This is a genomic window from Fibrobacter sp. (assembly GCF_045112255.1).
Lineage (GTDB): Bacteria > Fibrobacterota > Fibrobacteria > Fibrobacterales > Fibrobacteraceae > Fibrobacter.
In genome coordinates this window covers 1-57671 of sequence record NZ_JBGUHR010000029.1, presented here as the reverse complement: position 1 = coordinate 57671, position 57671 = coordinate 1, and the positions used below count along the sequence as shown (strand labels likewise).

The following is a 57671-nucleotide window of genomic DNA, read 5'->3' as shown; positions in this document are numbered from 1 at the left end:
ATCTGCTGGAAAAAGCCTTTCAAAAGGCCAAGGCATTCGTCTGCAAGAACGCCGCCCGTGACTTCTACCGCGCGCTTGAGGGCATTGCCGGTAATGACATCAATCGTCGTGCCGCAGCCGCCAAAACGAGAATCCGGGGAACCGTAAACAATGCGGGAAACGCGACTGTTGAGGATAGCGCCAGCGCACATGGGGCATGGTTCAAGCGTCACGTAAAGCGTACAGCCATCCAGACGCCAGTTGTCAAGTGTGCTTGCGGCAGTACCAATCGCGATGATTTCGGCATGGGCGGTCGCATCCTTGAGCTGTTCAACCTGATTGTAGCCCTTCCCTATCACGACTCCGTCTTTAACAATAACGCAACCAATCGGGATTTCCTTCATGTCAAAAGCAATCTGCGCCTGGCGAAGTGCCATACGCATAAAACGTTCATCATCTTGAGAAAAAGACGAGCGTGATTTGTCATCCTGAGCGAAATCACGAAGTGATGAAGTCGAAGGATCCAGTGAAATTTCAGAAGATAGATTTGCGCTGTTATCGGTTACGTTGTTCATACTAGGATTTATTTTCTTTGTTTTTTAAGTGGGAAAAGAAAGGTATACCAAGATACTAAAGATAAAGCAATCCTCATACTTGTATATTCAAAATCCCAAGGGAGATTTCTACAAAGAAGGCACATTTCTCCAAAAATTACAGGTAAAATGAGAAAACGAGCTTTCCACTTTATGGATGGATTATTCGTGAAATTTCCTTCATCCGTCAAGAAAAAAATTACAAATCCATTGATAACGAAGACCAACCAAGCCATATCTTCATTGCATAAATTAAAAAATTCTCTCATCGTTTACTCCTACGAAAAACCGTTCAGGATGACACAGTAAAAAATGCGACTGGATCCTTCCTCCCGAACATAGATACGAGAAATAATGGTTCCCCTACGCTTCGCTTCGAGGATGACAAGGTCGTCAGGATGACGCCCCATCTTTCGTCTGTAGGCCCGCAGGGCCGTTCTCTCGTCTACTTCAGCCCTCTTCCGTATGCGCAGTAGGAGTCTTCTTGCATGTAGTCGCCGTCATGGTAGTAGGCGGCACGGGCACGGCAGCCGCCGCAACGGTCGTTGAACTTGCACTTGGAACAAGCGCCCTTGTAAGCCTTTGTACGCAATTGCTTGAAGATTTCGGCATTCGCCCAGATTTCGTCGAACGGCGTGTCGTGAACATCGCCCGCTTCTTCCATCATGTAAGCGCAGGGGCGCACCTTGCCAATCGGGCTTACGATGCAGTAGTCAAGACCCGCGAGGCAGCCACGGCTGTAACGCGTCTTGATGTCGAGCTGGTCTGCAATGCGGAGGAACTGCGGAGCGCAAGTCGGTTTCACCGGGATGCCGAGCGTACGGCTCTTTTCCATAATCTTGCGGAGGAGACCTTCGTATTCGGCAACGCGGAGCGCATGGCCTTCGATTTCCTTGCCGCGACCGACCGGAATGAGGAAGAATATCTGGTGGTTCACGGCACCGATTTCCTTGACCCAGTCCATGATGTCAAAGATTTCGCTCTGGTTCCAGTCCATGATTGTCGTATGAATCTGGAACGGGAGGCCAGCCGCCTTGCAGTTCTCGATGCCCATCAAGGTCAGTTCAAAAGCGTTCGGGAGGCCGCGGAAATCGTTATGGCGCTTAGGATCGATGCTATCGACGCTAATGCCCATCGCCATGGCGCCAGCTTCCTTGAGCTTGATGGCGAGGTCGTGCGTGATGAGCGTTCCGTTCGTGCCAAACACCGGACGGAGTCCGCGTTCGCGGGCATGGGCCACAAGTTCCACGATGTCTGGGCGGGTCATCGGTTCGCCACCGCTGAAAATCATGATCTTGAATCCGGCCTTCGCAATCTCGTCGATGAGCTTGAGCGCTTCTGATGTCGTGAGTTCGGCAGACTTGTTTTCGCCTGCGTCCTGATAGCAGTGTTTACACGTCAAGTTACACTTATTCGTTGTCATCCAAGAGACGATCATGCCATAGACCTCATTCAAATTGTTTTTTACGCCAGCAAATATAGAAAATGCCCGGTTTTACAACCGGGCACATCAAAGAACGATCATCGTCAATTTTAGTTATAATTATCGCAAGATGTGATTGCAGAACCAGTCACCAGACCTGATCTCTTTTCAGAACAGAAAAATGTACAACTTTTAAAAAAATTACCCGGCTCAATAAAAGCCGGGTAAAATGTTATCAAAGCTATAACGACAAATTAGTCTTCAAAACTATCTCTGACTTCGTCGCAAGACTTCGCTGCAGAGTTCTGATCATAAAGATAGAACGTGACAGCCGTGCCATCGACGCGGAAATCGCAAACCTTTGCTGCGCTACCAGAGCAGCCAGAGCCAACTCTAGCAGAGCCGCCAAGGAGAGTATATTGAGAACGAGCATCAGCACATTGGCTCTTGACAAAATCATCATTTGTGGATTCAAAGCATTGATGAACAGAGACCAAGCCCAAAACGTCAGCCTTTGCATCGCAGGACGTGACATCATCAACAGCCTTGAGTTCGCAACCTGCAAAAATAGCAGCAGAAGCAATCACAGCAGCGAGAACAACTTTTTTCATATTAATTCCTTTTTTGGTGTATAACATTTGTGCAAAAATTACAAATTATTTATAAAAAAAACAATAAACTCACGATAATCATTTATAAAAATTTACATTACACGTCTAAAATTCTCAAAAAAAAGCCAATTTGCCATATTGCATGTTCATTCTTTTTACAATAATCTTCAGAAAAACCTACAAATTAACTAGGCTCACTTATGAGCATAATCTTCATATTTTTTACAATCGGCATTCTTAAACGCAGGTCCATACATATACAAAGTCAATTCTACACCATTTTGGACGGAGTTACAGATTTTCGTAGCCTGCCCCGAGCAACCAGAACTAACAACTGCTGAAGATACGGAAGACGAGCCCAAAAATCCAGTATATTCGCTTGTACAAGCCGCTCTAATATAAGCATCATCTTCAGATTCCACACACGCATGCACATCATACCCAAAAACATTACCCTTCAGATCACAGGATGTAACTTCCTTGACATCTTCACAACCTGTAAAAAGTGCAGCCGCCACAATTAAAGTACCAAGAACGACTTTTTTCATGATTTCTCCTTCGAGAGGTTAATTTTTATCATAAAATAACAAAATAATTTCAAAAATAAGCCTTATTTTCACGTCATTTTTGCAATATAACCCATTATAACACTATATAATTACCGTTACTATCGCAAAAATACTATCTTAAAACAGAACGATCCGAAAAGGAGATTCCCGCTCTGAGGCGGGAATGACACTGTAGATTTTTATGAATAGAAGAAGAGTTGTTATTACTGGTATGGGAGCGGTGACCCCCGTAGGTAAGTCCGCCCCCGAACTTTGGAACGCCATCAAGGCAGGCAAGTGCGGCATCGGCCCGATCACATTGTTCGATGCTTCGAACTGCCCGGTGAAAATCGCGGCAGAAGTCAAGGATTTTAAGCCCGAAGAACACGGCATCGACCCGAAGGAAGCCCGCCGCATGGCCCGCTTCACGCAGTTCCTCGTTGCCGCCGCTAACGAAGCGGTCAAGGACGCAAGCCTCAGCCGCGAAATGCTCGCCGAGGATACGACTGGCATTGTCGCTGGTAACGGCCTTGCCGGCATGGACGTTGTCGAAGAAACTTATTGCAAGTATCTCGAAGGTGGCCGCCGCCGCGTCTCGCCGCTTGCCATGCCCGAACTGATTGCCAACGAAGCATGCGCAAACGTCTCTATCGCACTTGGAATCACAGGCTCAGCCTGGACTGTCTGCACCGCCTGTGCCTCCGGCACGGACGCCATCGGCGTTGCCCTTGACGCCATCCGCTCGGGCAGGCTTGACGTCTGCCTCGCCGGCGGTTCCGAAAGCGCCATCACGGACTACTCCATCAAGAGCTTTGCGGGCATGCACGCCCTCACCGACAAGTTCAACGACGCTCCCGAAAAGGCATCCCGCCCGTTCGACAAGGATCGCAGCGGATTCGTGATGGGTGAAGCAGGCGCGATTCTCGTGCTCGAAGAACTCGAACACGCCAAGGCTCGCGGTGCAAAGATTTACGCCGAAGTCGCCGGTTACGGTTCTTCTGCTGACGCTTACCACATCACAAGCCCGCGCCCGGGTGGAGAAACTTGCGCAAAGGCCATGATCAAGGCCATGAAGGACGCAGGCATCGCCCCGACGGATGTGGACTACTACAATGCCCACGGTACCTCGACGCATTTAAACGACCTCACCGAAACGCAAATGCTGAAAATTGCGCTCGGCGAACACGCCTACAAGATCAAGGTCTCTAGCACCAAGAGCATGACCGGCCACTGCGTCGGTGCAGCAGGCGTTATCGAAGCGATGATTAGCACGCTTGCCATCCGCGATTCGTTCTACCCCGCCACCATCAACCTCGACAACCCGGACGCAGAATGCGACCTCGACTACGTGCCGCACAAGGGCGTCGAAGGGAACATCGATGTTGCAGTGTCTGCCTCGCTTGGCTTTGGCGGTCACAACGGTATCGTCGTCATCAAAAAGTTTAAAGATTAAACAAAGGAGCCGCTATGTCTGATTGGCTTTTCAAATCCTGGATTAAAGCAACCATTTGCAGTGCCATACTGTTCTTTTTCTACCACCTCTTCATTTCGCAGAAGTTGGACGAAGAAGTTTCCACAAAAACTAAGGAACAAGAGTAGCTTATGGAACAGAATAAAGATATCGCCGACATCCAAGCGGCCGAAGCGACCTTCCAGAAGAAGAAGAAGTTCATCCTTTGCTACCACAGCTTTAGCGTGAACAACTTCAAGAAGGCGTCCGTCCAGATTAGAAAGCTTGCAGAAGCGGCTGGCTCCCCCATCAGCATTGCGGTCATCCCCGCATTTGGCGCAGCCCCGGAATCCGAAGCCGAACAGTTCCGCGAAGAACTCGACAAGTTCGTCAAGGAAGGCTACGAGATCATGCTCCACGGTGCACGTCACCGCGCAGACCTCTCGCTGAACCGTAGCATTGCAGGCAAGCTCGCGCTCCTCGTTTCGAACAACGAAGCAGAATTTGCAGGCATCGACGAGCGCTTCACGCAGGCGCTCCTCAAGCGCAGCCTCGCCCTCTGGAAGGCTCACGGCAGCGGCAAGCCCTCCGGCTTTATCCCGCCGGTCTGGTTTGGCAACAAGTACCTCAAGGAACAGGCTCTTGAAATTTTCGACTACTACGAAGATTTCCACGGCATTTACCAGAAGGTCAAAGGCAACATCAAGAAGACGAACTCTGCAACGCTTAGCTTCTCGATTTTGCCAACTCCGCTCCTCGGTATTGCACAGACCTACGCCTGCCTCCGTATGCTCCTGCCAGGTGGAGTCCATCGTCTGGTGTTTCACGATAAAGACTTCAGGACGATTGGCGAAAAGCGCATTTTGAACATGGTCCGCTACATTTCGACCATGCGCGAAAAAATCATGTACAAGGACTTGTAATTTCAGGACTTCGCACAGATGATTATAAATAAGTTTCTATCTAAAATTGATTACAAGTCTTATGAAGATTTGTATAAAAATTTTAAGATAACGATTCCGAACGATTTTAACTTCGCTTACGACGTTGTTGACGAATACGCCAAGACAGAGCCTAAGCGCGAAGCCCTCGTGTGGTGCGACGATAACGACGAAAGCCACATTTTCACATTCAAGGACTTGTCGCTTGCTTCCCAGCGCACGGCGAATTTCTTAGTAGAACAGGGAATCCAGAAGGGCGACCGCGTGATGCTCATTTTGCGTCGCCGCTACGAATTCTGGTTTTTCTTGCTCGCGCTGCACCGCATTGGCGCGATTGCGATCCCGGCAACGAACATGCTCGCTGCAGAAGATTTGGAATACCGCTTCAACGCTGCAGAAATCAAGATGGTCGTGACATACGACGATCCCGCCTTGCAAAAGGAAGTGGACAAGGCAAAATCCAAGTGCGAATCGGTCGAAAAGCTCGTGACTGTCGGCCAGACTGCTCGCCAGAACTGGATTAGCTTCTACGACGACTATGAACTTTTCCCATCGACGTTTGAACGCCCCGTTGGCGACGCCGCTACGCATAACGACGACATCATGATCGTCTATTTCACGAGCGGCACAAGTTCAAACCCGAAGATGGTGGCACACACTTATACGTACCCGCTCGGACACATTGTGACCGCCAAGTACTGGCAGCACGTTGTGAACGGAGGTCGCCATTTGACCGTCGCCGAAACAGGCTGGGCCAAAGCTCTCTGGGGCAAGATTTACGGGCAGTGGATTGCAGGGAGTGCCGTGTTCACTTACGACATGACCACGTTCATCCCGGGCAAGCTCCTCGAGAAGATGGCGGAATACAAGGTGACGACATTCTGCGCACCGCCGACGGTGTACCGCTACATTTTGCAGCATGGCCTCAGCAAGTACGACCTTTCGAGCTTGCAGTACTGCACGACCGCAGGCGAAGCGTTGAACCTGGATATTTACAACAGGTTCTTCGAGCAGACAGGCATCCGCATGCAGGAAGGCTACGGACAAACTGAGCTCACGCTCACGACGGGTAACTTTGGCTTTAGCGAACCGCACCCGGGTTCTATCGGCAAGCCCTCACCGGGTTACCAGATGGAAATCATCAATGCGGAAGGCAAACCTTGCGCCGCCGATGAAGTCGGAGAACTGATCATCAAGATTGACCAGGGCAAGCCTTTTGGCATGTTCGGCGGTTACTATCGCGATGCCGAACGCACCGAGAAAGTCTTTGAAGGCGGCGTGTATCACACTGGCGATACGGCTTACCGCGACAAGGACGGATTCTTCTGGTTTGTGGGTCGTACCGATGACTTGATCAAGAGTTCTGGCTACCGCATCAGCCCCTTCGAAGTGGAAGAAGTGCTGCACAAGCACCCTGCCGTTTTGGAAGTTGCAGTCACGGGCGTTGAGGACAAGTCTCGCGGTCAGGCGGTCAAGGCAACGGTCGTTTTGCAGAAAGGCTATGAAGCCTCCAAGGAACTTGCGAAGGAAATCCAGCTCTTTGCAAAGAACATCGCCGCAAGCTACAAGAGCCCGCGCATCATTGACTTTGTGACGGAACTGCCGAAAACAATCAGCGGAAAGATTCGACGCGCGACCATCCGCGATAAGGATACCGCCGAGAATGTGACTGCACCGGACGAAGCGAATGCGGAAAACGCCGCAAGCGAAAAGTCTGACGAGAAATAACTGAAAACCGCACCGTCGCAGACGGGCGGACGACATTAAAAAATCCGGCTTCTGAAGAAGTCGGATTTTTTTTTAACTTTACTTGTTATCAGCGCAGTATTTGTTCGCCATATCAAGCAGCTGTTCCTTACCCACCTTTACATCAAATTCCTTTGGTTCAAGGGAGCTGAGAACGCCGCCATAGGTCATGGAATAACCGTTTTCAGTCTGCGTGAATGTAACGGAGCCACCTTTCGTTGTGGCTGTAGCCGAGTTATCGGTACTAGAAACCGTACAATCGCTGGCATCAGTAACAACCGACGAGGCTTTAGAAGCGGCAGCGCAAGCAGAGAGAACGACCGCACTTCCAATAGCTGCAAGAATCATGATTTTTTTCATTTTTATTCTCCATCTTGTTGATTATGATACCCATAATATATAACATAATTCAATCAAAATAAATAATAAAAATTTAACATTCCAGAACTACAGCATTTTAAAGACTTTTCGGGCAGCTTCAATGGTGCGGTCGATTTCATCTTCGGTGTGAGCAGCGCTCACGAAGATGGCTTCGAACTGGCTCGGCGCAAAGTAGAATCCTTCGTCGAGCATTCCGAGGAAGTAACGGCGGAAGAGTTCCAAGTCGGACTTTTGCACATCGGCAAAGCATGTGACCGGCCCTTCGGTAAAGAAGATGCAGCCCATGGAACCGACCTGGTTTGTCGCAAGCGGGATTCCCGCTTCAGTTGCTGCGGACTTGAGTCCCACAATCAAGCGTTTCGTCATTGCTTCGGCATGCACGTAATGTTCAGGATGCGTTGAAAGTTCACGCATCGTTGCAAGGCCAGCCGCCATCGCCACCGGATTTCCAGAAAGTGTGCCTGCCTGATAAATTCCGCCGAGAGGAGCAATTTGCTGCATCACATCCAAGCAACCGCCGTATGCACCCACCGGCATACCACCGCCAATAATCTTGCCAAAAGTCGTGAGGTCCGGCTTGATGCCATAGAGACCTTGTGCGCAATGAATCCCGACGCGGAAACCGGTCATGACTTCATCGACAATGAGCAATGCGCCATGCTTTTTCGTTTCATCCGAAAGCGTCTGCAAAAACTCAGGCTTCGCAGGCACAACGCCCATGTTGCCCGCCACCGGTTCAACAATCACGCCAGCGATTTCGTCACCAATCTTATCGAAAAGTTCCTTCACGCCAGCCACATCGTTGTACTGGAGCGTGATCGTGTACTTTGCGAGGTCCGCAGGCACACCCTTGCTGCTCGGCTTGCCCGTCGTGAGCATTCCCGAACCCGCCTTGATGAGCAAGCTATCGCTATGGCCGTGGTAGCAGCCTTCGAACTTCACAATCTTATCGCGACCCGTGAAACCGCGTGCCGCACGAATCGCACTCATCGTCGCTTCAGTTCCGCTGTTCACCATGCGAATCATCTCGACACTCGGCACAAGGCTCATCACGAGCTTCGCAAGTTCCGATTCCAAACCGCACGGAGCGCCAAAGCTGAGGCCATTCTGAGCCGTGTCGGCAACAGCCTTGATTACAGCATCGTGCGCATGGCCCAAGAGCATCGGACCCCAGCTGCCCACATAATCAATGTAATCGTTACCATCCACATCGTAAATGTGGCTGCCCTTGGCTCGCTTGATAAACGGAGGTGTCGCCCCCACATTGCTAAACGCACGAACAGGGCTGTTCACGCCACCCGGCATGAGCGTCTTTGCTTCTGCAAACAACTTTTCGCTTAAAGAGTGGTTCATATAAATTACCTTAAAATCTCAAATAACTAGCAGCGCTCTCATTCTTTTACGATATGTACCACGCGCTGCGGGAACGGGATGGAAATGCCGACTTCGTCAAATCGTTCCTTGACTTGCTTCATGTACTTGCAACGCATATCCCAATACTTGGATGTATTAACCCAAATTCTTAAATTGACCGCCACCGAGCTATCCTCAAGCGCAGAGACAAAGAATGCTGGAGCCGGATTTTTTAAGACATCGGGATCGCTATCGACAAGCAGCTTCATTTCGTTCATCGCCTTTTCCGCAGAATCAGCATAATCAATGCCAAAAGACAAATCCAAACGGCGAGTCGGATTGCGACTATAGTTTATAATCGGCGAACCCCACAAAGTGCTATTCGGAGCAGAAACGTAAAGACCATCCAGCGAAATAAGCGTCGTGTTGAAAAGACCCACGCCCACAATTTTTCCCTTCAAGGAACCACATTCGATATAGTCCGAAGCACGGAACGGATGGAGGAAGAGCAAGAGGATTCCCGAAGCAATGTTGCCAAGCGTATCTTTCAAAGCAAGGCCAATAGCAAGAGAGGCTGCACCGATCACGGTCACGATTCCTGCAGTGTTCACACCGAGGATGTGCAGAATCATGAGCAAGCCGACAATATAAATCGCATAAGAGAATAGCGAATAAAGTAGCGGCTTCACCGACTCGTCAGCGCCTTTCTTAATGGCAAAACCAAGAATAAACTTGACAATCGCCAAGACAATGACAATAGCGATAAGCACGGTCGCAATTTCAATGATGTCCTGAGCAAGAGCGTTTGAAACGCCAAGATTTTTCAAGAACAAATCAAATTCTTTCATGATAGCATCCTTTTACAGAATCTTATTTTCAAGAATTTCCTTGGCATGGTACGTGATGATGATATCGGCACCAGCGCGCTTGAATGCAATCATATTTTCACGGATAATAGCCTTTTCGTCAATCCAGCCCATTTTTGCAGCGGCCTTAACCATCGAATATTCTCCACTTACGTTATACACAGCGACCGGCACATTGCTGATTTCAGCCGTCTGGCGAAGCACATCAAGGAATGCGAGGCCCGGCTTTACCATCACGATATCTGCACCTTCTTCAAGATCGAGTTCCACTTCATGGAGTGCTTCGCGACCATTGCGCACATCCATCTGGTAGCTCTTGCGGTTGCCAAAATGCGGAGCGGAATCAGCAGCATCGCGGAACGGACCATAGAAAGCGCTTGCGAACTTCGCGCTGTAACCCATAATCGGCGTGTTCGTAAAGCCAGCATTGTCAAGAGCTTCGCGGAGAGCCGTAATGTGACCGTCCATCATATCACTCGGAGCGACCATATCGGCACCGGCAGCCACCTGAGAAACAGCAGTCTTTGCCAAAAGTTCAAGCGTCGGATCGTTATCCACATCGCCATCTTTGACAATACCGCAATGACCATGGCTCATATATTCGCAAAGGCACACATCCGTAATCACATACAAATTCGGGAACTTTGCCTTGATAGCGCGCACGGCTCGCTGCACAATGCCATCGTTATCGTATGCCGAAGTCGCCATCTCGTCCTTGTGATTCGGAATGCCGAACAGCAAAATGGACTTGATGCCAAGCGCCACACAGCTTTCAAGTTCCTTCAAGATTTCATCAATCGAGAATCGGAACTGGTTCGGCATGGACGGAATTTCTTCTTTGACGCCGGTCCCTTCAACCACGAACATCGGGTAAACGAGGGCATCAGTATTTACTGCAGTTTCTGCAACCATGTTGCGGATAACTTCATTTCTACGTAAACGACGAGGACGAATAATCATAATAACTATTCCTTTTTGAAATCTTTTTCAATTTGCATTAGGTCTTCGGCCCAATCGGTCTGAATCTTTTGCTTGAGCTTCTTGGCGAGCGAGGGGGCGCGGCCTTGCGTGGAGACAGTCACGGCAATGTTTTCGCCAAAGTCCATGCGGGCGGGCACAATGAAATCGCCATCAAGGTAATCGCAAGCGTTATTCACGAGAATGCGACGAGCGCGGGCATCGTTAGAAACTTGCGCATTGACAGCAGGCTGATCGGTACAAATGAAGACCATGAAAACGCAACGCAAGTCAAGCGGTTCGTACGGACGCTGTTTTAAGACGAGAGGCGAGAGACGAGAGACGAGAGAAAATTCAGGGTCGAACTGCGGAGCGACTACTGTGATGTGAGCACCTGTCGGGATAAGCGTTTTCACCTTGCGGAGCGCAATGCGGCCTCCACCCACAACGAGAACATTACGTCCTTCGAGATTCAGCTCGATGGAGAAGAGAGAGTGTTTTTGCGAGAAGGTAGATTGCTTCGCTTCGCTCGCAATGACGTGTTCACATTCATTCTGTGCATTGCGGATACCACAGACAACCATACTCGAAAATTCTTTCCAATCGCCGAGGCAAGGCAAAAGCGTAATCGGAATTTGCGAAAATTCAGCCTGCAATTTTGCAACAACACGCGGCACATCATTTTTCGAATGTTGACCGTTCAACAGCAAATACGGCAGAAGCGTTACCGACTCCACATCTTCGCGCAAAAGCGTACGAAGATCATTTTCCAAATCCAACAAGCTCGTGCTTGCGACACGCGTACCCGGCAAATCATGGTGCAAGCGGTCAAGGATTTCTTCGAATCCTTTGTACGCACCCGGCAAAATGCAATGATGAGCTATGATAAGAATGGCCTTCATTAAGCATTCTCCCCCATCGTATAATACTCCACGATTTTTTTGACAAGCGAATCCATCGTTGTTTCGTCGGAGGTGACCGTTTCAAAGCCATGCTTTTTCGCAGAAGCTTCAGTCATGCAACCTATGCAGAAACTTAGACGAGAGAACGGGCTTTGCCCTACAGACGAGAGACGAGAGAAATTTTCGACAGCGCTAGAGCTAGCGAAGACGATGGCATCAGCAGAGGCGATGGCTTCACGTTTCCAATCCGGGAGTTCAGCGACCGGGAGTGTTTCGTAAACTGTCCAGCGGGTTGCTTTCGGCAAGAGTTTGAGCAAAGTATCGTCTGCGAGATTGCCTTGCAAAAGAAGAACGCGAGATTCGTCGCCAACCACTTTTTGTAGCAACAAACCAAGTCCTTCGCCGGTGTGGTCCTCAGGAACATAATCGCAGCGGATGCCGTATTCAAGCATTTTCTTTTCGGTGATTTTTCCGACACTTGCAATTTTTTTGCCCGCAAGAACGCGTACGTCATAACCCGCAGCGAACAACTGCTTGAAAAAGCTTTCTACACCGTTCGTACTCGTGAAAGCGAGAATGTTATAGTTCGCGAGAGATTTGAAATCGACAGGCTCAGCGACCTTATTTTCAGAAGAATTGGCGATGCCGGAACGGAGTCCGGCATGACAACAAGGGAAAAGATCCCGTGTTTCGATCATCGGAGTTTCAATGACTTCGGCACCAAGGGCTGTCAGTCGAGCAGTAATCCCACTAGATTGTTTTGCAGCACGAGTTACAACCAAGCGCTTGCCCGAAAGCGGCAAATTCTTTTTCCACGCAAGAGTCTTGCCTAGTTCAACCACTCCACCCATAATCGTAATTGCGGGTGCCGTCACGTTTTCACGGACAATGGTCTCCCCCGCAGTTTCAAGCGTCGCCATAACGGTACGCTGGTTCGGGGTTGTCCCTTTTTCGATAAAAGCAAGCGGGGTCTTCGGATCCTTGCCGCACTCAATTAAACGACGAGCAATAAAGTCCATATTGGCAATGCCCATCAAAAAGATGAGTGTTCCCTGGCACTTCGCGAGAGTTTCGAAGTCAAGAGAGAGATTCTTCGACTCCGCGTTACTCCGCTCAGAATAACACACACTCTCGTCACTCGTCTGTAGCGAGCCAGCGAGCGTTCTCTCGTCTGATTTTTCATGACCGGTGATGATATGGAAACTTGTTGCAATTCCACGATGGCTCACGGGAATGCCCGCATACGCAGGAACAGCAATGGCAGAAGTCACGCCCGGCACAACCTCAAATTCGACGCCAGCAGCGACAAGCTCCAACGCCTCTTCGCCACCACGACCGAACACAAACGGGTCACCGCCCTTGAGTCGAGCAACAGTCGCACCCGGCATTTCAAGTGCAAATTTCACCAAGAGCTTATTGATTTCGGACTGTTTCACCTTGTGGTGCGTCGGCATTTTGCCCACATCCACCATCTTTGCTTTCGGATTACATAATGAGAGCACTCCCGGTGAAACCAAACGATCGTAAACCACAACATCGGCTTTTTCAAGAATCGACTTTCCACGCACGGTCAAAAGCCCAGGATCGCCCGGGCCCGCGCCAATCAAATAAACTTTGCCAAAATGATTCGAATTTTCCATCGAAACCAAATTTAGAAAAACTTCGCCATTAAAATTTTGCCTATATTTTTTAGTATGAATAGTTCTAGATCAAAGCTCCGCGACGAAGTCTATACGCAGATGATGTGTGCCCAGGCACGCCTTTCCAAAGACCAGAATACCCAAATGGGTGCCGTTCTTGTGAGCGCCGACGGGCGCGTTATCAGCACGGGTTACAACGGCGCTCCCGCCGGATTCGACGACGAGACCGTTCCATACACGCGCGAAAAGCAGCGCCTCGCTTACGACTTGCTGGACGCCGACTCTGGCGAACTTTTAAGCCACCACGAATTCGAAGCGAACAAGTATCCGTTCATGGTCCACGCAGAAATCAACGCGCTCCACTATGCACGCGGAAAAGTTCCTGCCGGATCCAAGCTCTACGTGATTGGATTCCCGTGCGAACGCTGCTCATTGGACATTAGCCTTTCGGGCGTTGCCGAAGTATTCGTGACCAAGGACGATTACGATCCGAAGTCCACGCTGAACAACAGCCGCGATACGGCTTATTACATGTTCGCACAGGCAGGAATCATCGTGACGCTCTGCGGCAAACGCATCAAGCCAGTCGTGTCGAAACCAGAAAAGAAGTAATGTATAGATTGCCACGTTGCTTTGCAACTCGCAATGACGAAAAGGTTTGACTATACAAAGTAATGCCCGCGCATTCAAAATGCGCGGGATTTTTTTATCGATACAAGATTGCTAGTTACAGTTGTTTTTGAATTTCACGGGCAAGGGCTATGCCAATATTCTTGGCTTGTTGGACAGAGTCCGCAGAGTTCAAATCAATTGCACTCGAAGTTTCTGCACGAAGCAAACGGCTAGAATTTTCATCCCAGTAAATGCCGCGGATTTTCAAGGTCCGCGCATCACCTTCGCATGCGTCACAAGCGCTAGATTCGTGTATGCTGGATTCACGAGCGCCGCGATTTTCAGCACTATCAACAAATTCCGCAAAACTTGCCACCGGGAATTGGCAGCCTGCATTGAGAGCCTTTAAATAAGCCATTTCAGCAGAGGCAATGCAAAATGTTGCGACATCATTTGCACGGGCGAGAATCTGCGAAATTTCGTTACAAGCCAGCCTAGATCCTTCGACTTCGCGCTTCGCGCTTCGCTCAGGATGACGAATGCCGCGCGATTCTTGGGCAGTTTCATCATTCAACGTTTCAATTGCAAGGATTCCCTGACCGCTGGCGGGGAGAACACGTTCGGTGCTAAAATATTCCGTCACCTGGTCTGCAAGGCCCATACGTTTAAGGCCCGCCGCCGCAAGCACAACGCCATCAAGTTCTGCAAGTTTGCCAATGCGAGTCTGGATGTTTCCGCGAATTGGCACATATTCCAAATCCGGGCGGAGCGCTTTGAGCTGCACCACACGGCGAATGCTTCCCGTTCCCACGCGAGCGCCCGCAGGCAAATCCATAAAGCGGATTCCAGCGGCACCACCACGAGAAAGGAATGCATCTCGCGGGTCTTCACGTTTGAGGACTGCCGCAAGCTTGAACTGCGGCAGCACCTCGGCAGGCATATCCTTCAAGCTATGAATCGCAATATCCGCACGACCTTCGAGGAGTGCAATTTCCAGTTCCTTGATGAACACGCCCTTGCCGCCAAAGCTCGCCAGCGACTTGTCCAAACGGCGGTCGCCTTCGGTTGTCATGGAGACAAGTTCATAAGGCACGCCGATAGCGTCGGCAGCCATCGTTGTTTGGGCCAAAGCCAAAGCGCTCTTGCGCGTTGCGATACGTAATTTCAAGTCACTCACAGCAAGCCTCCTCTAATTTCTAGGAGATTCCGCATCAAGTGCGGCGTGGCTAGATTTCGAATCCAAGCACTTGAGGAACACCTGAACGTCTTCGGGCGAATTTTCAGACTTGACTTTATACAAAAAATCATTTGCCATTTTCTTCGCAAACCGCTCATACATCATCTGGATGCGGTGGCGGTCATCTTCCGAAAGATCAGGCATTGAACGCAGCAATTTTTCCGACTCTTCATTTGCCGTCGTAAGCATCTTTTCGGCATGCAGATGAATTTGCTTGGAGACTTCATCCATGCGATTCCAATGCAAAAATTCGTCGAGACCTTCTTTCAAGATTTTCTGAGCGGCATCAAGTTCAATCATGCGCAAGCGGCGATTTTCAGAAACAATTTTTTCAAGATCATCAACGCAAACATATTCAACGCCCGGAAGATCGCCAATAGAAGCTTCAGCATTGCGCGGGCTGCCCAGATCAATAATCAATCGTTTTGATTGAGCGAATTCAGCAGATTCCGCGACCTGAATAGCCTTAATAAATTCATCCTTTGTGACAATCGGTTCCTGACAAGCGCTACAGAGAATCACGACATCGCACTTGCCAAGTACATCGTAGCGGTCTTCAAACTTTACAGGCGTAAGCACATCCGCAAATTTTTCGGCATTCGCAAAAGTCTTGCTACTCGCAAAAATCTTCGTCGTATTCTCTTGCACATACTTGAGCATCAGCGAACCCATCTCGCCAAGTCCCACGATATACACGCTACGATTTTCAAGATCGTCAAAAGTCTTCTGCACCTGCTTCATCGCCAAGAACGGAATATTGCAACTGAGCTTGCTCAAGTTCGTCTCGGTCTTAATGCGCTTTGTCGTGTGAATGGCGCTCTGGAAAAGCTTGTTCAGCGTATTGCCAGTTGCATTCAGCTGGTGCGCCGTTTCGTACGCACGACCAATCTGGTGCAGAATCTGATCCTCACCCATGGCGACAGAATCAAGACCCGCACACACATTCATCACATGGTGCGCAACATCGTCTCCCGACTTAAAATAAAAGAACTTCGTAAAATCATCGTAGTCTTGACGGGCAAGTCCACACACATAACGAACGAGTTCACCATCCGTAATTTCGCGGTCGCTAGCCACATAGACTTCCGTACGGTTACACGTAGCCAAAATCAAAAGTTCATCAAACGGAGAATGCGTTAACGCTTCCGTCTTTACATCCATCGTGATATAAAATTTTTCGCGAATTGCGATTTCAGCCACCTTGTGGCTCATGCCTGCCATGTAAATTTTGCGCATAGCCCAAAGATAGAAAAGATTGAACTAAGCAAAAAATCTAAAGCTCGTTTTCTTGAGTTCCTTGAGGGAATGGAGAACGACGTATTCCGGGTTATCGAGCAAAGCCACGGATTCCTTGATGAAACCGTCCAACTCTTCGGGCGTCTGCGCATGCATCATTGCATACAAATTGTAAGGAAAATTTTCAAAAGTCGGGCGCTCGTAACAGTGCGAAACAAAATGCTTTTTTGCAAGAGCTTTAATTTTACTGGATTCTTCGTCCCTTCGGTCCTCAGAATGACGCGGAGCCAAGTTGTCAGAATGACGAGATTCCGCGAGCATTTCATTCAATTCACATTCGTCGCTCGTTGTTCGACTCTCGTCTGACCTAAAGCAAACCATCGCATTGCAGGGGAAACCCGCTTCTTGATGACGGAGGATTGCACCAAAGCGGCGCATACGTTTAGTAGCAAGGTCTTCGCGAAGTTCATCGCAAGAAACACCCCAATCCTTGAACGGAGTGAGTGAATGCGGAATGTCGTCGCAAGCGATGTGGATACGGGTGCGGTCCGCTTCGGAAAGGGTTCGCAAGAAATTACTGGATTCTTCCAACCTTCGGTTGTCAGAATGACGTATGGCACAGTTGTCTGAACGACGCAAAGCCGGGGCACTCTCGCCTCTTTCGTCTCTCGTCTCTCGTCTCTCGTCTAATGACATCACCGTATTGATTTTGAACTTCTTGGTAGCGGTGAGAACGTGAACGTCATGCAATTCCGTTTTCGCACAAACGCGATCCACAACGGTCTGGATTGCGGATTCATTTTCGGCAATGACCGTAAACCAAACATTGTATTCGTGACTGCGGATGTAATTGTGCGTAATCGCAGGTTCATCATTCACGATGCAAGCAAAATTTTCCATCGGCGTATGCGCATGTGGTTCTGCCGCAAAATCGCATTCCGACGTCGGCACTTTTCCCGCACAAAGTCTCGAAATAAAGCCGAGTTTCTTGGAATCGTACACGCCACCGATACGGCGAATTACGCCGGATGCGCGCATTTTCTCAACTTCATCAAAAACTTCTTGTTCTGAGACAACCAACATTTCCGCAAACGCCTTATACGGGCGTTCCACCAACGGAAAGCCGTCTTGAATAATCGCAAGAAGTTTTTGACTTAAATCATTCATTAAAATAACTGGATTCTTCGTCCCTTCGGTCCTCAGAATGACGCAAAAGCAACATACTCAGGATGACTCATCAGCAATTCCTAATTTCGAATTACTCTGCCTACTTCCTACTGTCTACTGCCTACTTTTATAATCCAATTTCTTCATCGGTCAAATAGCAAGCCGGATCTTCGGCCCAGAAGTCGCCAGTCACGGCTTCGGCACGCGTACGGAAATTGCCATTGCACAAATTCAGGAACTTGCAATTCGGGCAACGACCCTTGAGAATCGGCTTACGATTCTTAAGACCCGCCATAATCGAGTTCGATTCGTCCGTCCAAATGTCGCCAAAGTTGCGTTCGCGAACGTTTCCGAGCGTGATATATTGCGTAAACTGGTCCGGATGCACATTGCCAATGCTATCGATATTGCCAAACGCCATACCACTGCGGTTACCGCCATTGCGCTGGATCAAATCCAAAACAATCTTCGCGCGTTCCGGGTCTTCGCGTTTCATGCGCTGGTACAGATAAACGGCATCGGCGTGGTTGTCGACCGTCAAAATTTCCTTGTTTACGCCGCGCTTCTTAAAGTCCAAAGTGCGATCAATAATCAAGTCCATCACCTTGCGGCTTTCTTCGTGATTCAAGTCGTTATCGACCATTGCACTTCCGCGACCGCTATAGACAAGGTGGTAGAAACAAACTCTATCAATGTTTTCCGCTTCGAGCAAGTCAAAAATGGCGTTCAAATCTTGATAGTTATACTTTGTAATCGTGAAGCGGAGCCCGACCTTCTGGCCCGTTGCCACACAATTGCGGATTCCACGCAAAGCCATCTGGTAAGCACCCTGCTTACCACGGAACTTGTCGTGAGTTTCTTCGCATCCATCCAGGCTAATGCCCACATAGCCCACGCCCATCGCCTTGAGTTTCTGAGCCACATCCGGCGTGATGCAGGTGCCGTTCGTCGAAATCGTCGGACGGATGCCCTTGCTTGCCGCATAGTTTGCGAGTTCGAAAAAGTCCGGGCGCAAAAGCGGTTCGCCACCGCTGAACAAAATCACCGGCACATGGAAATCTGCGAGCTGATCAATGAGCTTGATTCCCTCTTCGTGTGAAAGTTCGTTCTGGTACTTGATAGCCTCTGAACGGGCATAGCAATGTACGCACTTCAGGTTGCAAGTCTTGGTGCAGTTCCACACCACCACCGGACCACGGCCCGGGCCCACACCGTTCTTGGATTCGTGGGCACGCGGTTCATAACGAAGAGAATCCCCGAAATTCGGGGTGTCCATCAAAAGCTTAGTAATACTAATCATCAGGGTCTTCCAAAAACACTAAAACAACGACTACAAAGAACGAACCAAAAATAGAAATATTCTGACAGCAAGCCGCCATCCACGAGTATCCATATTTGTGTTTTTTGAATCAAAAAAATATTACACGACCAAAAATTTCACCCGATGATAGGAAACTTTTCGCGATATTCCTTGATGATATAGGGATGCGTTTTCGCATACTCGTAAATTCTTTGACCAAGTTCCGATTTAACGAGTTCCACAAGTTTTTCACTCGGCGTAGCGCCAATCGTCGGACACGTAGGCGTAAGCGCAATAACAAGTTCGCCGTTCTTATCCATGATTCGAAGCGGCCAAATACTGCAATCGAACGGCTTATCTTCGCCCTTCAAAATGCAACCTTTTTGCGGATCAAGGAATGTGCAGGGAACTTCTTCTTCGGGATTGTCCGTACGATAATTATTTTCGAGAATCAAGCGGCCAAAGCGCACTCCCTGCACCGTTTGAGACATGCGGAACTTGCCCACCACGCCATACTCATTTTCACTGCTTAATTTATCTACAGTTTCTTGTGGAAAAAGAGGCGTTTCCCATAGGCTTTGTCTCCTAAAGGAACAGCAAAACTTGCACGACGCACAAGATGATTTAGAAAGAACTTTGGAGAGCATGGCACTTGTCCAAAATAATGAGCGGATAATAGGAAAGTTTCGCCTTGCGAAGTCCTTCAATATTGACGTCTTCTTCGCGATTGATAAGCTTTGCACTCGTAAGCGTTTCTGCAAACATCTTGTTGATGACCGCATAGCCACCATTGTCCGCATATTCGCCAATGACCTTTTCAAAATGGATATCCCAGACTCCGGGAGCAATTTCAGAAGCCATTGTCATGCCAACAGGCTCATTTTTCACATAAAGTATAGCCCCATTCAAGCCTAGAGCGTCAAAGTTTTTTAGAGATTCTTCAATCGCACAAAATTCTAACATACGCGACTTTTCATCTGTAGACCGTTCTGCCCAAGCAGCCTCTTCGCATTCACAAGTCGGTTCACAAGGAAACTCGCCAGACATAGAATTTTGCAACCACTTTTTCTCGATTTCGAGAGCATCCGCAAGGTTATCAGCGGTAATTTTACGCAATTCGTAATGCTCGTAAGTGCGGCTAAATTTCGAGATGTGGTTTCGCTTTTTGCGATACATATTCCCTGCAAGAGTCGCAAGGCTTTCCGCAGAATAAATGTAATCGCTATCGCCGCGATCATTTTCAAAACGAATGGACTTTTTAAAATAATCTAAAAGGATATGTGCTCGGGTTTCATCGACCAAGCAAAATTCCAGCGGACGCCCAGATTCTTTTGCATCCAGAACAATGGCGTCAAGCGCTTCACGCGGATCTTCCGCACCAAGCGGGAATGCATAACCGCGACGGCTCCCCTCGCCTTGATAATAGCGGAAGAGGAATCCATTCTGCACCGCCATCAACGTGCCGTATTTTTTGCGCCACAAGAAAAGGCTTGCAAACGCAGCATCGCTTCCGATATAACCGGATTCTGCCACCGCCCTCGCCACATTTTCTCGATCTGAAAGTTCTGGAATTCGAAATTCTAGCATACTTTCAATTTATAAAAAAAAACTACTCAGCGCTCTGCTGCAAAATCTTGATTTGCTCGTCCGCCCATTCTTCAAAGGTATCGTCAGCGATATGAGCCTTGACGTCCTTCATCAAGTGGATGTAGAAATGCAAATTGTGAATCGTCGCAAGCGTCCAGCCAAGCGGTTCCTTTTCCTTGAACAGATGGCGAAGGTAAGCGCGACTGTAGTTGCGGCAGCAATAGCAATCGCAGTTCGGGTCGAGCGGCAAATCATGCTGGTGCGCAAACTTTGCACCCTTGTAGCGGAGCACTCCACGGCTCGTATAAACTAGTCCATCCTGAGCATTTTTCGCAGGCAAAATGCAATCGCACATATCCACGCCGCGCTTCACAAGTTCAAGCAAATTCCACGGCGTTCCCACACCCATCACATAGCGGGCGCGGTCTTCGGGCAACAAGTTTGTACAAAAGTCCGCGATTTCATACATCGTTTCGACAGGCTCGCCAACAGAAAGTCCGCCCATTGCATAACCATCCGGCTCAATTTCCTTGAGCGCCTCGATAGACTTCTGTCGCAATTCCTTGTGCATACCGCCCTGCACAATTCCAAAGAAAAATTGCGGGTAGCCGTGAATCGGCGGATTTGCCTCCAGCCATTCCTTTGCCTCACGCGTCCACTTGAGCGTGAGCGCAAGCGACTTTTCAGCCTCTTCGACAGTACTCGGATACGGCGTACATTCGTCAAACGCCATGATGATATCCGCACCGATTTCACGTTGCGCGTTCATCACACTCGCCGGAGTGAACAAATGACGAGAGCCGTCCAGCAAACTCTTGAACTGGACGCCTTCTTCGGTAATCTTCCGGAACTGTTTTAAGCTCCACACCTGGAATCCGCCGCTGTCCGTAAGCATCGGCTTATTCCAACTCATGAACTTTTGCACGCCGCCCGCCTCTGCAATCAGCTTTGTACCCGGTCGCAAATAGAGGTGGTACGTATTCGCCAAGATGATTTCTGCATCAATTTCGCGGATATCGCGGCTCGTAAGCCCCTTGACCGTCGCGGCAGTGCCCACCGGCATAAAAACAGGTGTTGTCACATCGCCATGCGCCGTATGGACAACGCCAAGACGCGCCTTGGACTTTGCAGATTTCTTTAACAGTTCAAAAGGATTTTCGTTCACGAAACCAAAAATAGAAATCTTCTCGCCGTTACGATTTTTCGAGTTTCGGCTTTCGGTTTCGCGGGGTCAAATGGCGCATTGCGCTTTTCCCCGTATGTGTGGGCAAAACCCTCTGGCTTGCAGAAAGGGTATGCTCAATTTTGTTTTCGCCAAGAGGACGAAACTGTCCCGTTAAGAGATTGTGGTCAATGGCCATAGGAGCTCCTAATGTTTATGATGGTGATAGAAACAATATATTAAAAAATTTTAAAATTTCAAGAAAGCACACCCCTCAATCAAGGTTAATCTTATACACAGGTCTTTTTGCACAAGTGCTGTTGTCAACGCAAATTCGATTTAATATAATTGGATGCGGTTACACAAATTTAAAGGATACAATATGAGAAACTCGCTCAAGATTGATGGTCAGGTCAAGACTTATCTCCACGAAGATGAACTCCCGAAGGCATGGTACAACGTCCGCGCCGACATGAAGAAGAAGCCCGCTCCGCTTCTGAACCCGGCAACCGGCAAGCCGGTGACCTTCGAAGACCTGCAGCCCGTTTTCTGCGACGAACTCATCAAGCAGGAACTCGATAACGATACCGCTTACATCGAAATTCCGGAAGACATCCGCACATTCTACAAGATGTACCGTCCGTCTCCGCTCGTTCGCGCCTACTTCCTCGAACAGGCTCTCGGCACTCCGGCACACATCTACTACAAGTTCGAAGGCAACAACACCTCGGGTTCTCACAAGCTCAACTCCGCTATCGCTCAGGCCTACTACGCTAAGAAGCAGGGCCTCAAGGGCGTGACGACTGAAACGGGTGCAGGCCAGTGGGGCACCGCCCTTTCGATGTCCAGCGCCTTCTTCGGACTGGACTGCCAGGTTTACATGGTGAAGGTTTCTTACGAACAGAAGCCATTCCGCCGCGAAGTGATGCGCACTTACGGTGCATCCGTCACTCCGTCCCCGTCCATGACGACCGACATCGGCCGCAAGATCAACGCTGAATTCCCGGGCACCACGGGTAGCCTCGGTTGCGCCATTTCCGAAGCTGTGGAAGCCGCTGTGAAGCAGCCGGGTTACCGCTACGTTCTCGGTTCCGTGCTGAACCAGGTGCTCCTCCACCAGTCCGTCATCGGTCTCGAAACCAAGGCCGCCCTCGACAAGATTGGCGTGAAGGCCGACCTCATCATCGGTTGCGCTGGCGGTGGTTCTAACCTCGGTGGTCTCGTGAGCCCGTTCATCGGTGAAAAGCTCCGTGGCGAAGCCGACTACGATATTCTCGCTGTGGAACCGGCAAGCTGCCCGAGCTTCACTCGCGGTAAGTACGCTTACGACTTCTGCGACACCGGTAAGGTCTGCCCGCTCGCCAAGATGTACACCCTCGGCTCTAGCTTCATTCCGTCTGCAAACCACGCTGGTGGCCTCCGCTACCACGGCATGAGCAGCATCCTCTCTGAGCTCTACGATCAGGGTCTCATGCGCGCAACGTCTGTCGAACAAACTAAGGTTTTCGAAGCAGCAAAGCTCTTCGCCCAGACCGAAGGTATCCTCCCGGCTCCGGAATCCAGCCACGCTATCCGCGCAACGATCGACGAAGCCCTCAAGTGCAAGGAATCTGGCCAGGCCAAGAACATCGTGTTCGGCCTCACCGGCACGGGTTACTTCGACATGGTGGCCTACCAGAAGTTCAACGACGGCGAAATGGCCGACTACATCCCGACGGATGAAGACATCGCCAAGAGCCTCGCACAGTTGCCAAAGGTTGAAGGCTAATTCGCGCTTGTCATCCTGAGGCGAGATGCCGCGAGGCATCGAGTCGAAGGATCCAGTCACATTCCAACATTTCAAAAACGTCCAGCACTCGCTGGACGTTTTTCATTATAACCATAACAATTCTACTCTTTCCGTCCGGTCAAGCGGTAGCGATATTCTACACCGTTTTTCTTGAATCGCACGAACAAACTCTGTTCACGAGAATCATAGAAAAGTCTCGGTAAATGCGATTCCACGGCGCGTACAACAGGCATATTCCGAATAGCGCTTGTACTATCCGACGCGCTCGAATCACGCCCTGCCGAATCAGGAGGCACAACCTTCGAAGAATCTGTTTTAGAAGTATCAGGGGCCGGTTCCTGAGCCTTAAGCAATTCGAGCATTTTTTCGGCATAGCGTTCGCCCAAAGTCTGGTAGCCATCGCGAGTGAAATGCAGCGTATAGTTCGGTTCCTTAATCGCAGGGCAACCCTCCGCCGATATCACATAACCATTCGGAATCAAATCTGCGGCCTCTTTCACAGCATCGTTTCGCCAGCCCAAATCGCCCGTAGGCGCAAGCTCCCCGAGCAAAATCGGAGTCTTTTCAGGGTCCAGTTCCAATTCTTCAATGAACTGGTCATAAACCTTCTTGACGCGTTCAGGCCAGTCTTTCATCTGATAATCCGCTTCGCCCTGATGGAAAAGAAATCCCTTAATCACACCTTTCTGCTTTGCGATTTTTCCCATTTCGACAACGCGCTTGTGCAAATCGCCGCCGTATTCGTCGAGATACTGAATCCACCAAGTATCGCCCTTGTTCTTAGCATTTTGCACATAGGACTTGTTGCGGTCCTTGTCGAACAGGTCAATGCTCTGCCCACCAATTGCCACGTTCGCAACCGCCACAGTAATGCTGTCCGGAAGTTCCTTGATCATTTTGCGACCAAAGAAATCGACGATGCCCACCTTAGATTGGCTGTGCCCCATCGGAGGTGCAGCCGGATAAAGCTCGCCTACTTTCTGGTTGGAATGATTGCCCGCCCGAAGCACCAAGAAACGCGGATTCGTTTGACGATCCGTATCTGTAATGGTCGCCTGCCCCGACATATTGGACTGCCCGTAAGCGAGGTAAATATGCAAGTTCGGGTCCTGAGCAAAACTTGCCGTACCCAAAACGGCAAGCGACATCAGAATTTTCTTTATCATTTTGTACTCCAAATTGAAACCCAAAACAAAAATCCCACCCATATTATTATAACCAAAAAGAAACCCCATTTCGAGGTTTCTCTAATTTATTTTATTGCCAAAACGACAAGAGGCCGCGCATTTTACATCAGAAATGGCGATTTCACCTTACATTCACGCGAATCATGCGTTGTGAACGACTTGTACGAACAAGGTACATTCCTGCGTTGAATCCTGATGCACGGAGCGATTTTTGCAATGTTTTGTTGTCAAGCGCACCGCTTTCAGACGCAAAGATTTTCGCAAGGCCAAGGTGTCTACCGTTCAAATCAAACACATCAAGAGATTCATTCGAAGCATTTTGCGAAAGAATCCCTAACCCGCGCTGTTCATAGGCATTTCCAAAAGCAATCCCCGTTGTAGGCCCAGGATCTGTCTGCGAGGAATCATCCGCAATCGCATACCACTTGGCATTTTCTATGCTTGCAGTCGCATCCGTCGGAGGCGTCGTGAGGTTTGCGCCGTAATTCGCATTATTGAGCATGCCATCATCCACCATGCCGTAGAAAACACCCTTGGAAATATCCTTCGAAAAATTGTTTTCAAGGTCGCCACGCAATTGCGCCGTTCCACTCAACTTTTTGCCAGAAACCGCCCACATCACGCCATAAACCTGCGCATTATCCGTCACCGTCGAATTCACAATCAGCGAAAGCGCACCGACTTTGGCCTTGCCACTAATCGTTCCGCTCACAAGCCAAGCATCATCTTCAAGCACGGCATCATCGCCAATCGTGCCCGCAGTCACAAGTGCGCGTCCACGTACCACGGCATTACCGCTAATCGTTCCGCCATTCACGACGGCAAAATCTTCAATGCGGGCATTCCCCGAAATAGTACCGCCATTCACAACAGCATCAGGCCCCACATAAGCCGTCGCGTCAACTTTAGCCTTGCCACTCACCCAGCCGCCACCATTGCTATGTTGTGTATAACCAGAAGCAGTTGTTCCGTTAAAGCCAGCCGGTTTCCAGAAATCTTTCGTATAACCTTCAGGTACTCCGTTCACAACTTCAATCATGTACGGATAGCGATAAATGCTGTAATAGAACTGGTCCCAAAGAATCGTCTGCATTTCGGTTGGCGTTGCCGTCACTGCAAGCCACAAAGCTTTATCACTTTCCTTCGTTTCGATTTCAAGATTGAATCCCGTTCCATGTTTCATTTCGCTGTAACGCGGTGTGCCATCAGCACCTTCCGCCACCAAGCCAACCGTCCAACCCGATGCTGGATCAGGCAATTTGTCCGGTGCGTAATTGCACCACTTGTAAGTTTTGCCCTTGTAGTAATCCGTGTTATCGCCAAAGCAAGTGTAGCCATTGACCGTCGGCTTATCCTGCACAATGCCACGGAACTTGACCGTCACCTTTCCTGCCGAATCTGGATAAATGCGCACCAGGTTGTACCCCCAGCGCTGCGGTGCCCAGTAGCTCGGCGAAATGTAACGGTCCGCGCAATCTCCGACAGCATCCTCGCATTTCATCTTATTCAGCATGGTCACACGCGAATGCCTGCGATACAGATCGCCCCAGCCATCGTGCGTTCGACGAGTCTTGAACTCATAATCGCCCCAGGACTTTTTATACAAAGTCTTCTTTGCCGGGGCGTACTCAAGCGTGGCGTTCTTCATCGCGAACTTGCCAAACTGATCATTCAGCTGTTCCAGCGTCCAGCTGTAAACCATCATCATCGCACTAAACGGGGTCTGTTCCATGCGACCGTCTTCGCCATCGCGAATCGATTCCATCCAGATGCGGTTGACTTCATGAGCGCCTTTATTGCCACCGCCAAATTCTTCCTTCAAATGTTCCAGGAACTGCCAGTTGCAATAACGGTCGCGCGTAGAACCGTAATAAAGGTACGGATAATTGATCAAGTACTCTGCGCAATGGGCATCACCCGGATTGAACTGATGCGCCATCCAGTTTGCATGCGATTCCGCCATCCATCCCGCATGGCTATTGTTGCCAAGCCAGCCAGCAACACCTTGCAATCCATGCGCAAATTCGTGCGACGTACCCCAGTAATCCTTCAATGAACCTACGCCAATCCACATGCCAGGTCCATACTCGCCATTCAACGCTTTCACATAATCCTGGCCGCCATAAAGCGCCGCCATCACGGAATTATCGTACACGTAAATATTGCTCTTGAGCTTTTTATCCGGGCTTTTCGGGAAAGGCAACATCCAGCCGAGCGAATCGATGTAGAACGAATACACCTTTTCAAGCGATTGGAGTACGCCGTCAGCATCCGAAGTCGGAATTGAGACATTGTTTACCGAGCCATCGTCTGCCGTCGGTTTCTTGCATACTTCAAAATGTTCCGATGAACGAATCAGCGTAAAGCCGTTGTCTTCGCACTGCGGGACCCATGTCACATCAGCAAACGACATAACGGCCGCGACACAAATAATCTGCGGAAATTTCATACCACCACCCATCAACAACCCTAGAACATTCTAGGTATTCCTAATATATATTCTCGCCCCCTCATGCGCAAGAATCAACTAGCAAATTGTTGTCTTTGGACAACCCGCTTGGGGTTACTTATCGGCCCAGTTTCTTGAAGTCAGGATGGATAAACATGCAATTGGTGTCTTTGGGTGCTGCGCGATAGAGCTTCAAATCAACCGTAAAGAAGCCTTCGGTCTTTGCACTCACCGACCAGCGGCTCCCGGCAGGGCAATCCTTGACGTCCTTGTTCAATGTCGCCGTAAAGCGGCTTCCCGTCACGCGATACGTAAAGTAATCCGTCGTAAGAGAATCCGGCATCTGGAGCGCCTTCGGTCCACCTATTGCCTTATTCTTTGCAAAATAGGATTTCTGAGCACGAATGTAAAACAAAGCCTGTTCCGTCAGTTCATCGGTCACGGCCTGCGAACCGCCAAAAACACTGACCGTCGAGCAACCGCGCACACCGAATACAAGAACAAGAATAAAAACAATCGAGCATCCAATAAAGATCCAATATTTCACCTGAACTTTTTTTATCGCAGCTACAGCCTTTTTGCACCAAGCAACTATTTTGCCCCACAGCCTCTTAATACCTTTCGATACACTCTTGAACTTTTTCGAGACTCCCTTTCCACTAATGACAGGATGCGGAGCATCGCTAGCCACAGAGGTTACAGCAGCCAAGCCCCCCTGCCACTTGAGGAGTTTCATCGCCACAAGCACATGGCAGAACTGCTTCGGAAAAGCAAGGCCAAAAGCAGCGACAATAAAGAGGACAATACTCAAAATAAATAGAGCAAGCAAGCCCTTATTTGCATACGGGAGCAAGTCTTTTACTTGATCCAAAAGATCCAGGAGCTTTTTGACAGAAGAAAAGTTTTCGGAGGCGAACCGAATCATGAACGAATCCGAAAGGCCTCGAGCTGTCCGTACGGCATTGTTCGCCATTCCATAGACCGTCGTCAGCACACGTTCCATCGTAAAGACGAACATGCCAAAAATTGCAATCAACGACGCAATCAAACGCGCTGTACGTACAGGGGTTAAACCTTTCATTTGTTTTTTCCTTCTTTTCAGCAGCTTTTGATAAACAGCAAAAACCGGCATCAAAAATTCGGAATTAGGAAGTAGGAATTAGGAACTATCAAATTTGGCGGTTCAGCTTCAATTATTTTAATTCCGAACTCCGAATTCCGCATTCCTAACTACTTCTTCTCCACCAGTTCCTTCGCCATCTTCTTTGCGGTCACGAAGTCAGCCTTGCCAGAACCAAGCTTCGGCATCACATCGACGTTAAACGCTGCGGACGGAAGCATGAGAGGCGGCATACCGCTCGCGCGAAGTTCCGAAAGCACGTCCTTCGGATCCTTTTCGCCCTGGTACAAGAGAACAATCTTTTCGCCCTTCGTAGCATCCGGGATGGCCGTAACAACATAATCGCATCCCTGCAATACCGGCGTATCCTGGATCTTCTTTTCGACAGCACCGAGGCTGATCATTTCGCCACCGAGCTTTGCAAAGCGGCTGTAGCGGTCCACGATCGTCAAGAAACCGTCTTCATCGAGATAGCCCTTGTCACCCGTACGGTAGTAACGAACGCCATCCTTCAGCACAATCACGCTCTTCGTGCGGTCAACATCCTTGAGGTAACCCTTCATCACCTGGCAGCCACCAATGAGGATCATGCCCGCTTCGCCCGTCGGCAAAGGTTCATTCGTCTCGGGGTCCACAATCAGGAACTGCGTTCCCGGAAGTGCAGGGCCTACAGTTCCCGGCTTGTTGTTCACCTGCAACGTGGTGTAGTCGTCGAACAACGTATTTTCCGTATTGACAGAAGCCACCGGGGCTGTTTCTGTACAGCCGTAACCTTCGTAAATTTCCTTACCGAACTTGAGGCGGAACGCCGTCGAAAGTTCCGGACGGAGCGCTTCAGCACCGGCAATAATGATACGCACAGACTTGAACATCAACGGATGCACATAACGGCTCACCGTAAACGCACGCAAGAACGTCGGGGTCGCCACCATGATCGTCACCTTGAATTCCGCACAGACTCGGGACATCGTCTTCACGTCAGTCGGGTCAGCCACAGCCACAATCGGGCAGCCTTCCGTAAGGTTCAAGAGCGTCGTCACTGTAAGGCCAAAGCTATGGAACAGCGGGAGTTCCGAGAGCATCACATCGCCACGGCTCACATTCAAGATGCAAGCGAGCTGCTGGATGTTGCCCATCATGTTGCGCTGCGTGAGTTCCACGCCCTTCGGCGTTCCTTCGGAACCTGAGCTGAACACGATAACAGCATTGTCATCCATAGAACGATGCTTCACGAAAAGAAGGCGAATCAACCAGCTCGGCAAGATCATGCAAAGCACGAGGAAAGCCGCAATTTTCACCTTCGGAATTTCCTTCATCATGTCTTCAGCATAGAGCAGACGCACCTTGTCCGAAGCCACCTGCGAATAGTCGTTGCCGCGTCCTTTCAACTTTTGAACAAACTGACGGCTCGTAATAACCGTCGCACATTCGGCGCGGTCGCAGCAGAACTTCACGTTATCGACAGACGAAGTATAGTTCAAGTTCACGTTCGTCTTGCCGAGAACCCAGAGTGCAAGGTTCACGATCACACCGGCAGGGCTCGGCGGAAGCATAATGCCCACATTCTGTTCATGCTTGCCAAGCGTCTTCTTGAGGTAGCCTCGGAACGCCATCACAGCGCCCATCAGCTTGTAACCCGAGAAGTGAGCGCCATCCGGGCTATAAATTGCAGGACCGTTCTTCACGTACTTCTTGTATGTGCGGATCCAGCTATCGGCAATCGGGTGCACGAACGAAACAGCATAATTCCACGCATCAATCGAAATACGGCGAAGTATAGCACGAATCTCGTTCGGCGGAGTATCGGCCGGAAGCGCATCACCGAAGGCAACCGTCACGGAACGCTCTGCAGAGGCTCCAAACATGTTCGAAGAACTGTAACTATAGTTCGTGCCCCACAAACCCTGGATGTAGAACGGAATCACCTGAGCCTTCGTTCCATCCACTGCGGAAGAATAATCAATCGTAAACGGATCCACATGCGGAGACTTCGACACTTCGCCCGACGGGAAGATCACGACAGCCTTACCCGCGAGGAGCGCTTCATGAATCTTGTCCATTGCAACCTTGGGATTGCGGTTATCGATGCGGATCATGCCAAGGCGCTTCAATACAGCACGCAAATACCACTTGTCGAAATGGTCCTTGTTGCTTGCAATGCAAAGCGGACGCGGAGAGGCCATCTGCACCATAGCCCAGTCAATAAAGCTGTGGTGGTTACCGACCAAAAGGATCGGACCTTCGTTCGGGATGTTCTGCACGTTCAAGACGCGGATTCTATAGCGGCTGAACACAAAGCGAAGGAGCGTTCTCAGCATGGCCTGCGGCAAGTTGTAAATCGACCAGACAAACACACCCACAGAAATCACGGCAAGGCCAATGAAGTAATACTGCGGACGAATATCGGTGTCGCGGACCATCATCGTGAACACGAACAGGAACACCACAAGCACAAGAGCCTGGATCAAGTTCGCAAGAGCGATCACGGAACCGGAATTATTCGGACGCGTGTTGTACTGCAACAGCGCATTCACCGGCACAAGGATAAGTCCACCAAAGAAACCGGTCAAGGAGTAAAGAAGCACGAGGGCGACCGGATGCACAAGGAACGGCACGAGGAACATGCAAATCGAAGCACCAAACATGCCAAGCGGAACAAAGCCCGATTCAATAAAGTCCTTGGAGAAATGAGCAGCTACAATCGTACCAATCATGAGGCCCACAATCGCAAACGACATGTAGTCCTGCATCATGTCCACGGTCGAAGAACCGGAAACGTCCTGATACACAAGAACGAACACCTGAGCCAAAGCCCAGAACATCGAAAGCGCTATAATCGAAGCTCGCAGCGTGGGCACACGGAAACCGAGACTCAAGTGGCGCTTGACCTTGTCAATGCTCACATTCAAGTCTTCGTACTTCACACGCGGGATCATGAAGTTAGCGACCGTACCAAGTACGCTCACCGCCGTCAAGATCCACGGAATCACGACGGACTTTTCCGTAATGCGGCGTACAGCTTCGTAGGACACCAGCTGGTCGAGGTTAATGAGGTTCACGCCGACAATCGCAAGCCAGGATGCCGCGATAATACCGCTAATGCTGAAGATCTGGAGGAACGCGTTCGCATAGCTCAGATTGCGCACACCGAACATTTCCTTGATAATGGCGTACTTAGCCGCACTGTGGATCGCAAATCCGCAGCTAAGCCCGATCGAGAGCCAGAATGCGATTCGCGGGTAATCGACCGTCACGAGCACAGACTGCGCGATCACAAACAGCGTCATCATGAGCGACGACCACGCCATCACCTTGTTCTTCGAGAACTTATTGGTGAAGAACCCCGCAAAGAACACCATCAGCACGTATGGCGCGAGGAAGAAGATTTGAAGCATGAAGTTCTGCCAGATGATACCATCCTTCGCAAAGAACGATCCCGACAGAATTTTCTGGGCGTAAATAAACACACCCGCCTGAACAAAAGCTGTTGCAAGGATAGATAAGAAGAATCTTACAGAACCTTTAACTTTCCACATTTACAAAACCCTTTTTTGCAAAATGTCCTTTTGTCAAAAGATAGAAAAATCACTTCATTAGCGCCTCAATATCCCCTACAGTGCGCGGAATATGCTCTGAAATATTTTCAAAACCGTTTTTTGTAATAATTAAATCATCTTCGATGCGGATGCCGATACTTTCGCGGTAACGCTTGCCGTCAATTGTCGCCGTAAAATCTCCATACAGCCCCGGCTCGCAAGAGATGAGCATCCCCGGCTTAAGAACCACATCCAGGGAACGGGAACCCGGGTCGCCCTCATGGATATGTTCCCCGATAAAGTGGCTCACCCCATGCGGCCTCTTGTCGTACAAGAGCTTGAAACTCCCCTTCGCCCCCTTTACAAGGCGGCGATCGAGTTCCATCATGATGAACTCCCAGCAAATCATGCCGATTTCCTTGAGGGCAACACCCGGACGCACCACACGCTGGTACACCTTTGCCGATTCGAGCACGATTTCGTACAACATTTTTTGAAGCGGATCAAACTTGCCGTTGACAGGGATCGTACGCGAGATATCGCTGTGGAGCGTCCCGAACCGCACACCAAAGTCAAAGAGCACAAGTTCGCCATCGCGCAATGGCTCGTCGTTCTTCACGTAATGCAGGCAGCAGGCATTCTTACCGCCCGCAATGATCGTCGGGAACGCAAGGTCGCCATCGCCACGACGCTGCATCTCGTAGTTGAGGAACAGCGCCACATCGCGCTCGGTCTTCATGTTCTTCATCTCGGGCAAAAGCGCTCGGAAAGCCTCGTCCGTGATCTCTTGCGCTACGCGGGCATCGGCGATACGTTCCGGTTCCAGCACCAGGCGGTCTTCGAAGTGCATGTCGGCACAGCTCTTGACGCTCAACTTATAGCGGCGGAGAACCTTCTTCAAATCGTTCTTGAGCTTTTCGTTGTGGTCGCCCTTGAACTTCTCGTAATAGAACGCATAAGCATGGTCCACCGCATTCTTGCCGTTCGCATATTTTTTCGCAAGCGACTCGACGAAATCCCAAAGCTCTTCAACCGGTCGGACATCTTCTACGCCAGTCAAGCGGGCAACAACATTCTCGCCCTCTACAAAGCCAAGGCGCTTGCCGTTCCAGAATTCCTTGAACGGGTCCTTACGCAGCACAAAAAGCGTCGAACGCAAAGCGCGCGGGTCAAACACCAGATAGCAGCCCGCCTGGTTCACGCCCGTCAGGTACAAAAAAGCCGGATCCTGCACAAAGCGCGTCCAGGTTTGAACAAAGGCTTCCTCGCCCCCCGGTTCAACAGTCATCCCGGCAAAAACACAAAACGAATCCATTTTTTTCATCAAGGACAAACGCCTTTTCGCATAAATTTTCTTGGAATCGTAATTTTTGGACGACAAAAAGACCTGAGAGTAGGCCTGAGCGTCATTTTTTCGTGATTGCATAGTCAAATTTTACCTTTTTTAACATTTTTTCTGCCACAACTATATATATTTTAGCCATCAAAGACTAGAATGGAGCTTAATAATGTCTCTTAAAAAATGGAATTTAGTTCTCGCCTCTCTTTCTGTAGCACTTTTCACGGCTTGCGCAGGTTCTTCTAACTCTGGCAGCAGCGATACAGGCTATACGGGAAGCAATGAATCCGCTTCTGAATCCTCTTCTTACACGGGTTACAATGAAAACCAGGCCGAAGCAGCCAAGCCGGCAGCACAGGCCAAGAAGGAACCGCCCAAGGAAGTCATCAACGAAAAGACTCTGAAGAAGACTCAGGACGAAGCCGTTGCAGCAAACGAAGACAACCACAAGCTCCGCAAGGAAATCTTCGAGGCCAAGACCAAGCTCGGTCTCCCAATTCAGCAACCTTCTACAGATGAAGAGTAATATAAGGCATTACTCACTGTCTGACAACCTGAAACGAGTTATTTCAGGCGAACGTGAAACGGTTTTCCGGTTATTGGAGAGCCGTTTTTGCGTTGAAATACGCACAAGACTTCCGGGGCTAGATCTAGTTCCTCAAGAGGGTGCGGACATGTCAGGCGTACTTTCGGTACTCGACCAGCTCAAGATCGCCGCGCGCAACGGCGAAATTCTAGACGCAAGCCAGCTAGAACGCATGCTCGGCCCCAAAGAAGCCGCCGAAACGAGCTACACCGAACTCATTCCCGACAGCCCCGTCTTTAGGAACAGGTTCGGCATCAGCGTTTCCGCAAAGACGCCCGCACAGGCGGAACTGGTCAAGGCCGTCGAGAAAAACGATATCATATTCGCGAAGGGCCCCGCAGGCACAGGCAAGACATTCCTTGCCGTAACGCTTGCCGTCGCAAGCCTTGAACGCGGCGAAGCCGAACGCATCTGCCTTGTGCGCCCCGCCGTCGAAGCCGGCGAATCGCTCGGTTACCTGCCTGGCGACCTCAAAGAGAAAATCGCCCCCTACCTCCGCCCGATCCACGACAGCCTATCCGAACTCCTACCCGCAGAAAAGCTCAAGCGCTACGAAGAAACGGGCGCCATCGAAGTCGCTCCGCTAGCCTACATGCGCGGTCGAACGCTCAAACGCGCGTTCATCATCCTGGACGAAGCGCAAAACACAACCATCGCCCAGATGAAGATGTTCCTCACCCGACTAGGCCCCCACAGCAAGGCCATTATCACAGGCGACACAAGCCAGATCGATCTTGCCAAAGGCCAGACATCCGGTCTCGAACACGCGATGAAAATTCTCCAGGGGATTCGGGGGATTGCCGAAGTCGAATTTAGCGCCACTGACGTCCTTCGTCATCATCTTGTCAAGGACATTTTGCTAGCTTACGAACAGAACGAGCAAAAAAAATAGAAGAGAAGTAAATGAACAAGAAAGAGAAAAAAATTCATCTGTTTATTGGCTGGATTCTTTTAATCCTCATCGCCATTCTCTTATTCCCGGACAAGAATATCGCACTCCGTGCCGAGCGTCCGCACTTGGGACAGCTCAGTACAAGGACGATTGTCGCCCCGTTCAAGTTCGAAGTCCCAAAGACCGAACAGGAAATCCAGAACGAGAAGGCCCGCGCCGCCGACAAGATCAACGCCATTTTTGAGTTCAACGCCGACGAAACGAATCGACAACTGAGAGAACTACAGCAGTACCTCAAGAAGCTCGAACAGTACGGCAAGATGCAGGCCGTCATCAGCAGTAGCAGGGATGATGGAAGCGCCTCCATGCAAGAAAAAATCAAGGAAGCCTCAAGCATCTACGATCAGCTCAAGCAGAGACTCTCCATCACAGCCATCAAGCCCTTAAGCACAAACGCCGTCGCCCGCGATTCCTTGATGTCCGTATTCTACCAGATGATGCAGAAGGGCGTATCAAACACGCTCCTTGCCAAAACAGAAACTGAAGTATCTCTATTCTGCAACAGCTACAACATCAAGCAGATCAAGAACATCATCTACAACAAGCCAAACATTTCGCTCATCAAGGACAACGAAGAAAGTACACTTGAAATTAGCGAAATCCAGCCAATGCAGCGCCGTATCGACGAAGCATTCAGCCAGTTGCAGAGTTCATTCTCCTCGGAACAGGGTCTACAGAGCGCCTTCTACGAAGCGCTTTACGTATTCACAAGCCCGAACGTATTCTATCTCGAAAAAGAAACTGAAGCCCGCAAGCTCGACGCGAGCAACAAGGTCACGCTGATCAAGGGCATGGTTCCTCGTGGCATGGAAATCGTAACGCAGGGCGCCCCAATCACCAAAGAGATCCTTGAAAAGATCGATGCGCTCCAGATGGCCCAGCAGAACGAAGAAAACTCGAAGATGCTCACGGCACCTTACGGTAACGTACTCGTCTTTGTCATCATCATTACGCTCCTTATCATGTTCTGGCTCTACACTCCGACGCGCACCATGTTCAAGACGCCGCGCCAGCTGTGGAGTCTCATGTTCCTTACGCTGTTGCAACTTCTCGCCTTCTGGATTATCCACAACCTCTCGGGTACACTCAGCAGGCCAGAAAGCATCCTCCCCGACGCCATCGACTTCATGTGGCTGTATCCCATTACATTTACCCCCGTGATTGCCGTCGTGCTCTATGACGCCCGCATGGGCCTTGCATTTGCCACATTCTCCGCCGGATTCTACGGAATCCTGAACGGCTACGACCTTGCGGCTACACTTACAAGCCTGGTCGTGAACATCGCCGTGATCGCCCCTCTTTTCCGCATGCGCTACCGTGTGCAGTTTGCCTGGAGCATGATCGCTGGTGTCATTGCAGCCGCTGCATCCATAAGCATCATGCTACTCCTGCGCAACAGATTCAATTTCACGACGTTCTACCAGACACTCATCGCTGCAAGCGCAAACATCATCATCTTCACCGCAGTCGCATCCGTGCTCTTGATCCATGTCGTCGAGAAAGTATTTAGCATCACGACCGTGCTTACGCTCATGGAAATGTCAGACTTCAACAGGCCTGCCCTCAAGCGCATTTCGGAACTCGCCCCCGGCACGTTCCACCACAGCATCCAGGTGTCAAACCTCGCCGAAGGCGTCGCCGAAAGCATTGGCGCAAACTCGCTCCTCGTCCGCGTGATGGCGCTCTACCATGACCTCGGCAAGACGATGCGCCCCGAATACTTTACGGAAAACCAGAAGCAAGGCGTAAACCCACACAATAACCTGGACCCGTACCAGTCCGTCAAGATCCTTACCGGACATGTCACCCAGGGAATCCTTCTTGCCAAGGAATACAAGATTCCGGAGCTTGTCGCCACAGGCATCCAGGAACACCACGGCACGACTCTCATCAAGTTCTTCCACCACAAGGCACTGGAGCTTTCAAAAGAAACGGGTAAAGAAGTAAAGGAAGAGGATTTCCGCTATAAAGGACCGCGTCCGCAGAGCATGGAAACTGCAATTCTCATGCTGGCAGACGTCATCGAAGCCACAAGCCGTTCCATGGCAGATACATCTTCAGAAGCTCTTGAATCCATGATCCACAAGACGATTCTCGACAAGTTCATGGACGGGCAGTTCAACGAAAGCAATTTGTCCGTAAAAGAACTTTCCAAGCTCGAAGAAGCATTCCTCCACAGTCTCGACGGCACGTACCATACACGTGTCAAATACCCTGGACAGAGATAGACGAGAGAACGGCTCTAAGAGCCTACAGAAGAGAGACTAGAGCGTCATGCCCGCCGGAGCCTGTGCTGAGCGCAGTCGAAGTAAGCGGGCATCTCTTTTTTAAAGAGAAAATCAAAAAAATTAAATAAAAACACCGATATCCCTTGACGCACGAATAAAATCTTTTTATATTTGGTTCGTTCGGTTGAAAGACCAGAACAAGACCACTGGGGTGGTAGCTCAATTTTGGTTAGAGCACCGGCCTGTCACGCCGGAGGTTGCGAGTTCAAGCCTCGTCTATCCCGCGAAGAAAGCTTCTCAATGAGAAGCTTTCTTTTTTTATTTCCAGAATACATTAGCGCGATTCAATCAAGATTACTACAAAAAAAAGGCGGACACGTCCGCCCCAATTACTAATCTGGAACCAACTACTTTTCCAGAACTTCAAGAACAAGTTTTTCAAGCATTTCGAAACTCGGCGCACCGCTCCATACGCGCTTGATATAGCCATTAGAATCGAGAAGCATGAGTGTCGGGACCGCATGAATCCCGTAACGGCGCCAGAGCCCCTGATCCGCATCGCGATAAAGCGGATACGGTGAAGCATGCTGCTTCTTGTAGAATGCAAGGAGCGGCTTTGTCTGCTCGGACGAGATTCCAATGATTTCGAGTCCCTGGCTAGAATACTTGTTGTACATTTGCTCGAGCACGGGAAGCGTCTTGCGGCAAGGGCCACACCAAGTCGCCCAAAAGTCGAGAAGCGTCGCCTTCGGGGCCTCTTGCCTCTTCTCGCCGTTCTTGTAGAAGTTCTTGCCAAACGAAGCCATCTTGCTTCCGATTGCAGACCCCGTGAGACTCGAGATATCATCCGGGCGTTCCGTAAGCGTTACCGTGAGCGGGATGCGCTTGCCATCGCGTAAAATTTCGATAGCCACATGCGAACCTACGGACGCGCTTTTCAGGACATTCTGCATCTGAGCCACATTGACCAGATCCTTGCCGTCAAAGCCAATGACCAAGTCTCCTGCAACAACGCCAGCCGAGAGGCAGCCCGATTCAGGATGCACCCCCGAAACAAGAAGCGCCAAATGATTTTCGTAAAGTGACTTTTTATAAATAAGCCCAAGCCAAGGTCCAGCAAACGCAGAAACAGACAAGAAAGAAATAGCAAGAATTGCACGAACGATTTTAGACATTGAACAACCTCTATAGTGCCTTATTAGAACAGATAAAAACCAATATTGAGACCGGCCGTAAAATGGGCCTCTCGATTGACAAATTCACCACCCTTTTCAACAAGCGGCTTGCCGATAATATAACTTGCAAAGATTTCTATTCGGCTTAAAAAACTCGCATTTTTGAAAAACAGAATATCACGGCCATATCCAAGTGTTACTCGCGGCGGGAAATAGCTTTGGTCATCACGTTCAAACGAAATAAAAGAAACGCCCAAGCGCAAAAAATCGTCTTCGCGAGCACCACGGAAAAAGAATCGCCAATCCGCACCAATTTCAAGATAATCACCTGAAAACATCGCCACGCCAAACAGGTCCACCGAATGGCGCTTATGAAAGCGATACTCGCCACTCAGCAAAATGCCAGGATGCACGGAACCCAGGTAGTAAACGAGTTCCAGCTCACCGCCAAACGAGAACGACGAGAGCGAATCTGACGCCGGAGCATCTTCGTAGGGCTGCTCGATAAAGTATCCAGCGAACGACTGGACACTCACAAGCAAAAGCGCTGCGATGAATATCTTAAGGCTCCGGACCATCAGCGTGATTAACCCTTCGGATTCTTGGCGTCGTAATCGGCGAGAGTCTTGTAACCGTCTTTCGAGAGAGCTTCTTCAAGTTCCTTGCGCATCGCATGGGCCGCCATCCAGCGAAAAGCGACCACAGAGTAGCACTGCACAGCATCGACACCGAGCTTGATGAGGTCGTAAATTTTGTAGCCGTGGTCAATGCCACCGCAAGCTATCACGCTCATCTGCGGGTAATGTTCACGAATAAACTTGACGTTACGCACCGTATTTTCGTAAAGCGGGCGGCCAGACATGCCACCGCGATCGTTATCAGCACGGAGCGGCGTCAAATCGTCATACTTCACGTGGACCGGGAGATCCCGAACCTTCTTTGTCGGGTACGTATTGCCCATGACAACGCCGTTCACGCCCACCTTCACCAGCATATCCATGATGGTCGCCGTGTGGTTTTCGGGCATATCCGGGCTGAGCTTTGCATAAATGGCCTTGCGGACCGGCTGCTTGTTGCGGTAATCCGTGATGGCCGTAAAAATTTTATTGACAAGCGTCATGTCGAGATCGAGGCGGTTCTCCCCCGTATTCGGGCAGCTCAGGTTGATTTCGACATAGTCTGCCACGCGGTAAGCGATAGAGAAACTTTCGACAATGTCCTTTAGCTTTTCGTTTTCATCCGTGATACCCGGCGTTTCGGCAACGGAGATGCCCACGCACATACCTGCCCTGTGAGCTGCGGTAATCTGAGTATCCACGCGACGCGTCACCGCATCGACACCATCGTTGTTGAGGCCCATGCTGTTATGAATTGCACGGTCATTTTCAATAAAACCGATACGCGGTCTGTGCGTGTTTCCCACGCGGACGTGGCGTGTTGCCGTTCCGACGGAGATGCCGCCAAAGCCCATGTTGGCAAAATCGCAAATGCGTTTCGCCGTCTTGTTTGCACCAGCCGCAAGCATAATCGGGCAACCGAAATGGAGCGGATTCGAACCGTCCGCAAATGTCACCACGCGATTCAGAGTCTTGCTCAAGTCCGGGCGACCACCCATGAACGGGATAATCGGGGCAAAGCGAGCCACATGCTTCAGGGAATCATGGCGAAATTCAGGATTGTTGTGGAAAATGCGGCGAATCAGCGCAAGAACACGGTCGCTTACGCGCATGTAATATTCGTGGTTGATGCAATTATTACTCATGAGTAGTAAAATAGAAAAATCCGCCACTAAAGACAGCCCCGCAAGGCTTATAGAACCAACAAACCACCAATTGCCACGCCATAAAAAATTTTATAATTCTTACTAGACAAGAGAGTAAATTATGCAAAATCAAATCAAGAAAGATATTCACGAAAACATGACGCGCTACATCGACATGCTTTCGAGCCTGGTTGCCATCCCCTCCATCAGCTTTGACAATTTTGACCAAAAGTATGTTTTAGATTCCGCGAACGCCGTAAAGGCGATGTTTGAAAAAGCGGGACTCACGAACATCCAGTTTTTGATGCCGCCAAGCGGACGCCCGAGTGTTTACGCCGAAAGCCTTACAAGCCCGGACAAGCCGACCATCCTTTTGTACGCGCATCACGACGTGCAGCCGCCCATGCGAGAAGCATTGTGGGACACGCCTCCGTTTACAGCCACGCAGAAAGGCGACCGCCTCTTTGGACGCGGCACCGCTGACGACAAGGCAGGCATCATTGTGCACCTCGCCGCACTTGAACAGGTCCGCCGCGAGCTCAAGGGCAATGGTCCGAACCTCAAGTTCATCATCGAAGGCGAAGAAGAATCCGGAAGCGCAGGCTTCGAGAAGATTCTCACGGAACATGCAGAACTCTTGAAAAGCGACGCCGTCATTATCGCAGACCTCGGAAACTTCGCGAAGAGGACACCGTCCATCACGACGACGCTTCGTGGCATGAGCGCCATCAACGTCACGCTCCGTGCGACAAAGGCCCCGCTCCATTCCGGCTCGTGGTCCGGCCCGATTCCCGACCCAGCACAGGCGCTTTGCCGCATGATTGCAAGCCTTACCGACAAGGACGGCAAGATTCTCATCCCGCATTACGAAGACGACATTATCCCGCCGACAAAGGAAGAACTCGAATCTTACAAGTCGCTTGGCATGACCGAAGAAATTTTCCGCAATGACGGCGGTGTTCTTGAACAAGTGAAATTGAACGTTCCCGAAGACGAAATTCTGCTTTCGCTGTGGCGCCGCCCGAGCATCATCGTGAGCACGATTGAATCTGGTTCGCGCGTGAACGCCGGCAACGTATTGCAAGACAGCGCCTATGCAAGAATCGGCATCCGCCTTGCTCCCGGCATGGACGCCGTGAAATGCACCGACATGCTCGCCGACTTCCTCAAGGCCCAAGTTCCGAACAACTTGGAAATCACCATCGACAAGGAAGACGGCGCCAATCCGTTCACGACCGACACGAATCACCCGTTCTTCAAGAAGATGAGCGAAGCCATGGCGGACGCTTACGCCTCCCCCACCAAGTTCATTGGCTGCGGCGCAAGCATCCCGGGCGCAGAACTTTTCCGCAACACGCTCGGCAACGTTCCAATTTTGCTCACGGGCCTCGAAGACCCGGAATGCAACGCCCATGGCGAAAACGAAAGCCTTTACCTGCCCGATTTCGAAAGCGGCATCGTCGCAGAAGCGCTTTTCTTTGCATCCATTTCGTAAGGAGGATCTATGAAACGTAAAAGACTCGTCGTACTGACAGGCGCTGGAATCAGCGCGGAATCTGGCCTCCGCACATTCCGCGGAAACGACGGCATGTGGGAACACGAAAACATCGAAGACGTCTGCACGCCGGAAGCTTTGCAGCGCGACCCGAAGCGCGTCAAGGACTTTTACAATTTCTTGCGAAAGGGACTCCCCGAACATAAGCCGAATGCGGCGCACATCGCGCTTGCCAAGCTCGAAGAGCGCCTCGGCGACGAGTTCTTGCTCGTGACGCAGAACGTCGACGACCTCCACGAACGTGGAGGAAGCAAGCGCGTTTTGCACATGCACGGCGACTTGATGAAACTCCGTTGCACAAAGAACGAGCACGAATTTGAATTTACCGGTGAAGAAACATTGGACACAAAATGCCCGATTTGCGGAAGCCCCGTGCGCCCGGACATTGTGTTCTTCGGCGAAACGCCATTGTACATGGACGAAATTCAAGAAGCTCTAATGAACTGCGACGAGTTCGCCTACATCGGCACAAGCAGCGTCGTGTATCCAGCGGCAGGATTCAAGAGCTTTGCGCACTCGTACGGCGCAAAAGTCACCTGCTTAAATCTGGAAGCGCCCTATGGCGACCCGTACACGGACGTCGTCATTCAAGGGAAAGCGACCGAAGTCGTTCCCAAGTGGTGCGAAGATTTCAAGTGATTAGTAGACAGTAGGAAGTAGGCGGTAGGAAGTGACCGTAAGCTAAAAGGTGCTTCGAAAATTGCGCGGGTCAGTTCACATCACAGCCCACGCATTTTTTTATTCATTACACAATTTTCCAAGTTCATCGCGCTTTTCGAGAAGCTTGGCCAAGAGTTCGCTGTAATCCATTTGCGTACGATTGCGCAGATGCTCCGTTATTTCAACGGCAATCGCATAAAGCGGCGTAAGCGAGAGGTTCCCGAGAACGCCCTTTAGCGCATGTGCCGCTTCAAACGCTCCATCCAAATCCTTAGATTCCAGCTTTTGCTTAAGCCTGTCAAATACGGCATCATCAGGAATTGTCATTACAAGCTTCAAGTACAGAGCCTCGTTTCCAAAACAGCGAGCGAGACCTTCGGCGGCATTAGCACCAAATGAATTTAATTTTTCAATAGTAATCACGTTTTATGTTTCCTATTTTTGGGCTTCACCTTCGAAGAACGAGACAAAGTCTTTTGGTGGAACTGGTTTTGAGAAATAAAAGCCCTGGATAATTTCACATCCCAATTTTTTCAAAGTTTCTAACTGAGATTCCGTTTCCACGCCTTCGGCAATCGACGGCACATTCAGGAACTTTGCAATATCGATAATAAGCTTGACCAGTTTGAGATTGCGCTCATCCTTTTCCATATTGCGGATAAAAGACATATCGATTTTCAATATATCAACAGGAAGCGATGTAATCATATTCAGCGAGGAATATCCAGCACCAAAATCATCGATTTCAATGCGAAAGCCTTTCTGACGCAATCTCTCAACAACTTCGATTAGACGACCCGTATTTTCAGAATAGGCGCTTTCCGTCACTTCGAGCATAAGCTCTTCTGGAGAAAGCCCATTTTCATGGCGGACACGTTCTAATTTCACTTCCAACTCGGGATCGAGAATATTCATTCTCGACACATTTACAGACACAGGAATAGAAGTACCAAATTCCTCTTTCCAGCGCCGGACCTGAGAAGCAGCCTCATGCCAGACATAATTATCCACTTTCTGGATAAGCCCATTCGATTCGAACAACGGAATAAAATCAGACGGGCTGACAAAGCCAAGTTTTGGGTGTTCCCATCGCACAAGAGCTTCGGCACTTGCAAGACGCGGCTTAGAGCCTACAATATTGTACTTGGGCTGATAATAGACCTTCAAATTCTTATTGGCAATAGCATCGTCCAAGTCGTGAATCAGCGTTTCTTCAAAGACATACTTTGCATGTAATTCATTATTGTAATGAGCAAAGGACTTGGTAAAATCACCTCGATTTACATTGCACGCAATCTTTGCACGGTCAAACCAGGCTTCTATTTCAAAATCGCGACTGACATTTTCCCAGATTCCATAACGAATGCGGATGTTGTTCATCTGGAAGAAATTGGAAATCACCGAATCCATTGCCTTGCGGAAATTCGAGTAATCTTCTTGATGAGGAGCAAAAACATAGAAAGTATCCGCATCTGCTCGACAGGCAATCGCATTCATTGCAGCAAGTTCGGCTTTTAAAGTCTTACCAATTTTCGAAAGCACAAAATTGCCATAAGGACGTCCGCAAAATTCATTGACTAAATGGAATTGCTCAATATCAAGAACAAGAGCGTCACGAGGAATCTGCTTTCCCCAAAGTTCCATCTGGCGGATATATTCAAAGAAATAATCCTTGACAAAAAGTCCCGTGATACTATCGCGTTCTGTACGGCGAATTATGCTTTTGTCTTCGAAGAGTTCGACAATTCTTTCGCAGCGCGCTAAAACAACTTCAGGAAGGTTAAAAGGTTTCTTAATAAAATCTGCGGCACCGAGCTTAAGACACTTGATTTCAAATTCATTTTCCGATGTCATCACCACAACAGGGATGCGTTTCAACCTATCGTTATTCACGCGCCGCTCCAGAAATTCGATTCCGCCCATAACAGGCATCATCAAATCCAGAAGAACGAGCGAATAAGCAGCATCAGGCTCCATAAGCTTATCTAGGGCAATCTGCGCATTCTCCGCATACTCAACAGTATACGTTCTGGAAAGCATATTTCCCAGAATTTCGCGGTTAATGAATTCATCGTCTACAATAAGTACACGACGCCGGATAGCCTCTTCCTGTCTATTTTTTTTCATTTGTATCGCGCATTCCATTTTGCTGTCAAATTTAAACAATAGTCGTCACGAAAAAACATGTTATTTTTACTATTTTTTCAACTACTAAAATTGACATATTGTGTCATCGATAATATTTTTATTACATTTTTACGCCATAGCTAACATTTTTCTTACAATGTCAACTTTCTACAATATGTTATTTATATTTTTGCCCACTTGGGATAAAATTTGGTAATAATAACCTTTTAAAAGGAAGGAAAAATGGTGTGGAGTAAACGCAGCGAAGCAAAAGAAACCGCCTTTGGCAACATCGCCCTAGTGTTTATCTTAATCGCAGGTTTTATAGCTTTAGGCTATATTGCGGTTCGAAATATCAGTTCGATGTTCATGGAAGAACTCGCAAGCCGCCGAGAACAATTCGTCGAATCAAAACTTACAGACTATGTAAACAGTCTAAACTTTGCGGTAAATCACCTAACTCCAGAAGACTTATCCAGCGAATCCAACTTTCAGTCCTATCAGTACCGTTTAAAGCATGTGTACGGGCTTGAACGATTCGCTTTTGTGGATTCCAAAGGCATTATCTACACGTCCAACGGAACGCGCGACGACATCGACCTATACGATTTCGACTACAAAACGCTTTCCAAGCCGGAAATATCGCTCAAGAAAATCGAGGGCGAACACAAAACCATCATCGTCGCGATCCCCATCAACAAGCTCCACTACAATGGACACACTCTTGTTGTTTCCTTTATGGAAATCAACATTAGCCGCTTGCTCGAAGGAGTCTCGCTCCAGCTCGACACCAACGCAGCCGTCTCCTGCAACATATATACAAAAGATGGTAAATCGCTCTTGAGCATGGTGCTCGGAGGTTTTGCTAGCGACGAGAACCTTTTCACCGCTATGGAAATGGCAAATTTCGATGAAGGATTCTCAACCGAAACTATTCGTTCCGATTTTTCAGTACACAAAGAAGGTTCCGCGACATTCACACTCAACGGGATACGCGAAACAGTCCACTACGTCCCCGTTAAATCAACCGACTGGATGCTCACCTACCTCGTCCGAGACAATGTTTTTTCAGAACAGTTTGCAGCTTTTTCCGAAGGCATCGTCGAAAGGAACCTCATCATAGCGGTCATCGTCCTTTTCGTCCTTGTCATATTGTTCATTTTAGCGATCCTTCAAACACGCCGAAACGCAAAACTTAAATTAGAGCAGGAAATTGTCGATGCGGAAAACCGTGTCAAGCAGAAAAAACTTGAAGAACAGCTCAAGCTCCAGGAAAAGCTCGTAGAACAGGAACGCCAGAGAAGCGAGCAAAGCTACATGATCAACGCTCTTTCTGAAGAATACAAGAGCGTGTTCTATGTAGATCTGGAAACAGACACATCCATTTGCTACCGCAAAGTCACCGACGAAGATATCCCATTTGACATTGGCGAAAAGATCCCTTACTGGAAAATATTCTCCACATATGCCAAGATGTTCATTTTGCCGGAATATCAGGAAAAATTCCTTGAATTTATCAAGCCGGAACATATTCGTGAAGCGCTTAAAAAAGAACCGCTAATTTCATCACGCTACAGATCCATACACAACGGCAAAGAAACCTATGAAATGATCCGCATGGCAACCGCCAAAACAAACGAAGATGGATCCATCCGCATTGTAGGCGTCGGGTTCTCGAACATTGACGAAGAAATGCGTGAATCGCTCGCCAAAAACCAGACTCTTATCGACGCCCTGAAAGTCGCCGAAGAAGCCAACAAGGCAAAGACCGTGTTCCTCTCGAACATGAGCCATGAAATCCGCACTCCGATGAACGCCATTATCGGTCTCGACAGCCTTGCGCTCCACGAACCAGGAGTATCCCCAAAGCTGAAGGAATACCTCGAAAAGATTGGTTCCTCGGCCGAGCACCTGTTGAGCCTCATCAACGAGATCTTGGACATGAGCCGAATTGAAAGCGGTCGCATGACCATCCACAACGAAGAATTCTCGACTGCAAAGATGCTTGAACAAGTGAATACCATTTTCAATGGCCAGTGCAGCGAAAGAGGATTAAATTACGTCTGCAACGTTTCGGACAACTTAGATGACTACTACATTGGCGACGATATGAAGATCCGCCAGGTGCTCATCAACATTCTCGGAAACGCCGTCAAGTTCACTCCGCAAGGCGGGACTGTTACTTTCAGCATCAAGAAAGCAACAACATTCGACAAGAAATCGACGCTCGTCTTTAAAGTTAGCGATACCGGCATCGGCATGAGCAAGGAATATTTACCGAAGCTTTTCGAACCGTTCAGCCAAGAAGATCCCACTACGACCATCAAGTATGGCAGTAGCGGCCTTGGACTTGCCATTACCAAGGGTATTGTCGACATGATGAACGGCAAGATCGAAGTCGAAAGTGAAAAGGGCAAGGGAACGACATTTACCATTACGCTAACACTTTTGAACTCCGAGCGTTCCGACAGCGATTCCAGCGACATTCAAATTCAGACAAGCGAAATGAGCGTTCTCGTGGTAGACGACGATGAAGTCGCCATGAACCATGCCAAGCTCGTTCTTGAAAAGTCTGGTATTTCGACAGAAGTCGCCAATTCTGGAAAAGAAGCCGTCGAAATGGTGAAGCTCCGCCACGCCAGATGCAATCCATACAGCCTCATTGTTCTGGACTGGCAAATGCATGAAATGGACGGCGTGGAAACAGCAAGGCAAATTCGTGCCGTCACCGGCGACGACACGGCCATCATCGTGCTCACCGCCTACAACTGGGACGACGTCCTGGATGAAGCGCTTGCCGCCGGTGTGGACTGCTTTATCGCAAAGCCGATTTTCACGAAGAACATCTTGGACGAACTCAAAAACATCCTCAAGAGAAAGCGTCAGCATATTGCGCCTACAAAGAGGAAGGCAGAACTTTCCGGCCGTCAGCTGCTCCTTGCGGAAGACATGGAAGTGAATGCCCAAATCATGATTGAGATTTTGAAGATGCGAAACATCCAGACGGATCACGCCGAAAACGGAAAGATCGCGCTCGAGATGTTCGAGAAGTCTCCAGTCGGGTACTACGACGCCATTCTCATGGACATGCGTATGCCTGAAATGGACGGCTTGGAAGCGACGGCAGCGATCCGCAAGCTCGACCGCCCCGATGCCAAGGTCATCCCGATTATCGCACTCACGGCAAATGCCTTCGACGAAGACGTACAACGCAGCTTGCAAGCAGGCCTGAACGCCCACTTGAGCAAGCCGGTGCAACCCGACGTGCTGTTCGAAACACTAGAAGGAATGCTATAGACGAGAATTACAAGGATCGCAAAAGCCACGAGAGTCGTGCGCAATTCAAATTGCGCCGACGCGCAGGCAAAACAAGACGTGCCGATTCTCGAGCAACCCAAGATGCGACACGCGCAGGCGATCCAAAACTCGCTGATTCTCCGTCACCTTGAAACCCGCTAGGGTTGAAAGGTCCAGTTATTTCTCGTAATTAAAGCAATAAGCAAAGTGATTCGCTTCTGCCACTTTCGGCGGGAGCGTTTCTGTTTTACATTCATCAGCACAATGCGAGCAGCGGTCGGCAAAGCGACAACCTTTGGCAAAGTCTTTCGGATGCGGCACGGAACCTGGAATAGACGCTAGAGTGCGCAAGTCGCTATGGCTTTCGGGAATCGCCGCCAAAAGTCCTTGCGTGTACGGATGCATCGGATGATTGATGACTTCACGGACAGGGCCTTCTTCGACAATGCGGCCTGCGTACATCACGGCAACGCGATGGGCATACTGCGAAACGATACCCATGTTGTGCGTAATCAGCAAAACAGCGGTTCCCGTTTTTTCTGCCATCTCCTTAAGCACGGCGAGAACTTGAGCCTGAACAGTTACGTCCAAAGCTGTTGTCGGTTCATCGGCGATAATCAATTTGGGCTTAGAGAGAAGCGCCATCACAATGCACACGCGCTGCAACATACCACCCGAGAGTTCATGCGGGTAAGAATTCAGAACGCGATCGGGATCGGTAAAGCCAGCCAAGCGAAGCTGTTCTCGGATGAGGTCGAGGGGATCGTTTTGCGCCCCCCGAGATGGCGCGGAATCTTGTTTAGACTGCGCATTTTTGGACTGCGCGCTTTTCGAGACTGCGCCGAACTTGAAAACTTCAAGAAGTTGCTTTTTGATGGTGACGACGGGATTCAGCGCTTGCATCGGTTCCTGAAAAATGCAGGCAATATCGGAACCGCGGACGGATTGCAAGTCCTTGAGCGGGAGCTTCACGAGGTCGCGGGATCCAAACAAAATCTCGCCGTTCACAATCTTTGCGCTCGGCCACGGCAACAAGCGCAAAATGCTCATCGCGGTCACGCTCTTTCCGCAACCGGACTCGCCCACCAGCGCAAAGAATTCGCCAGGGAAAATGTCGAACGAGACGCGGTCCGTCACTTGCAACGGCTGCTTGCCGTCACGCGAGTTACCATTCTTGTCAAACCCGAACGCCACCGAGACTTCTTTAACGCTTAGAACTGCTTTGCTCATATTTGAAATGACTTGGTCGCGACTCTCGCTTTCTGCATTTATTCCTAATTCCGAATTCCGAACTCCGAATTTAGACATACCTATCTCCCGACTTCGGGTCGGTTGACGACTCCGCAATTGACTTAAAAAAGCTATCAGAACATCTGGAGTCAATTGCTCCGCGCTCCCACGGCTCGTTAATACGAGCCGTTCCCGCTTGGCATGGACCACTCAGTCGTATCGCATTAAACATATCTATCTCCCGACTTCGGGTCCATAGCATCACGAACGCCTTCACCGACGAAAGTCGTGAGCAAAAGCGTCACAAAGAGTGCCGCGACAGTGCTCACGGAAATCCATGGAGCGTAGAGGTTGTTGAGTCCCTGGCTCATGAGTTCACCCCAACTTGGCGTCGGCGGCTGAAGTCCAAAGCCCAAAAAGTCGAGCGACGTGAGGCTTCCGATTCCACCGATAAGTGTGAACGGGAAAAGCGTCACCACAGGCGTCATCGCATTCGGCAAGATTTCCTTGAAAAAGATATGGCGATGCCCAAGCCCAAGCACCTTCGCAGACATCACGTACGTCATGCTGCGGAGCTTCAGGAATTCCGCACGCATGTAATAGCTGAGCGAAAGCCAGTTAAACGCCGCCATAATCAAAATCAAAAGCCAGAAACTGCGGCCGTAAATACTGCCGATGAGAATCACCACATAAAGCATCGGGAGCGATGACCAGATTTCAATCATACGCTGCATGCCCGTATCCCAGAACTTTCCGAGATAGCCCTGGATACCGCCAATCACAATGCCAAGGAACGTTCCAAGCACGGTCAAGAGCAAGCTAAAGCTGATGCAAATGCGGAACCCGTGGATCAAGCGCGAAAGGACATCTCGCCCATTGCTATCCGTTCCGAGCCAGTGCTTTGCGCTCGGCGCAAATGGAGGGGTTCCCTCCTCGCTCAGATCCGCTTTCAGCGGATCGTGCGGCACTAGCGGCATGAGCGTCCACATCTCGGGGCAGCCTCCAGCTCGCGGGAACCCGTCCTCTTCATCCTGCTTGCATTCGGCGACATCCGCAAAAAGCTTTGCGTAATCCTGTTCCGTCTTGTATTCGCCGCCAAAGTCCGCTTCGCTGTAACGCGCAAACGCCGGGAAATAACTCTTGCCGTTATAACGCAAATAGAACGGTTCATCGTTTACCGTCCACGGACTCGTGAGCGATAGCAAGTAAGCCACCACCAAAATCACAAGCGACCAAAAGGCGCGCTTGTTCTTGCGGAAGCGCTTCAGGCGGTTCAAAGTTTCTGTCGAAAGTCTAAGTTTCATTTATACAAGTGTTCTGCAATAGGGTTCCGTGTATGGCGACCCCGGAATAAATCCGGGGTGACAGCGTCCGGCGCATTCTCACATTTAAGCTTTAAATACTCGACTCGATAAATTCCTTGCGGAACGTCCCGTTACCAAGCAAAATATCAATCGGCAGCTTGTGGAACTCATACTCGTACGGAGGCTGCTTCCACGCAAAGTCCTTCGGGTACTCGTTGAAAATGTACTGCAACAGCTTCACCGCCATTTCAAAACTGCGGAACGAATTACGGTCGGTCACGTGAATCTGCGCACCGCCACAGATCTGCCCTGCGCCCTTGTGGAACGTCGGCTGGAAATAGTTTTCGCGGAAATACACGCCCGGGAGCTTGAGTCCATTCATATATTTGCAAAGCTTCACGGCATCGATAAACGGAGCACCAAAAATTTCGAACGGGCGCGTCGTGCCGCGGCCTTCGCTCACATTCGTTGCTTCAAACAAACACATACCCGGATACACGATTGCGGTATCGAGAGTCGGCATATTCGGACTCGGCAAAATCCACGGGAGTCCCGTTTCGTCAAACCACATGCGCTTATCGTAACCGTCCATATGCATCACGTAAAGTTCGCACTTCGGGAAACGTTCTGCCTTGAACTGTTCGGCAAGTTCGCCAATCGTCTTTGCATGGCGAGTGCGGATGCTATGAAGCCCCACAAAGCTCGTGTAATTGAGGTCGAGCACCGGGCCTTCTTCGTCCACGCAGTTGATCGGATTCGGTCGATCCACCACAACCACCGGGATTCCCGCCTTTTCGCAGGCCTTCATGCAGAGGAAGAGCGTCCAGATGAACGTGTAGTAACGCGCGCCCACATCTTGCAAATCGACAAGCATCACATCCACATGCGAAAGCATTTCCGCGGTCGGTTCGCGATGTTCACCATACAAACTGTAAACAGGAATTCCAAGCTCTGGGTCGATATAGCCTTCCCATTCAATCATGTTGTCTTGCGTGTGCCCCTTGATGCCATGCTGCGGGCCAAACAAAGCCGAAAGCTTAAAGAGCTTGCCGTCCAAATCCTTGAGCAAGTCAAGCGTATAACTCAAATCGGCACAGACCGAAGCCGGATGGAGAACCGCACCCAGACGCTTGCCACGAAGCGCTGCCGGGAAACTTTTTTCAAAATGAGAAAGAGCTAACGTAACCATATTTTAAAAGTAGAAAAAGCCCCAAAAGGGGCTTATAAACATAGACTCATATTGCGTCTATTTCGATTTTATTCGTGAACCACAACTCGTTCAAGTTTCTTGTCCAGAACCTTCACGCTGTCCCAGAGAATCGCGTTGCAGACTTCAGAATTTTCAATCACGCAGCCATCTCCAACCGACACGTTAGGACCGACCTTGGAATTCTTGACGACCACGTTCTTGCCAAAGTGGCAGGGCATGATGATTTCAGACCCTTCAAACTTCGGAGCCACCTTTTCATTGCGTTCAAGGACATGTGCATTCGTTTCAAGCAGCGTCTCGACAAGGCCGCAATCCAGCCACTTTTCGACCGGAGCCGTGCGGAACTTGCAGCCCCCCTGGATCATACGTTCAAGAGCATCCGTCAACTGGAATTCGCCCTTCGTACGGATGTCGTTCTGCATGAGGTAGTTCAAGGCATCCTTTAAAGCCTTGACGTCCTTGATGTAATAGATTCCAACAATAGCCTCGTCCGAGACGAACTCCTGCGGCTTTTCCACAAGGCGTTCAATACGGCCATCCTGATCCGTCACGGCCACGCCAAAACGTTTCGGGTCAGCAACCTTGAACGTATAGAGAATATTCTCTGTAGCCTTGTCCAGAATAGACAAGTCAGCCTCAAACAGCGTATCGCCAAGGATAATCAAGAGCGGTTCGTCATCATTCACATACGGGAGAGCAAGGCTAATTGCCTCACCTAGCCCCTGCGGATTCGACTGGAGCACTGTACGTACGGCTCCCCATTCCGGTCTCAGCTTCAAAAAGTCATCAACAACGGAAGCCTTATACCCCGTTATGAAAATCGTCTCGGAAGGCTTCAAAAAAAGAGCACCTTCAACAATCCAATCTATGATTGTCTTACCAGCAACAGGAAGTAAGCATTTCGGCACATTTTCCGTATACGGACGCAGGCGGATACCATTGCCAGCAACGGGAAGAACAATTTTCATTCAAAAACCCTTTTTATGTAGTGTATTCAAACACCCTTACTTAAGGTTAAATATAAAAAAAAAGTATTAAAATAATCCAGTTTCTAATACAAAAACAACCCCTAAGTCTTTTTCCATACACATCATGTGAAAAAAATTACAACAACATATAAAAAAGACTCCACCTTTTCAGATGGAGTCTAGTGGATGATGCAGGGGTCGAACCTGCGACCCGCTGATTAAGAGTCAGCTGCTCTACCAACTGAGCTAATCATCCAAAATTCTTAGGTCGCCTTTTGGCTATGTCTTTGCAAAAAATCAAAAGTCGCAGTTTCAAAGTTCGTTAGATTCCACTTTCGCTTTCAAAAACGCTTAGCTTTGTCTGACGCTTTTGTATTTGCAGCACCTAGCCTTGCGGTTTAGTGCTTAGTGGATGATGCAGGGGTCGAACCTGCGACCCGCTGATTAAGAGTCAGCTGCTCTACCAACTGAGCTAATCATCCATAGTCGCTTAGGACGCGCTCAATGTTAGAAATATTAAAAGCGATTGGCAAGGGGATAGAGCGAATTTTTTTCAAAAAAATTGACATGCTTGGCTTTTCTATTTAAATTTTCGTCAATAAATTTCTTTATCCTGATCATTGGGGAGAATCATGAAGAAAGCTATTTCAGATATTTTGTTCGTTGCATTTATGGCTGTGACTGTTCTAGTCGCCTGTAGCGATGATTCCGACGACGAGACACTCCCAAGGGAGATCATCACGAAAGTAAATTCGATCTATGAACTTGGAAAATGCGGCGACGAAAACGAAGGCGATACCGTTTACGCCCAAAAAGAAGACGCCGATTACTACTGCCACAACGAAAACTGGATTCTCGTCTCAACGAACGAATCTTCAAGCTCTGCCAAATCATCCAGCAGCAAGGTCAGTTCCTCGTCCAAAGTCAAGGACGATCTGAAGTCCTTCACGGATCTTTGTAAGGCATCCGGTGGTACCGCAAAAGACGGGGCTTGCGTCTGTAACAAGGAACTCTGCGACGTCGGTGCCGTCTGTAACACAATCACGGGTGTCTGCGGAAACCGTAGCAAGCCCTCCGATATATCTTCTGATTCCAAAAAAAGTTCTTCCTCTGTAGCTTCTTCAAACTCTAAATCAAGTTCCTCCTCTGCAACACCGACTTTCGCCGACTTGTGCAAGGCTTCCGGCGGCACAACGAAAGATGGAGCCTGCGTTTGCAAGGGAGATGTATGTGATGAAGGTGCCGTCTGCAACACGGTCACGGGCGCTTGCGGAAACCAGCCCAAGCTCAGCTCATCTTCTGCGGCATCCACCCCCACTTTCGCAGACTTGTGCAAGGCTTCTGGCGGTACCGCGAAAGACGGAGCCTGCGTTTGCAAGACAACAGCTTGTGACGAAGGCGTTCTCTGCAACACCAAGAGCAAGGAATGCGCCAACAAGGATGTGCTAGAAAAAGAATGCAGCGACAGCTATACAAACACTTGCTCCAACAGCCCCGCAAACATCGGCATCGTAAAGGAATGCGTAAAGGGCGTTATCGTAAACCGCTCATGCGGCCTGGTCTCCTGTAACGAAAAGGGAACGGACTGCGGCGAATGCCTCGACGATGTCCAGACCTGTTCCGAAGACAAGAAATTCCATGCTACTGTTACCCGTTGCGAAAAGGGCAAGAAAGTTTCCGAAAGCTGCGGTGATTTCTCTTGCGACCCGCGCGACAACGGTTGCGGCGAATGCACGAACTACGAACACACATGCACCAACGATGAAGCCGGAAAGGGAACCGTCTACGAGTGCATCGCCGGCGAAGCCAAGAAAGCCGTTTCCATATGCGGCAACAAGTCGTGCCGTACCGACAAGGCCATCTGCGGCGAATGTCTTAACGGCGAACTGAGGTGCGACAATGACATCAACAACAACGCTGTCATGTACAGGTGCGTCGACGGACAATGGGAACGGCTCCATAACAAGTTCGACCCGTTTGACAAGGAGTATTACAAGTGCCCCGTCGCTTGTAGAGAAGGCTACCCTATAGATAAGATGGAAGCTGAATGCGACATAAACCAATGTTCTGATTGTGATCCCTGCTGGGGTGAGCCAATGGGCGGCGCGCCTTCCAATCCAAACCCCTGCTACGACGAGGAACGTTGCAAGAAAATCCTTGCCGAAGAAGACCCCGACTATCCGCCGTTCAGAAGTTTCGAGACGAAACAGAAATGGAAGGAACTGATTCCTAGTAAAAAGATGGCCGCAAAAACCGTTCACGGGTACAACTGGAATAATCACAAACCAGTCTCCTCTCCTGATGAACGCGTGGAAGATTTCGAATTCGACCTTACAAACGAGACGAGACACGTAACATGCAATATCCAGGGTACCTACTTCGGAGTTTGCCACAATTCCCTCCAAACCTGCATCAACACAAGTTATCACACTGGCGGATACATGGTGGTCTGCGCTAACGGGGAACTTGTTGACGAAGAGAAGGAAGGTGACGGAATTGCTTGCCATTGCGAAGATCTTGGCAATAAAAATGCATACGGATGTTGCTACACCAGAAGTGCCTGCTTCAAGTCGACCAACTGGGCTACAGACCGCTGCGCTAAGCCCTCAAAAAAAGACGAAGAAGATTAAATTTACATAGCGTGCTAAAATGAGCCTCAACTCCAACCGTCTAGACGCTTTTCTTTCGCATCTCGGGGTAGAACGCAATCTATCCCCGGTGACGATACAAAGCTACCAAGAAGACTTGCGTCATTTTGTCGCATGGCTAGACCGTAATGGGATTGATCTTAAGGATTTAAAGCCCGAAAAGCTCGACGAGTTTTTAACGTTCAGCGCTGGGCAAGCGGAATACTCCCCCACTTCCGTCGCAAGGCATTTCTCAAGCCTGCGCGGGTTTCTCAAGTACATGCAAAAACAGGGCGAATACGACTACAGCACGGAATCGATGCTTTCGACACCAAAGCTCGGGCATTACCTGCCGCAGTACCTGACCCGCGAAGAAATCGACAGCGTATTTGAAAGTGCGGCGAACGGCAAGAACCCGCTCCGCGATACAGCCTTGATAGAACTCATGTACAGCGGCGGATTGCGAATTTCGGAAGCACTCGGCATCAAGCTTTCGCAGATCGACCTTGAAAACGAATGGCTTATGCCCATCGGCAAGGGCAACAAGCAGCGCCTCGTACCGCTTGGGACCAAGGCTAAGGAAAATCTCCGCGCATGGATCGAAGAGGGCCGCCCCCTCACCCACCCTTCTACAGACAACATCATCCTCAACGCGCACGGAAAACCGATGACCCGCATGGGGGCCTGGAAAATCGTACAACAACATACGATGCACTTGAACAAGCAAGTGTCCCCTCACACATTCCGCCACAGCTTTGCCACGCACTGCCTAGAAGCAGGAATGGACTTGCGCGTTTTGCAGGAATTGCTCGGACACGCCGACATAGGCACCACGCAAATCTACACGCACATCGACAAAGAATTCATCAAGGTCGAACACCGCAGTTTCCACCCGCGAGAACTAGCGCAGCACTCCAAAAACAACCAAAGTTAACAGAAAAGCCTTAAAGATAAAATCCAGGACAAAAGATCAGACGCCCGCAGCTTCGAGCCGTTTCACATGGCAATAGGCTAATTCTTTAGTCTTTTCATCACGTAAATGCAGGCTGGAGCCTTCGCAATAGCGCCAATACTTGCAATCCTCACACTCGCCAGTTTTAGCCCAGCTGCGGTCCCGCATGACCTGATAGCGATTCTGCCATACATCCCAAAAATCATCTTTATAGATATTCCCCTGGATGTAATCGCCCCGCAAGCTCGGACATGCCGAAATGCTCCCATCACATAGCACAGAAGCAATATTCACGCCAGCCCAGCAAAAGAACGGATAATCGCGAACAACATGCTCGTAACTTCCGAGAAATCCTTCGCAGTCGTAGTTCACATTCATGAGCTTTTTCGATTTCGCTTCACGGATAAATTCAAACACCTGCCTAAACTCATCATTCGAGAGCATGAATAGCGGATTATCCTTGGCTCGGCCTTTGGGGAACACGTTTGAAACACGCCAGCGTTTGACGCCCAGATTTAACAACAAATTAAAAATACTGGGCAGTTCTTTTAGATTTTTACGATTCACGCAAGTCATGACATCAAACGTAATGCCGTCGGTATGCGCGGCCATGTTTATCGCCCGCACAGCGCGTTCAAAGCTATGCGGATTTCCACGAAACAGATTGTGATTATCTTCAAGACCGTCAAGACTGATCGTAAGCGATTTCAGCCCTGCATTCAAAAGTCTTGTATAGCGCTCGGGAGTTAGCCCAAGTCCGTTAGTCACCATCCCCCACGGGTAACCACGCATCTTGATTTCTCGGCCACATTCTTCTAGGTCAGTTCGCATCAAAGGTTCACCGCCCGTAATCACGACAGCAAAATCAGCAGGGTCAATATGTGGAGCTAGACTATCCAGGACCCGAAAGAAATCTTCACGGGGCATATCAGGGATTGCCTCAGAAACGCAATCGCTACCGCAGTGCAGACAATGTAAATTGCACCGCAGTGTACATTCCCAGAAAAAATACGAGAGCTTATGCGCCTTGATTTCGCTATGACGATAAAGGCGGTGCGCCTCAAGCGCAAGTTTCTTTTTTAGGCCAAGATGCACAATTTTTATTCGCGATCCAAGTTTGGTGCAACCGTCATCGTTTCGTAAAGGGCCCTAAATTCCGATTCATTATAGACCATGCCGTCATCGCAATTGTAGGTTTTATTCTTGATGATAACAACACCATATTTGGCGCACAACCCTGTTTCAGAACATGAACTATTCTTTTCCGTTTCACTAACAGACTCAACACAGGTTACACCGTCAGAACACGTTAAGACAGAATCACCTTCTGTCCTTGTGCAGATAGCTTGCATCAATATTCCATATAGAGGAGCGGCCTCGGAAAGCCCATCACTACTCGAACTTTCAGAGACAGAAGAACTAGAAACAGGCACATCGGTCAATGAACTCGAACTGGAATCAGGGGCATCATTGGATTTCGTCGGGGAAGAATTATTATCACAGGCATTCCAGAAGAACGCCGTCAGAGCAAGCAAAAGCTTTTTCCAGTGATTATACATTATAAGCCCTCCAAAAGTTACTGACCATACCCTCTTAATATATGTAATTCAGCCGGTTTCTACAATCCCCCAGGCAAATGGATTCAAAGCTTTTTACCGATTTTAAGGCCTGAAAAAACAAACTTTTTCATTTGGCGTATAATATAGGCCAAATAATTATCATAAAGCCGGAATCAAATAAACAACTTTTCTAGCCACAAAGCTCTAAGTTCTACGTTCTAAATTGCTATCTTTATCTCGTTCAAATTTAAACAAGGATTAACAATGAGCAAGAATTACAAGATTGCAGTGCTTCCGGGCGACGGTATCGGCCCCGAAGTCATGAAAGAAGCTGTCCGCGTGCTGAACGTGGTTTCCAAGAAGTTCGG

At 49.5% G+C, this 57671-nt stretch carries 49 protein-coding genes and 3 tRNA genes (1 of these 52 running past the window's edge); 16 read left to right on the top strand and 36 right to left on the bottom strand.

The annotated features are described in order from the left end of the window. The 5 genes from tadA to ACJMM9_RS03200 form a co-directional block, all read right to left on the bottom strand. Positions 1-554: the 5' portion of a tRNA adenosine(34) deaminase TadA gene (gene tadA, locus ACJMM9_RS03220; RefSeq protein WP_405323808.1), read on the bottom strand. 46 nt of this gene lie to the left of the window's left edge; 554 of the gene's 600 nt are visible here — the first part of the coding sequence; it begins with the start codon at positions 552-554; its stop codon lies off the left edge, out of view. Positions 555-562: 8 nt separating this feature from the next. Continuing rightward, positions 563-841 (bottom strand): hypothetical protein, encoded by a 279-nt coding sequence (locus tag ACJMM9_RS03215; RefSeq protein ID WP_405323807.1) that lies wholly within the window; start codon positions 839-841, stop codon positions 563-565. A 176-nt stretch (positions 842-1017) separates the two neighbouring features. Then, the gene (nirJ2, locus tag ACJMM9_RS03210; RefSeq protein WP_405323805.1) at positions 1018-2010 is read right to left on the bottom strand and encodes a putative heme d1 biosynthesis radical SAM protein NirJ2; all 993 of its coding nucleotides are present in this window, start codon (positions 2008-2010) and stop codon (positions 1018-1020) included. Positions 2011-2249: 239 nt separating this feature from the next. Further along, a complete protein-coding gene (locus ACJMM9_RS03205) occupies positions 2250-2606 on the bottom strand; it encodes a hypothetical protein (RefSeq protein WP_405323803.1) in 357 nt (118 codons plus the stop codon). Positions 2607-2800: 194 nt separating this feature from the next. Then, complete coding sequence (locus tag ACJMM9_RS03200; RefSeq protein ID WP_405323801.1) at positions 2801-3154, bottom strand: hypothetical protein; 354 nt, start codon at positions 3152-3154, stop codon at positions 2801-2803. Between the two features lie 202 nt (positions 3155-3356). Between ACJMM9_RS03200 and fabF the strand changes: the two genes are divergently transcribed. Genes fabF through ACJMM9_RS03180 form a run of 4 tightly spaced genes read left to right on the top strand, consistent with a single transcriptional unit; the run spans position 3357 to position 7273 of the window. Continuing rightward, positions 3357-4607 (top strand): beta-ketoacyl-ACP synthase II, encoded by a 1251-nt coding sequence (gene fabF / locus ACJMM9_RS03195; RefSeq protein WP_405323799.1) that lies wholly within the window; start codon positions 3357-3359, stop codon positions 4605-4607. A gap of 14 nt (positions 4608-4621) precedes the next feature. Then, the gene (locus ACJMM9_RS03190) at positions 4622-4753 is read left to right on the top strand and encodes a hypothetical protein (protein ID WP_405323798.1); all 132 of its coding nucleotides are present in this window, start codon (positions 4622-4624) and stop codon (positions 4751-4753) included. A 3-nt stretch (positions 4754-4756) separates the two neighbouring features. Then, positions 4757-5527, top strand: a complete 771-nt coding sequence (locus ACJMM9_RS03185) for a polysaccharide deacetylase family protein (protein ID WP_405323796.1) — start codon at positions 4757-4759, stop codon at positions 5525-5527. 18 nt (positions 5528-5545) lie between these two features. Continuing rightward, positions 5546-7273, top strand: coding sequence for an AMP-binding protein (locus ACJMM9_RS03180; protein WP_405323794.1), 1728 nt, complete (start codon positions 5546-5548; stop codon positions 7271-7273). Between the two features lie 78 nt (positions 7274-7351). Here the strand turns inward: ACJMM9_RS03180 and ACJMM9_RS03175 are convergent, their stop codons facing one another. From ACJMM9_RS03175 to cobA, 6 genes are all read right to left on the bottom strand, one after another. After that, positions 7352-7651, bottom strand: coding sequence for a hypothetical protein (locus tag ACJMM9_RS03175; RefSeq protein WP_088639669.1), 300 nt, complete (start codon positions 7649-7651; stop codon positions 7352-7354). 87 nt (positions 7652-7738) lie between these two features. Next, positions 7739-9025, bottom strand: a complete 1287-nt coding sequence (gene hemL, locus ACJMM9_RS03170) for a glutamate-1-semialdehyde 2,1-aminomutase (protein ID WP_405323792.1) — start codon at positions 9023-9025, stop codon at positions 7739-7741. 38 nt (positions 9026-9063) lie between these two features. After that, positions 9064-9873 carry a mechanosensitive ion channel family protein gene (locus tag ACJMM9_RS03165; protein ID WP_405323790.1) on the bottom strand — a complete coding sequence of 270 codons (810 nt, stop codon included), beginning with the start codon at positions 9871-9873 and terminating at the stop codon, positions 9064-9066. A 12-nt stretch (positions 9874-9885) separates the two neighbouring features. Next, positions 9886-10851, bottom strand: a complete 966-nt coding sequence (gene hemB, locus ACJMM9_RS03160; protein ID WP_405323789.1) for a porphobilinogen synthase — start codon at positions 10849-10851, stop codon at positions 9886-9888. Between the two features lie 5 nt (positions 10852-10856). Continuing rightward, on the bottom strand, positions 10857-11750 hold the full coding sequence (locus tag ACJMM9_RS03155; RefSeq protein ID WP_405323787.1) for an NAD(P)-dependent oxidoreductase: 894 nt from the start codon (positions 11748-11750) through the stop codon (positions 10857-10859). Further along, positions 11750-13390, bottom strand: a complete 1641-nt coding sequence (gene cobA, locus ACJMM9_RS03150) for a uroporphyrinogen-III C-methyltransferase (RefSeq protein ID WP_405323785.1) — start codon at positions 13388-13390, stop codon at positions 11750-11752. The genes ACJMM9_RS03155 and cobA overlap by 1 nt, the downstream gene beginning before the upstream one ends. Positions 13391-13444: 54 nt before the next feature. Here cobA and ACJMM9_RS03145 point away from each other — a divergent pair, with 54 nt between their 5' ends. Next, on the top strand, positions 13445-14002 hold the full coding sequence (locus ACJMM9_RS03145) for a deoxycytidylate deaminase (RefSeq protein ID WP_405323783.1): 558 nt from the start codon (positions 13445-13447) through the stop codon (positions 14000-14002). A 115-nt stretch (positions 14003-14117) separates the two neighbouring features. On the opposite strand, the gene hemC is transcribed toward ACJMM9_RS03145, so the two are convergent. The 7 genes from hemC to tgt form a co-directional block, all read right to left on the bottom strand. After that, entirely contained in the window at positions 14118-15179 is a 1062-nt protein-coding gene (hemC, locus tag ACJMM9_RS03140; RefSeq protein ID WP_405323781.1) for a hydroxymethylbilane synthase, read from the bottom strand. Between the two features lie 12 nt (positions 15180-15191). Then, a complete protein-coding gene (gene hemA, locus ACJMM9_RS03135; RefSeq protein ID WP_405323779.1) occupies positions 15192-16475 on the bottom strand; it encodes a glutamyl-tRNA reductase in 1284 nt (427 codons plus the stop codon). 24 nt (positions 16476-16499) lie between these two features. Next, positions 16500-17642, bottom strand: a complete 1143-nt coding sequence (locus ACJMM9_RS03130; RefSeq protein WP_405323777.1) for an Lrp/AsnC family transcriptional regulator — start codon at positions 17640-17642, stop codon at positions 16500-16502. A gap of 127 nt (positions 17643-17769) precedes the next feature. After that, positions 17770-18942, bottom strand: a complete 1173-nt coding sequence (gene nirJ1, locus ACJMM9_RS03125) for a putative heme d1 biosynthesis radical SAM protein NirJ1 (RefSeq protein WP_405323775.1) — start codon at positions 18940-18942, stop codon at positions 17770-17772. Positions 18943-19079: 137 nt separating this feature from the next. After that, complete coding sequence (locus tag ACJMM9_RS03120; RefSeq protein WP_405323773.1) at positions 19080-19589, bottom strand: hypothetical protein; 510 nt, start codon at positions 19587-19589, stop codon at positions 19080-19082. Further along, entirely contained in the window at positions 19567-20529 is a 963-nt protein-coding gene (locus ACJMM9_RS03115; protein WP_405323771.1) for a DUF2156 domain-containing protein, read from the bottom strand. The genes ACJMM9_RS03120 and ACJMM9_RS03115 overlap by 23 nt, the downstream gene beginning before the upstream one ends. A 22-nt stretch (positions 20530-20551) precedes the next feature. After that, a complete protein-coding gene (tgt, locus tag ACJMM9_RS03110) occupies positions 20552-21694 on the bottom strand; it encodes a tRNA guanosine(34) transglycosylase Tgt (protein WP_405323769.1) in 1143 nt (380 codons plus the stop codon). 379 nt (positions 21695-22073) lie between these two features. Between tgt and ACJMM9_RS03105 the strand changes: the two genes are divergently transcribed. Further along, the gene (locus ACJMM9_RS03105) at positions 22074-23459 is read left to right on the top strand and encodes a TrpB-like pyridoxal phosphate-dependent enzyme (RefSeq protein WP_405323767.1); all 1386 of its coding nucleotides are present in this window, start codon (positions 22074-22076) and stop codon (positions 23457-23459) included. A gap of 122 nt (positions 23460-23581) precedes the next feature. Here the strand turns inward: ACJMM9_RS03105 and ACJMM9_RS03100 are convergent, their stop codons facing one another. The 5 genes from ACJMM9_RS03100 to ACJMM9_RS03080 all read right to left on the bottom strand — a co-directional run bounded on the left by ACJMM9_RS03100 (position 23582) and on the right by ACJMM9_RS03080 (position 33198). Beyond that, positions 23582-24646, bottom strand: a complete 1065-nt coding sequence (locus ACJMM9_RS03100; RefSeq protein ID WP_405323765.1) for a sialate O-acetylesterase — start codon at positions 24644-24646, stop codon at positions 23582-23584. Between the two features lie 142 nt (positions 24647-24788). Then, the gene (locus tag ACJMM9_RS03095; RefSeq protein WP_405323763.1) at positions 24789-27080 is read right to left on the bottom strand and encodes a DUF6055 domain-containing protein; all 2292 of its coding nucleotides are present in this window, start codon (positions 27078-27080) and stop codon (positions 24789-24791) included. A gap of 154 nt (positions 27081-27234) precedes the next feature. Continuing rightward, the gene (locus ACJMM9_RS03090; RefSeq protein ID WP_405323761.1) at positions 27235-28197 is read right to left on the bottom strand and encodes a hypothetical protein; all 963 of its coding nucleotides are present in this window, start codon (positions 28195-28197) and stop codon (positions 27235-27237) included. Between the two features lie 149 nt (positions 28198-28346). Next, positions 28347-31772 (bottom strand): MFS transporter, encoded by a 3426-nt coding sequence (locus tag ACJMM9_RS03085; protein ID WP_405323759.1) that lies wholly within the window; start codon positions 31770-31772, stop codon positions 28347-28349. Between the two features lie 49 nt (positions 31773-31821). Continuing rightward, entirely contained in the window at positions 31822-33198 is a 1377-nt protein-coding gene (locus ACJMM9_RS03080; protein ID WP_405323757.1) for an aminopeptidase P N-terminal domain-containing protein, read from the bottom strand. 82 nt (positions 33199-33280) lie between these two features. Between ACJMM9_RS03080 and ACJMM9_RS03075 the strand changes: the two genes are divergently transcribed. The 4 genes from ACJMM9_RS03075 to ACJMM9_RS03060 all read left to right on the top strand — a co-directional run bounded on the left by ACJMM9_RS03075 (position 33281) and on the right by ACJMM9_RS03060 (position 37161). Continuing rightward, entirely contained in the window at positions 33281-33637 is a 357-nt protein-coding gene (locus ACJMM9_RS03075) for a hypothetical protein (RefSeq protein WP_088639645.1), read from the top strand. A gap of 148 nt (positions 33638-33785) precedes the next feature. After that, complete coding sequence (locus ACJMM9_RS03070) at positions 33786-34589, top strand: PhoH family protein (protein ID WP_254917302.1); 804 nt, start codon at positions 33786-33788, stop codon at positions 34587-34589. A gap of 11 nt (positions 34590-34600) precedes the next feature. After that, positions 34601-36877, top strand: a complete 2277-nt coding sequence (locus ACJMM9_RS03065) for an HD family phosphohydrolase (RefSeq protein WP_405323754.1) — start codon at positions 34601-34603, stop codon at positions 36875-36877. 208 nt (positions 36878-37085) lie between these two features. Next, positions 37086-37161, top strand: a tRNA-Asp gene (locus tag ACJMM9_RS03060). 123 nt (positions 37162-37284) lie between these two features. Here the strand turns inward: ACJMM9_RS03060 and ACJMM9_RS03055 are convergent. Genes ACJMM9_RS03055 through ACJMM9_RS03045 form a run of 3 tightly spaced genes read right to left on the bottom strand, consistent with a single transcriptional unit; the run spans position 37285 to position 39814 of the window. After that, a complete protein-coding gene (locus tag ACJMM9_RS03055; protein WP_405323752.1) occupies positions 37285-38052 on the bottom strand; it encodes a thioredoxin-like domain-containing protein in 768 nt (255 codons plus the stop codon). Positions 38053-38075: 23 nt separating this feature from the next. After that, on the bottom strand, positions 38076-38630 hold the full coding sequence (locus ACJMM9_RS03050) for a hypothetical protein (RefSeq protein ID WP_405323750.1): 555 nt from the start codon (positions 38628-38630) through the stop codon (positions 38076-38078). An 8-nt stretch (positions 38631-38638) separates the two neighbouring features. Then, complete coding sequence (locus ACJMM9_RS03045; RefSeq protein ID WP_405323748.1) at positions 38639-39814, bottom strand: dihydroorotate oxidase; 1176 nt, start codon at positions 39812-39814, stop codon at positions 38639-38641. Between the two features lie 121 nt (positions 39815-39935). Here ACJMM9_RS03045 and ACJMM9_RS03040 point away from each other — a divergent pair, with 121 nt between their 5' ends. Both ACJMM9_RS03040 and ACJMM9_RS03035 read left to right on the top strand, forming a co-directional pair. Further along, positions 39936-41309: a M20/M25/M40 family metallo-hydrolase gene (locus tag ACJMM9_RS03040; RefSeq protein ID WP_405323746.1), complete on the top strand. Its 1374-nt coding sequence runs from the start codon at positions 39936-39938 to the stop codon at positions 41307-41309. A 9-nt stretch (positions 41310-41318) separates the two neighbouring features. Next, positions 41319-42008: an NAD-dependent deacylase gene (locus ACJMM9_RS03035; protein ID WP_405323744.1), complete on the top strand. Its 690-nt coding sequence runs from the start codon at positions 41319-41321 to the stop codon at positions 42006-42008. Between the two features lie 99 nt (positions 42009-42107). Here the strand turns inward: ACJMM9_RS03035 and ACJMM9_RS03030 are convergent, their stop codons facing one another. Further along, the gene (locus ACJMM9_RS03030) at positions 42108-42452 is read right to left on the bottom strand and encodes an Hpt domain-containing protein (protein ID WP_405323742.1); all 345 of its coding nucleotides are present in this window, start codon (positions 42450-42452) and stop codon (positions 42108-42110) included. Positions 42453-42464: 12 nt separating this feature from the next. Then, the gene (locus ACJMM9_RS03025; RefSeq protein ID WP_405323740.1) at positions 42465-44195 is read right to left on the bottom strand and encodes a putative bifunctional diguanylate cyclase/phosphodiesterase; all 1731 of its coding nucleotides are present in this window, start codon (positions 44193-44195) and stop codon (positions 42465-42467) included. Between the two features lie 204 nt (positions 44196-44399). On the opposite strand from ACJMM9_RS03025, the gene ACJMM9_RS03020 reads away from it, so the two are divergent. Beyond that, positions 44400-47453, top strand: coding sequence for a response regulator (locus ACJMM9_RS03020; RefSeq protein WP_405323739.1), 3054 nt, complete (start codon positions 44400-44402; stop codon positions 47451-47453). Positions 47454-47630: 177 nt separating this feature from the next. Here ACJMM9_RS03020 and ACJMM9_RS03015 read toward each other — a convergent pair whose 3' ends face one another. The 6 genes from ACJMM9_RS03015 to ACJMM9_RS02990 all read right to left on the bottom strand — a co-directional run bounded on the left by ACJMM9_RS03015 (position 47631) and on the right by ACJMM9_RS02990 (position 52647). After that, positions 47631-48761 carry an ABC transporter ATP-binding protein gene (locus ACJMM9_RS03015; RefSeq protein ID WP_405323737.1) on the bottom strand — a complete coding sequence of 377 codons (1131 nt, stop codon included), beginning with the start codon at positions 48759-48761 and terminating at the stop codon, positions 47631-47633. A gap of 146 nt (positions 48762-48907) precedes the next feature. Continuing rightward, complete coding sequence (locus ACJMM9_RS03010; protein ID WP_405323735.1) at positions 48908-49987, bottom strand: ABC transporter permease; 1080 nt, start codon at positions 49985-49987, stop codon at positions 48908-48910. Between the two features lie 91 nt (positions 49988-50078). Beyond that, positions 50079-51176: an exo-beta-N-acetylmuramidase NamZ domain-containing protein gene (locus ACJMM9_RS03005; RefSeq protein WP_405323733.1), complete on the bottom strand. Its 1098-nt coding sequence runs from the start codon at positions 51174-51176 to the stop codon at positions 50079-50081. Between the two features lie 68 nt (positions 51177-51244). After that, the gene (locus ACJMM9_RS03000; RefSeq protein WP_405323731.1) at positions 51245-52165 is read right to left on the bottom strand and encodes a sugar phosphate nucleotidyltransferase; all 921 of its coding nucleotides are present in this window, start codon (positions 52163-52165) and stop codon (positions 51245-51247) included. Between the two features lie 183 nt (positions 52166-52348). Next, positions 52349-52421, bottom strand: a tRNA-Lys gene (locus ACJMM9_RS02995). A gap of 153 nt (positions 52422-52574) precedes the next feature. Then, a tRNA-Lys gene (locus tag ACJMM9_RS02990) sits at positions 52575-52647 on the bottom strand. Positions 52648-52797: 150 nt separating this feature from the next. Here ACJMM9_RS02990 and ACJMM9_RS02985 point away from each other — a divergent pair. Beyond that, entirely contained in the window at positions 52798-54795 is a 1998-nt protein-coding gene (locus ACJMM9_RS02985) for a hypothetical protein (protein WP_405323729.1), read from the top strand. 19 nt (positions 54796-54814) lie between these two features. Further along, a complete protein-coding gene (locus tag ACJMM9_RS02980) occupies positions 54815-55726 on the top strand; it encodes a tyrosine recombinase (protein ID WP_405323727.1) in 912 nt (303 codons plus the stop codon). 36 nt (positions 55727-55762) lie between these two features. Here the strand turns inward: ACJMM9_RS02980 and ACJMM9_RS02975 are convergent, their stop codons facing one another. Together ACJMM9_RS02975 and ACJMM9_RS02970 are read right to left on the bottom strand one after the other, a co-directional pair. Further along, positions 55763-56839: a TIGR04133 family radical SAM/SPASM protein gene (locus ACJMM9_RS02975; protein ID WP_405323725.1), complete on the bottom strand. Its 1077-nt coding sequence runs from the start codon at positions 56837-56839 to the stop codon at positions 55763-55765. Positions 56840-56844: 5 nt separating this feature from the next. Continuing rightward, on the bottom strand, positions 56845-57303 hold the full coding sequence (locus ACJMM9_RS02970) for a hypothetical protein (RefSeq protein WP_173355156.1): 459 nt from the start codon (positions 57301-57303) through the stop codon (positions 56845-56847). A gap of 264 nt (positions 57304-57567) precedes the next feature. Here ACJMM9_RS02970 and ACJMM9_RS02965 point away from each other — a divergent pair. Beyond that, positions 57568-57671: isocitrate/isopropylmalate family dehydrogenase (locus tag ACJMM9_RS02965; protein ID WP_405323828.1), on the top strand; the 104-nt coding region annotated here is incomplete at its 3' end.

Coding starts and splice junctions, on each gene's coding strand:
- ACJMM9_RS03100 (WP_405323765.1), bottom strand. CDS start 24,646: ATGATAAAGAAAATTCTGATGTCGCTTGCCGTTTTGGGTACGGCAAGT.
- ACJMM9_RS03065 (WP_405323754.1), top strand. CDS start 34,601: ATGAACAAGAAAGAGAAAAAAATTCATCTGTTTATTGGCTGGATTCTT.
- ACJMM9_RS03075 (WP_088639645.1), top strand. CDS start 33,281: ATGTCTCTTAAAAAATGGAATTTAGTTCTCGCCTCTCTTTCTGTAGCA.
- ACJMM9_RS03185 (WP_405323796.1), top strand. CDS start 4,757: ATGGAACAGAATAAAGATATCGCCGACATCCAAGCGGCCGAAGCGACC.
- ACJMM9_RS03040 (WP_405323746.1), top strand. CDS start 39,936: ATGCAAAATCAAATCAAGAAAGATATTCACGAAAACATGACGCGCTAC.
- ACJMM9_RS03115 (WP_405323771.1), bottom strand. CDS start 20,529: ATGCTAGAATTTCGAATTCCAGAACTTTCAGATCGAGAAAATGTGGCG.
- ACJMM9_RS02970 (WP_173355156.1), bottom strand. CDS start 57,303: ATGTATAATCACTGGAAAAAGCTTTTGCTTGCTCTGACGGCGTTCTTC.
- cobA (WP_405323785.1), bottom strand. CDS start 13,390: ATGGAAAATTCGAATCATTTTGGCAAAGTTTATTTGATTGGCGCGGGC.
- ACJMM9_RS03165 (WP_405323790.1), bottom strand. CDS start 9,873: ATGAAAGAATTTGATTTGTTCTTGAAAAATCTTGGCGTTTCAAACGCT.
- ACJMM9_RS03215 (WP_405323807.1), bottom strand. CDS start 841: ATGAGAGAATTTTTTAATTTATGCAATGAAGATATGGCTTGGTTGGTC.
- ACJMM9_RS03070 (WP_254917302.1), top strand. CDS start 33,786: ATGTCAGGCGTACTTTCGGTACTCGACCAGCTCAAGATCGCCGCGCGC.
- ACJMM9_RS03130 (WP_405323777.1), bottom strand. CDS start 17,642: ATGAATGATTTAAGTCAAAAACTTCTTGCGATTATTCAAGACGGCTTT.
- hemL (WP_405323792.1), bottom strand. CDS start 9,025: ATGAACCACTCTTTAAGCGAAAAGTTGTTTGCAGAAGCAAAGACGCTC.
- ACJMM9_RS03095 (WP_405323763.1), bottom strand. CDS start 27,080: ATGTCGTTTGCTGATGTGACATGGGTCCCGCAGTGCGAAGACAACGGC.
- ACJMM9_RS03090 (WP_405323761.1), bottom strand. CDS start 28,197: ATGAAAGGTTTAACCCCTGTACGTACAGCGCGTTTGATTGCGTCGTTG.
- ACJMM9_RS03005 (WP_405323733.1), bottom strand. CDS start 51,176: ATGGTTACGTTAGCTCTTTCTCATTTTGAAAAAAGTTTCCCGGCAGCG.
- ACJMM9_RS03050 (WP_405323750.1), bottom strand. CDS start 38,630: ATGGTCCGGAGCCTTAAGATATTCATCGCAGCGCTTTTGCTTGTGAGT.
- ACJMM9_RS03045 (WP_405323748.1), bottom strand. CDS start 39,814: ATGAGTAATAATTGCATCAACCACGAATATTACATGCGCGTAAGCGAC.
- ACJMM9_RS03155 (WP_405323787.1), bottom strand. CDS start 11,750: ATGAAGGCCATTCTTATCATAGCTCATCATTGCATTTTGCCGGGTGCG.
- ACJMM9_RS03085 (WP_405323759.1), bottom strand. CDS start 31,772: ATGTGGAAAGTTAAAGGTTCTGTAAGATTCTTCTTATCTATCCTTGCA.
- ACJMM9_RS03190 (WP_405323798.1), top strand. CDS start 4,622: ATGTCTGATTGGCTTTTCAAATCCTGGATTAAAGCAACCATTTGCAGT.
- nirJ1 (WP_405323775.1), bottom strand. CDS start 18,942: ATGATTAGTATTACTAAGCTTTTGATGGACACCCCGAATTTCGGGGAT.
- ACJMM9_RS03175 (WP_088639669.1), bottom strand. CDS start 7,651: ATGAAAAAAATCATGATTCTTGCAGCTATTGGAAGTGCGGTCGTTCTC.
- ACJMM9_RS03120 (WP_405323773.1), bottom strand. CDS start 19,589: ATGCTCTCCAAAGTTCTTTCTAAATCATCTTGTGCGTCGTGCAAGTTT.
- fabF (WP_405323799.1), top strand. CDS start 3,357: ATGAATAGAAGAAGAGTTGTTATTACTGGTATGGGAGCGGTGACCCCC.
- ACJMM9_RS03015 (WP_405323737.1), bottom strand. CDS start 48,761: ATGTCTAAATTCGGAGTTCGGAATTCGGAATTAGGAATAAATGCAGAA.
- nirJ2 (WP_405323805.1), bottom strand. CDS start 2,010: ATGATCGTCTCTTGGATGACAACGAATAAGTGTAACTTGACGTGTAAA.
- ACJMM9_RS03105 (WP_405323767.1), top strand. CDS start 22,074: ATGAGAAACTCGCTCAAGATTGATGGTCAGGTCAAGACTTATCTCCAC.
- ACJMM9_RS03180 (WP_405323794.1), top strand. CDS start 5,546: ATGATTATAAATAAGTTTCTATCTAAAATTGATTACAAGTCTTATGAA.
- ACJMM9_RS03200 (WP_405323801.1), bottom strand. CDS start 3,154: ATGAAAAAAGTCGTTCTTGGTACTTTAATTGTGGCGGCTGCACTTTTT.
- ACJMM9_RS03080 (WP_405323757.1), bottom strand. CDS start 33,198: ATGCAATCACGAAAAAATGACGCTCAGGCCTACTCTCAGGTCTTTTTG.
- ACJMM9_RS03145 (WP_405323783.1), top strand. CDS start 13,445: ATGAATAGTTCTAGATCAAAGCTCCGCGACGAAGTCTATACGCAGATG.
- ACJMM9_RS03010 (WP_405323735.1), bottom strand. CDS start 49,987: ATGAAACTTAGACTTTCGACAGAAACTTTGAACCGCCTGAAGCGCTTC.
- ACJMM9_RS02980 (WP_405323727.1), top strand. CDS start 54,815: ATGAGCCTCAACTCCAACCGTCTAGACGCTTTTCTTTCGCATCTCGGG.
- ACJMM9_RS03020 (WP_405323739.1), top strand. CDS start 44,400: ATGGTGTGGAGTAAACGCAGCGAAGCAAAAGAAACCGCCTTTGGCAAC.
- ACJMM9_RS03000 (WP_405323731.1), bottom strand. CDS start 52,165: ATGAAAATTGTTCTTCCCGTTGCTGGCAATGGTATCCGCCTGCGTCCG.
- ACJMM9_RS02985 (WP_405323729.1), top strand. CDS start 52,798: ATGAAGAAAGCTATTTCAGATATTTTGTTCGTTGCATTTATGGCTGTG.
- ACJMM9_RS03055 (WP_405323752.1), bottom strand. CDS start 38,052: ATGTCTAAAATCGTTCGTGCAATTCTTGCTATTTCTTTCTTGTCTGTT.
- hemA (WP_405323779.1), bottom strand. CDS start 16,475: ATGCGCAAAATTTACATGGCAGGCATGAGCCACAAGGTGGCTGAAATC.
- hemB (WP_405323789.1), bottom strand. CDS start 10,851: ATGATTATTCGTCCTCGTCGTTTACGTAGAAATGAAGTTATCCGCAAC.
- ACJMM9_RS03205 (WP_405323803.1), bottom strand. CDS start 2,606: ATGAAAAAAGTTGTTCTCGCTGCTGTGATTGCTTCTGCTGCTATTTTT.
- ACJMM9_RS03035 (WP_405323744.1), top strand. CDS start 41,319: ATGAAACGTAAAAGACTCGTCGTACTGACAGGCGCTGGAATCAGCGCG.